Genomic DNA, 57,671 nt, shown 5'->3' with positions numbered 1-57,671 from the left:
GCCACGGTGGCCGAGCCCGGCGGCCGGCCGGTGCTCCAGCCCGCCGCGGACGACACCGGTGAGCCCACGGCGGGGACGGCCGTGGCCCGGGCGGAGCTCATGAGCACCCACATCGGGAAGAAGCCGCCCACCCGGGGCCCGCGGTCGTCGTCGCACTCGTCGTCGTCGACCCGCACTGGCTCGGCGCCGCCCTCGCCGTCCGGGTCCTCGACGCAGATCTGGGCGTAGTCCGAGTCCACCTCCTGCACGTCCTGGGCCTCCTGCCCGCAGCCGGTCAGGGCGATCGTCAGGGCGCCGATCGAGGCGGCGGCCATGGTCCGTGAGGAGGGGCGGGGCGGCATGCGGGGCCTTCCGGGACGAGGACGGGACGGGGTCGGTCGAGGGCTGAGGTGGCGCCGGTCCGGCCGGCGCGGTCCGCACGGCGGCGCCGGCGCACCCGGCCCGCCCGTGCGGGTCCTCCGAGCGTACGACGTCCCGGCCCCGTCCGGGCGCCCCGGCCCGGCCCGTGTCCCGGGCGCCGCCGGCGCCCGGGGCCCGGAGGAGCGGGCGCAACCAGGCGCAACATCGGCCCTTCCGCCGTCGCCGCGCAGTAGGCTTCGGGCACCTCCGGGGCCGGATCCCGCCGACCGGACCCGCCCCCGCGCCGAGCACCCAGGGGAGCCCATGAGCCGTGATCCCGCCGCCGCCCGCACCGCCCTCCTCGACGCCGGGGCCTGGTTCGCCGACCTCGTCGGGGAGATCCGCCCGCACCACTGGACCCGGCCGGGCCTGGGGGCCTGGGACGTCCGGGCGCTCGTGGGGCACACCCACCGCGCGCTCGTCACGCTCGGCACCTATCTCACGGTCCCCGCCGACGACGAGACCTGCACCGGCACGGCCCAGTACTACGCGCTCTCCGCCGCGGCCACGGACCCCGCTGAGGTCGAGGCCCGGGGCGTCGCCGCCGGCCGCGAGCTCGGCCGGCACCCGGCCGCCACCGTCCGGGCCTCGCTGGACCGGGCCCGGGACGCCCTGGCGCAGGTGCCCGTCGACGAGGACCCGCTGATCCGCACCCTGGTAGGCGGCACCCGGCTGCGCGCCTACGTGCCCACCCGCACGTTCGAGCTGGCGGTCCACGGCCTGGACGTCGCCGGGGCCTGCGGGCTGGACCGGAGACCCCCCGAGCACGTCCTGGCCGACGCCGGACGGACGGCGCTGGAGCTCGCCGCCCACGGCGGGCACCTGCCCGGGGTCCTGCTGGCGCTCACGGGCCGGCGGCCGCTGCCCCGGGGCTTCTCGGTCCTGGGCTGAACCGACCGGGGCTGCACCGACCAGGGCTGCACCGACCGGGGCGCCGGTCCTGGGCGGAAGCGGCCCGGACGCCGGTCAGAGCACCGTGCGCACGACCGTCGCCCAGCCCAGCGCGACGAGCACGCCGATCAGGGCGCCGACGACCGTCTGCGCCGGGGTGTGGTCCCCGGTGCGCACCCGCGAGACGGCCAGCACGACCGGCACCGGCGCCGCGGCCAGCGACGCCCACGGGGCGCTGAGGACGCCGAGCCCCACGGCCCAGCACGCGGCCATCGCCACGTGGGCGGAGACCTTCCACCACAGGGTCACGACCAGCAGCACCAGCAGGCCCAGCAGCACGAACGCCGTGGTCACGGGCACCACCGGAGGGACGCCCAGCGCGAGCTCGGCGACCACCACGAGCGCCGTCAGCACCCCCGTGGCGGCGTAGACCGGCAGCCGCTGGGCCCGGGCGCGCACGAAGTGCCCGTCCACCCGCCCGCGCCGGGCCAGCACCCGCAGCACGAGCATCGGCAGCGACGCCACGACCACCGCCGTCCCCAGACCCCACAGGGCCCCGGACCACCCGGCCCCCGACCAGCCGGCGAGCACCAGCAGGGACAGCACCAGCGGGGCGGGCGCGAACACCTCGGCCACCAGGGTGCTCGGTCGGGGCGTGCTGCGCGCGGTGGTCATGGGACGAGGCTAGCGGGGCCCCGGGTGCGCCCGGTCCTGTGGTGGACTGGGGCCCATGCGCATCGTTCTGCAGAGAGTGTCCCGGGCCGCCGTGACCGTCGGAGGAGAGGTCGTGGGGGCCGTCGAGGAGCCGGGGCTGCTGGCCCTGGTGGGCGTGACCCACGACGACGACGCCGCGACGGCCGCGAAGCTCGCCGAGAAGACCTGGACGCTGCGGCTGCTGGAGGGCGAGCGGTCCTGCGCCGACCTCGGCGCCCCGGTGCTCGCCGTCAGCCAGTTCACCCTCTACGGCGACGCCCGCCGGGGCCGGCGCCCCTCGTGGTCGGCCGCCGCCCCCGGCCCCGTCTCGGAGCCCGTGTTCGAGGCGTACGTCGCCGCGCTGCGGGAGCTCGGCGCGCGCGTGGCGACCGGCCGCTTCGGGGCGGCGATGCAGGTGGAGCTCGTCAACGACGGCCCGTTCACCCTGGTCCTGGACAGCGCCGAGCTGGAACGGCCCCGGCGGGGCTGAGACCGGGGCCGGCGCGGGCCGTCAGATCGCCGTGCGGGGAGCGGCCTCCTCGGAGCCCGTCTCCTCGCGGGCCTTCCGCTCCCGGGCGCGGTCGAGGGCCGCGATGACGGGCCCCGCGGTGACCCCGTGCAGCAGGACCGAGCCGACGACCACCAGCCCCACGATGCGCCACAGGGCCTGGTCCTCGGCGGCGAACTCGCCCTCGGACAGGGCGTAGGCGAGGTAGTAGATCGAGCCGATGCCGCGCACGCCGAAGAAGGCGAGCACGCCGCGCTCCCACGGTCCCGTCCGGCCGCCGAGCAGACTGATCCAGCCGGCGAGGGGGCGCACCAGCAGCAGGAAGGCCGCCGCGACGAGCACCTCCCGCCAGCTGAGCCCGGCGAACAGCCCCCGGGCCACGGCGCCGCCCAGGAGCACGAGCACCACCACGGTGAGCAGCCGCTCGAGCTGCTCGATGTAGCTGTGCAGCACGCCGTGGGCGCCGTGCACCCGCTCGCCCGCCCGGATGGTCACGGCGCACACGAACACGGCGATGAACCCGTAGCCCTCGACCATCTCGGTCAGACCGTAGGTGAGGAAGGTGGCGGCCAGGGCCACGAACCCCTCGGTCTGCGCGGTCGTGCGGACGCTGTCGAGCCGGGAGCGGAAGAAGAGCCGCCGCAGGAGCAGGCCCACGAGGACCCCGGCGAGACAGCCGACCGCGATCCGCCAGGCCACGTCCACGCTCAGGAAGTGCGGCAGCCACGCGCCGGGAGCGGTGCCCACCACGCTCAGGGCGATGGCGAGGTAGACGAACGGGAAGGCCAGGCCGTCGTTGAGCCCCGCCTCGGAGGTGAGCCCGAAACGGACCTCGTCCTCGCCCTCGAGGTCCTCCTGCGACTCCGAGGGCTCCCCGACCTGCACCTCGGAGGCCAGGACCGGATCGGTGGGGGCCAGCGCCGCGGCCACGAGCACGGCCCCGGCCGCGCTCAGCCCCAGCACCGACCAGCCCAGCAGGGCCGCCCCGAGCAGGCTCAGGGGCATGGCGATCCCCAGCAGCCGCCAGGTCGTGGCCCAGCGCCGGAAGCCCAGCGGTCGGTCCAGGGCCAGCCCGGCGCCCATCAGCGAGACGATCACGCAGATCTCGCTCAGGTGCAGGGTGACGGCGCTGTGGGCCACCGGGTCCGGGTCGGGCAGGGTGTCGGCCAGGGCGAAGATCACCGCCCCGGCGGCCAGGAACACCATGGGCATCGACACGGGGGCCCGCACGAGCAGGCGGGGCAGCAGGGCGGCCGCGAACACGGCGAGCCCGGCGGCGGCGAAGAGCAGACTCGGGGCCTCGAACACCGGTACCTCATTCCTGGAACGGCCGGGCGGGATCCCCGGTGGACCCCGCGCCGCAGCGGTCGTGGCCGTCGCCGGGCGGAGCGCGCCCGCCGCCGGCACCGACGTGATCAGCGTGCTGATCGTACGCCCTGTGCCCCCTCGTCCGACAGGCCGCGACGGGTGCAGCCGCTAGCCTGAGGGGGTGACCGGCTCCCTCTTCGACGACCTCGACGCCCCCGACCCCGGTCCCCGCGCCGCCGGGGACGGGGCGGACCGTGCCGCCCGCCCGGCCGGCCGGGCGCGGCGCTCCCGGGCGCCGCTGGCGGTGCGGATGCGCCCGCGCCGCCTCGACGAGATCGTGGGCCAGCAGCACCTGCTCAAGCCCGGCTCCCCGCTGCAGGTGCTGGCGGGGGAGGACCGGGGCCCGGCGGGACCGTCGTCGATCATCCTGTGGGGCCCCCCGGGCACGGGCAAGACCACCCTGGCCCACGTGATCGCCCGGGGCGTGTCCCGGAAGTTCGTGGAGCTCTCCGCGATCACCGCCGGCGTCAAGGACGTGCGGAAGGTGATGGACGAGGCGCTCACGGACCGGGACCTGCACGGGCGCACCACGGTGCTGTTCCTCGACGAGATCCACCGCTTCACCAAGGCCCAGCAGGACGCGCTGCTGCCCGGGGTGGAGAACCAGTGGGTGGTGCTGGTCGCGGCCACCACGGAGAACCCGTCCTTCTCGGTGATCTCGCCGCTGCTCTCGCGCTCGCTGCTGCTCACGCTGCAGCCGCTGGAGCGCGCCGACATCGGGGCGCTGCTGGACCGGGCCGTCGCCGACCCCCGGGGACTGAACGGCGAGGTGGAGCTCACCGCGGAGGCCCGCGAGCACCTCCTGGACCTGTGCGGCGGGGACGCCCGCAAGGCCCTGACCTCCCTCGAGGCCGCCGCCGGGGTCGCGTTCTCGGAGCAGCCGGACGACCACGACACGGACGGGGACACCGGCGGGGATACGGACGGGGACGACGGCGGGGACCGCGCGCGGCCGGTGCCGGTGATCACCCGGGAGCACGCCGAGGAGGCCCTCGACCGGGCGGCGGTGCGCTACGACAAGAACGGCGACCAGCACTACGACGTGGTCAGCGCGTTCATCAAGTCGATCCGCGGCTCCGACGTCGACGCCGCGATGCACTACCTGGCCCGGATGATCGAGGCGGGGGAGGACCCGCGGTTCATCGCCCGCCGGCTCATCATCTCCGCCTCCGAGGACATCGGCACCGCCGACCCGACCGCCCTGCAGACCGCGGTGGCGGCCGCCGACGCCGTGCAGCTCATCGGCATGCCCGAGGGGCGGATCCCGCTGGCCCAGGCCGTGGCGCACCTGGCGACCGCCCCGAAGTCCAACGCCGCCTACACCGCGATCAACGAGGCGATCGCCGACGTCCGCGCCGGCCGAGCCGGACCCGTCCCGCTCCACCTGCGCGACGCCCACTACCCCGGCGCGGGCCAGCTCGGCCACGGCCGGGGCTACGTCTACTCCCACGACGAGCCCAACGGCGTGGCCGCCCAGCAGTACCCGCCCGACGAGCTCGTGGGCACCGACTACTACCGGCCCACCGAGCACGGCCGCGAGCGCGAGATCGCCCACCGCCTCGAGATCCTGCGGGGCATCGTCCGGGGCCGGTGACCGCCGGGCTCAGCGGCCGAACAGGTGGCGCACCACCGACGCGGCCGTGCGCTCGTCGATGAGCAGGTCCGTGACCACGCCCGCCCGCAGGGCGCCCACCACGCCCGGCACCTTGTGGTCCCCCGCCACCACGCACAGCCGGCGCGGGATCCGCCGCAGCTCCATGGGCGTGGGCCCGCTCGCCCGCCGGTTGTAGTCGATGTCGGCGTAGGTCCCGTCCTCCCGCAGGAAGACCGTGCACACGTCGCCGACCACCCGGTGCGCGGACAGCTCCCGGAGCGCGTCCTCCGGCAGGTAGCCGCTGGTGTACACCTGGGAGATCATCGGACCGCGGAAGGCCCCCACGCTGAACACCGCCAGGTCCGCCGCGTTGCGCACCGCCAGCACCCGCCGCACCGAGGACTCCTGCCACATCAGCCGCCGCGTCTCCTCCTGGTCGAAGAACGCGGGGGCGGGGAAGGGCAGCAGCGCGGCCCCGAAGGCCGCCGACATCTGCCCGAGCAGCGCCGAGGACTGCGCCGCCCCCGTGGAACGGGCGCTGACCGCGCCGTTCATCTGCACGACCACCGCGTCCCGCGTGGCCTTCGGCTGCAGGTGGCCCCCGATCGCGGAGGTCGTGATCCCCCAGGCGACCGCCAGCGTCATCCCGTCCCCGAACCAGTCGCCCAGCAGCCCCGCCGCGGCCCGGGCCACGGACTCCAGCCGCTGCGGCTCCGTGGCCGTGCGCGGCGTGCCCGCCACGTGCACCGTCACCCCGAAGGCCTCCCGGAGCCGGTGGGACAGGTCGTGTCCCGCGTCCGGGGGAGCCGCGAGGCTGATCCGCACGATGCCCCGCTCCCGGGCGGCCTGCAGCATCCGCGAGACCGTGGGGCGGGAGACCCCGAAGCGGTCCGCCACCGCCTCCATCGTCATGCCCTGCACGTAGTACAGCTCCGCCGCGTGGTGGAGCTCGGCATCACCGTGCATGTGACCCTCCCTTCCCTGCACGTCCGTTCATTTGCTTTGAGCATAGGTGCAACCCAGGACAGAGTGTGATGCAGAGCACCTTCCCGACCGCAACCACCCGCCCCGAGGAGTTCCCCACCATGGCCCACCCCACCCTCTCCAGCGCCGAACGGGACCGCGCACTCGCCGAGTTCTCCGACGGCCCCGAGCTCGACGTCCTCGTGGTCGGAGGCGGCATCACCGGCGCCGGCATCGCCCTGGACGCCGTGACCCGCGGACTGCGCACCGGCATCGTCGAGGCCCAGGACTGGGCCGGCGGCACCTCGCAGTGGTCCTCCAAGCTCGTCCACGGCGGCCTGCGCTACCTCCAGCAGCTCGACTTCAAGCTCGTCTCCGAGGCGCTGCGCGAGCGCGAGCTGCTCCTGGACTTCCTCGCCCCCCACCTCGTCAAGCCCGTGCCCTTCCTCTACCCGCTGACCCACCGCTTCTGGGAGCGGCCCTACGTCACCGCCGGGATCGGCCTCTACGACGCCCTCGCCCACATCGGCGCCAAGGTCGCGACCCTGCCCTACCAGCGGCACTACAGCTTCAAGGGCGTCCAGCGGGTCTTCCCCGACATCAAGCCCGGCTCCATGGTCGGCGCCGTCAAGTACTGGGACGGCCAGGTCGACGACGCCCGCCTCGTCGTCACCATCGTGCGCACCGCCGTGCGCTACGGCGCGCTCGCGGCCAACCGCACGCGGGCCGTGTCCTTCCCCACGGACGAGACCGGCCGGGTGGTCGGCGCCACCGTGCGCGACCTCGAGACGGGGGCGGAGCACACGGTGCGGGCGAAGACCGTCATCGCCGCCACCGGGGTCTGGACCGAGCAGACCCAGGACCTGGCCCACGCCGAGGGCGGGCTGAAGGTGCTCGCCTCCAAGGGCATCCACATCATCGTGCCCCGCGAGCGGATCCGCGGCGAGAGCGGGCTGATCCTGCAGACCGAGAAGTCCGTGCTCTTCATCATCCCGTGGGCGCGGTACTGGATCATCGGCACCACCGACACCCCCTACCACCAGGACCTCGTCAACCCGGTGGCCACCGCGGAGGACATCGACTACGTCATCGACCACGCCAACGTGGTCCTCGACCGGCCGCTCACCCGCGAGGACGTGATCGGCACGTACGCCGGGCTGCGGCCGCTGCTGCAGCCCGGGACGAAGAAGGGCGGCGGGGACGCCCAGTCCACGAAGATCTCCCGCGAGCACACCGTGACCGAGGTCGCCCCCGGGCTGATCACGATCGCCGGGGGCAAGCTCACCACCTACCGGGTGATGGCCGAGGACGCCGTGGACCTCGCCCTGGGGGAGGAGCGGGCCAAGGCCGTGCCCTCGGTCACCGACCGCACTCCGCTGCTGGGCGCGGAGGGCTATCTCGCGCTCCGCCACCAGGCCGGCAGCCTGGGCGCCCGGCACGACTGGAACGAGGAGCGGGTGCAGCACCTGCTCGGCCGCTACGGTTCGGCGATCACCGAGATCGCCGAGCTCGTGGAGGACCGCCCCAACCTGGGCCGCCCTCTGGAGGGGGCCCCGGCCTACCTGCGGGCGGAGATCGTGCACGCCTGCACCCACGAGGGCGCGCTGCACCTCGAGGACATCTTCGACACGCGCACCCGGCTCACGTGGGAGCAGGCCCGCCACGGCCTCGACGCGGTCGAGGAGATCGCGGACCTCGCGGCCGAGGCCCTCGGCTGGGACGACCGGCGGCGGGGGGCCGAGGTCGAGGCCTACCGGCTCCGCTGCGCGGCGGAGGACGAGGCCGCGAGGACCCCGGACGACACCGCGGCCGCCGCCGCACGGGCAGCGGCCCCCGACGTCCTGGAGCTCGTGCGCCCCTCCGAGGCCTGAGCGCCCACCCGTCCCACCGAGCCCCGTCCCCTGACCCCACCCCCCCCCACCGGCCGTCCCCGACGGACGGCCGGTCCACCCAATCCGCACCACCTGAGGAGTCGCAGTGCTGTCGATGTCGAACGCAGTGGTACAGGCCGTCGCGCCCACCGTGCCCATCTCCCTGTCCACCGTCTTCTGGTCCGAGGTCGCGGGCACCGCGATGCTGATCCTGCTCGGCGCCGGCGTGGTCGCCAACGTCGCACTGCCGAGGTCAAAGGGCCTCGGCGGCGGGTTCCTGATGGTCAACTTCGGCTGGGGCCTGGCGGTGTTCGCCGGCGTCTACGTCGCCTGGCAGTCCGGCGCGCACATCAACCCCGCCGTGACCGTGGGGCTGTGGGCCAGCGGCGCCGAGGAGTACGCCCCGGGGGTGGCCGTCACCCTCGTCAGCACGCTCGTCTACTTCGCCGGAGAGCTGATCGGCGCCTTCCTGGGCGCCGTGCTCGCCTTCCTCGCCTACAAGAAGCACTTCGACGAGGAGATCGACGCGGCGACCAAGCTCGGGGTCTTCGCCACCGGCCCGGCCGTGCGCTCCTACGGCTGGAACGTGGTCACCGAGGTGATCGGCACGTTCGTCCTCGTCATCGTGATCCTGCTCTTCGGCAACACGCCCTCGGAGATCGGGCCGCTGGCCGTGGCGCTGCTCGTGGTCGGCATCGGCGCGAGCCTCGGCGGGCCCACGGGCTACGCCATCAACCCCGCCCGTGACCTCGGTCCGCGCATCGCCCACGCCGTGCTGCCCATCCGCGGTAAGGGCTCCAGCGACTGGGCCTACGCCTGGGTCCCGGTCGTGGGCCCGCTCATCGGCGCCGTGCTCGCCGGCGGCTTCTACCAGCTGTACGCCAACGTTCCCGCCTGACGCCCGCACCACCACCGACCCGTCCACGACACCACAACGAAGTGAGGGACCACCCATGAGCACCGACACCAAGTACGTCATGGCCATCGACCAGGGCACCACGAGCTCCCGCGCGATCATCTTCGACCACCGGGGCACGATCGTCAGCACCGGCCAGCTCGAGCACGAGCAGATCTTCCCGCGCGCCGGCTGGGTGGAGCACGACCCCATGGAGATCTGGCGCAACGTCCGCAAGGTCGTCGCCGACGCCGAGGCCTCCGCCGAGATCAACGCCCGGGACCTGGCCGCCGTGGGCATCACCAACCAGCGCGAGACCACCGTGGTCTGGGACCGCACCACCGGGGAGCCCGTCTACAACGCCATCGTCTGGCAGGACACCCGCACCCAGAAGATCGCCGAGGAGCTCGGCGGGGAGGCCGGCCCGGACCGGTACAAGGACCGGGTGGGCCTGCCGCTGGCCAGCTACTTCTCGGGCCCGAAGGTCAAGTGGATCCTGGACAACGTGGACGGCGCCCGGGAGCGGGCCGAGCGCGGGGACCTGCTCATGGGCAACACCGACTCCTGGCTGGTGTGGAACATGACGGGCGGCGTGGACGGCGGGGTGCACGTCACCGACGTCACCAACGCCTCGCGCACCATGCTGATGAACCTGGCGACCCTCGACTGGAACGAGGAGATCTGCGCGGACATGGGCATCCCCACGTCGATGCTGCCCGAGATCCGCTCCTCCTCCGAGGTCTACGGCAAGGGCCGCACCCGCGGCTTCCTCAAGGACGTGCCGATCGCCGGCATCCTCGGCGACCAGCAGGCCGCGATGTTCGGGCAGGCGTGCTTCGAGAAGGGCATGGGCAAGAACACCTACGGCACGGGCAGCTTCGTGCTGATGAACGTGGGCACCGAGGTGGTGCACTCGGAGAACGGGCTGCTGAGCACGGTGTGCTACAAGATCGGCGACCAGGACGCCGTCTACGCCCTGGAGGGCTCCATCGCCGTGACCGGGTCCCTGGTCCAGTGGCTGCGCGACAACCTGGGCATCCTCTCCTCAGCACCGCAGGTCGAGTCCCTGGCCGCGTCGGTCGAGGACAACGGCGGGGCCTACTTCGTCCCGGCCTTCAGCGGCCTGTTCGCCCCGTACTGGCGCTCGGACGCCCGCGGCGCCCTGGTGGGCCTGACCCGCTACGTCAACAAGGCCCACATCGCCCGGGCCGCCCTGGAGGCCACGGCCTACCAGTCCCGCGAGGTGGTCGAGGCGATGAACGCCGACGCCGGGGTGGACATCACCGAGCTCAAGGTGGACGGCGGGATGACCGCCAACGAGCTGCTCATGCAGTTCCAGGCGGACCAGCTCGGGGTCCCGGTGATCCGCCCGGAGGTCACCGAGACCACGGCCCTCGGCGCCGCCTACGCCGCGGGCATCGCCGTCGGCTTCTGGTCCGGGACGGAGGAGGTCACCGCGAACTGGGCCGAGAACAAGCGCTGGGAGCCGCAGATGGAGGACGCCGAGCGCGGCCGGCTGTTCCGCAACTGGCAGAAGGCCGTCACCAAGACCTTCGACTGGGTGGACGAGGACGTCGACTGACCGCGTCCGCGCCGAGGGCTCGTGCGCCGGAGCGCCGTCCGGGACTCCCGGGCGGCGCTCCGGCGCGCCGGGACCGGGACGGGGGCCGGCCCGCACCGCGAGCACCCCGGGGCGCGCCACGGCCCCGCACACGCTATAGTGGGACGTCGGCCGGCAAGGCCCGTGCTCCCGCACGCCCGGCGCACCGCCTCAACCACGGTGCGCGGCGCGCGGCCACGGCGCTTGCAGGACAGGAGGATTGCGGCTGATCCTCACCTCTCCGGCGGGACCGATCCCGTCCTCGGAGGCCGGACCGAACAGAACACGCTCCCCCCGCACCGCACGCCGGACGGGGGAGGGCACCGCATTGTGAAAGGTAAACGTGGCTAACAACACGCGTGCGCGCCGCCAGGTGCGCAAGTCCCGCGCCCTCGGGATCGCCCTGACCCCGAAGGCCGAGAAGTACTTCGAGCGCCGTCCCTACGGCCCCGGCGAGCACGGCCGTGCCCGCCGGAAGGCAGACTCGGACTACGCCGTCCGGCTGCGCGAGAAGCAGCGTCTCCGGGCGCAGTACAACATCCGCGAGAAGCAGATGCACATCGCCTACGTCGAGGCCAAGCGCCAGGAGGGGCAGACCGGTGAGAACCTGGTCGCCCTGCTGGAGTCCCGCCTGGACGCCCTGGTCCTGCGCTCCGGCTTCGCCCGGACCATGGCCCAGGCCCGCCAGATGGTCGTGCACCGCCACATCCTGGTGGACGGTGAGCGGGTGGACCGCCCCTCCTACCAGGTCAAGGAGGGTCAGCTGATCCACGTGCACGCCAAGTCGGAGAAGATGGTGCCCTTCCAGGTCGCCGCCGCCGGCGCGCACCAGGCCGTGCTGCCCGACACCCCGGGCTACCTCGACGTGCAGATCGAGAAGCTGCAGGCCAAGCTGGTCCGCAAGCCCAAGCGCGCCGAGGTCCCCGTGACCTGCGAGGAGCAGCTCGTGGTGGAGTACTACGCCCGCATGGCCTGATCCTGCGGGCTCCTGCCGCCGGGACCCCCCCGGGGCAGGGCCTTCCCTGCGGAGAGCCCGCGGCGCCTGCGCCGCGGGCTCTTCCGTTCGGTACAGTTGATCCCCGGGCACCGCGCCGGTGCCCGTCCCCGCACGCCCGGGCGGTCCTGCCGCCCCGGCCCCCCGACCCGACCAGCAAGGAGCGCGCCGCCCCATGACCGGTGGAGAAATCGCAGGACTGCTCGCCGCGGGGGTGTTCGCCGTGCTGGTGCTCCTGCTCGCGGTGCCGATCCTCAAGCTCGGCAAGGTCTTCGACGAGCTGCGGCTGACGATCCGCTCGCTCAACAACGAGACTGTCCCCCTCATCGACGAGGTCACCCGCACCGTCTCGACCACCAACTCGCAGCTCGAGAAGGTGGACGGGATCACGACCAACGTCTCCGACGCCTCCGCGAACGTCTCCGCGCTGTCCTCCCTGGTGGCCTCCACCGTGGGCCAGCCGCTGATCAAGGTCGCCGCGTTCTCGCACGGCGTCCGCCGGGCGTTCACGGGCGACACCGCGCCGCACGGCTCCCACCGGGCCGACCGCTTCGGGGCCGCCGACGAGCAGGCCCCCGGCGCCCCGGGGGAGGACCGGCCATGAGCTTCTGGGGCCGGCTCGCCCTCGTGGCCGCCGGCGGCGTGCTCGGCGCCGCCGCCACCCGCCTCGCCCGATCACCCGGCCAGGACCTCTCCGTGCCGGGCGGGGCCGGCGCCGCGCGCACCCCCCGCCCCGGGGACTGGCGCTCCCGGCTCTACCGCTTCGCCGCCACCGTGCGCGCGGGCATGGACGAGCGCGAGGCCGAGCTGCGCGAGTCCTTCGGCGTCGCCGCCCCCCGGCCGCAGACCGGCCGTCTCGACGCCGGTCGCACCGCCCCGCCGGTGCTCGACGGCACCGCCGCCCCCCGCGCGGCCGGGGCCGCGGCGGAGCCCACCGACCCCTCGACCGAACGCGAAGGAAAGCACCGGTAATGCTCTCTCAGGAAATCACCAAGCGCTGGCTGGACTACTTCGAAGGCCAGGGCCACACCGTGGTGCCCTCCGCCTCGCTGATCTCCTCCCAGCCGGGTGCCATGTTCACGATCGCGGGCATGGTCCCGTTCATCCCGTACTTCCTCGGCCAGGAGACCGCCCCCTACCGGCGCGCCACGTCCATCCAGAAGTGCATCCGCACCCTCGACATCGACGAGGTGGGCAAGACCGCCCGGCACGGCACGTTCTTCCAGATGGCCGGCAACTTCTCCTTCGGCGACTACTTCAAGGAGCGCGCCATCCCCATGGCGTGGGAGCTGCTCACCAGCCCGCTCGAGAAGGGCGGCTTCGGCCTGGACCCGGACCGGCTGTGGGTGACCGTCTACGAGGGCGACGAGGAGTCCTACACGCTCTGGAAGGACACCGTGGGGGTGCCTGCCGAGCGGATCCAGCGGCTGGGCCGGGACGAGAACTACTGGGACACCGGCCAGCCCGGTCCCGCGGGCCCCGACTCCGAGATCTTCTACGACCGCGGCCCCCGGTACGGCCGGGAGGGCGGCCCGGCCGTCGACGACGACCGGTACATCGAGATCTGGAACCTCGTCTTCATGCAGTACCAGCGCGGTGAGGGCTCGGGCAAGGACTACGAGATCCTGGGCGACCTCCCCGAGCAGAACATCGACACCGGCCTCGGCGTCGAGCGCCTGGCCATGCTGCTCCAGGGCGTCGAGAACTTCTACGAGACCGACCAGGTCCGCCCCGTCCTGGACCGGGCGTCCGAGCTCTCGGGGAAGCGCTACCACGGCTCCGAGAAGCCGGGGGAGGAGGGCTACGACGACGACGTGCGGATGCGCGTGGTCGCCGACCACGTCCGCTCCTCGCTGATGCTCATCGCGGACGGCGTGAGCCCGTCCAACGAGGGCCGCGGGTACATCCTGCGCCGCCTGCTGCGCCGCGCGATCCGCGCGATGCGCCTGATGGGCGTCACCGAGCCCTGCCTGCCCGTGCTGCTGCCCGCCTCCCGGGACGCCATGCGCGGCGTCTACCCCTACGTGGCCGAGGACTTCGAGCGGATCTCCCGGATCGCCTACGCCGAGGAGCGGGCGTTCCTGAAGACCATCGAGTCCGGCACCACCCGGCTCAACGAGGCCGTGGCCGGCGCCCGGCGCCAGGGCCAGGCCGTCTCCGGCGCGGAGGCCTTCGCCCTGCACGACACCTACGGCTTCCCCATCGACCTGACCCTCGAGATGGCCGCGGAGGCCGGGGTCGCGGTCGACGAGACGGCCTTCCGCGGTCTCATGGAGGAGCAGCGCCACCGCGCGCAGCAGGACGCCCGCGCCAAGAAGGGCGCCCACGCCGACCTCTCGGTGTTCCGCCGGCTCGTCGACGAGGGCGGCTCGGTGTTCACCGGCTACACCCGGCTCGGCCACGAGACCGTGCTGCGCGCCCTGCTGCAGGACGGCGTGACCGTCCCTGCAGCCTCGGCCGGGGAGCACGTCGAGGTCGTCCTCGACGAGACGCCGTTCTACGCCGAGGCCGGCGGCCAGGCCGCCGACCGGGGCACCATCAGCGGCGACGGCTTCGTGCTCGAGGTCACCGACGTCCAGCAGCCCGTGAAGGGGCTGTCCGTGCACCAGGCGGTCGTGCGCGAGGGCGAGGCCCTTTCCGGGGCCACGGTGCTCGCCCAGGTGGACGTCGCCCGCCGGCGCGCCGCCGAGGCCGCCCACACCGGCACCCACATCGTCCACGCGGCCCTGCACGACATCCTCGGCCCCGAGGCCGTCCAGCGCGGTTCCTTCAACAAGGAGGGGTACCTGCGCTTCGACTTCGCGTGGGGCGAGGGGCTCGCCGAGGCCCAGCGCCGGGAGATCGAGGAGGTCTCCAACGCGGCGATCCACGCCAACCACGAGGTCGTCACGCAGGAGATGGCCCTCGACGAGGCCAAGGCCATGGGCGCCATGTCCCTGTTCGGCGAGAAGTACGGGGACCGGGTGCGCGTGGTCGAGCTGAACGGACCCTGGTCCCGGGAGCTGTGCGGCGGCACGCACGTGGGCGGCACCGCCCAGATCGGCTCCCTCACCCTGCTCACCGAGCAGTCCGTGGGCTCGGGCAACCGCCGCGTCGAGGCGCTCGTGGGCCTGGACTCGTTCCGCCACCTCGCGGCCGAGCGGACCCTCGTGCACCAGCTCACCGGCATGCTCAAGGTGCAGTCCTCCGCGGAGCTGCCCGAGCGCCTGGCGGGCACCCTCGAGAAGCTGAAGTCGGCCGAGAAGGAGCTCGCGGTCCTGCGCCGGGAGAAGTTCCAGGCGCAGGCCGGCGCCCTGCTCGACGGCGTGCGGGAGGTCGGCGCCGTAAAGGTCCTGACCCACGACATGGGCGAGGTCTCCGGGGCCGACGACGTCCGCTCGCTCGCCCTCGACCTGCGCGGCCGGATGACGGCGGAGCCGTTCGTCGTCGCCGTCACGGGCACGGCCAAGGGCCGTCCCCTGGTCCTCGTGGCGACCACCGAGGGCGCCCGCGCGGCCGGGGTGCAGGCCGGCCGGCTCGTGCGCACGGCCGCCAAGGTCCTCGGCGGCGGCGGCGGCGGCAAGGACGACATCGCCCAGGGCGGCGGGCAGGACCCGGCCAAGACGGGGGCCGCCCTGGACGCGGTGCTGGCCGACATCGCCCGGGCGACGGGCGGCGCCGCCGCGTGAGCGACGCCTACGCCCGGGGACGGCGGATGGGGGTCGACGTCGGCCTCGTCCGCGTCGGGGTCGCCCTGTGCGACCCCGACGGCATCCTCGCCACGCCGCTCACCACGCTGCGGCGCGACCCCGACCCCCGGAAGGGCTTCGACGTGAAGCTGCTGGCCGGTCTGGTCCAGGAGCACGACGTCGTCGCCGTCTACGTGGGGCTGCCCCGCAGCCTCGACGGCGGGGAGAACGCCTCGACCGCGATGGCGCGCGACTACGCGGAGGCCCTCGTGCGGCGGCTGCGCGTGAAGGGCCGCGACGTGCCGGTGCGGCTGGTCGACGAGCGCCTCAGCACCGTGGACGCCCACCGGGCGCTGCTGGAGGCCGGGGTCGCCCGCCGCGACCACATGGACAAGGTCGACCAGGTGGCCGCGGCCACCATCCTGCAGAGCGCCGTGGACCGGGCCAGGGCGACCGGGGCGGAGCCCGGCGCGCCGGTGGAACCGCCGGTCCCCGGCGCCGCGGCACCCGCCGTCCCGCATAATGGGGGTGACCGCGACGGGCAGGGTCCGGCCGCGGCCCGCCGCGGGGAGTCGTCCACCGGAGCCGGGAACACGGCCGAGGACACCGCCGAGGACACCGCCGGAGCGCCCGACCGGGCGCGGACGGCACCGTTGACGACCACCGATCCGGACGGAGAGCATTCGTGAGCGACGATCCGTACGACCAGTCGGCGCCCCGCCGACCCGAGGCGCCCCGGGAGTCGTCCGGCGGCGGTCTGGGCAGCCTCCTGGACGCCCCGTCCTCGAGGGAGCCCTCCACGGGCCTGCGCGGCGTCTTCGAGCACGAGGAGCTCACCCCCGAGCAGGTCAAGCGGCGCCGGCGCCGCGGCCGCGTCTCACTGACCACGGCCATCGCCCTGTTCCTGCTCGCCGCGCTGATCACGGTGTCCGTGCTCGGCTCCACCTTCCGGTGGTTCGAGGTCCGCGACTACCGCGGCGACGGCAAGGACCCCGTGACCTTCTCCGTGGCCGACGGCGCCACCACCGGCCAGATCGCCGTGGCCCTCGAGGCGCAGGGGATCGTGGCGGACGCCGAGACGTTCGTCGAGACCTACCAGGAGGAGCACGCCGAGCAGTTCATCCAGCCGGGCGAGTACGAGCTGCGCACGGAGATGAGCTCGGAGGCCGCCGTGGACGCGCTCATGGAGGAGGACGAGGCCACCCACTACGCGGCGGTCAACCGGACCCTGCGCATGACCGACGTGTTCGGGGTCCTCAGCGAGTCCACCGGCATCCCCGTCTCCGAGTTCGAGGCCTACCGGGAGGACACGGCGACGTTCGGGATCCCGGACCGCTTCCCCACCCTCGAGGGCTGGCTGCACCCGGGCGAGTACCGGTTCCCGCTGGACGCCACGGCGGAGCAGATCCTGCAGACGATGGTGGACCGCACCCGCACGACCCTCGACGACAACGGCATCAGCGACGAGGACCAGATCTTCGAGGTGCTCACCATCGGCTCGATCATCGAGTTCGAGGTCCAGCCCGAGCACTACGACGTGGTGGCCGGCGCGATCGAGAACCGGCTCGAGAACCCCGACGGCGAGACCTCCGGTTTCATCCAGTCCGACGCGTCCGTGACCTACGGCCTCGACCGCCGCAGCTACGACTTCTCGGAGGAGGAGCGCCGCGACGAGTCCAACCGGTACAACACCTTCGCCAACCCCGGCCTGCCGGTGGGCCCCATCGGCTCCCCGGGCGACGCCGCCATCGCGGCGGCCGCCGACCCGCAGGACAACGACTACTACTTCTGGGTGACCGTGGACCTGGACACGGGCGAGACGAAGTTCGCCGAGACCTACGCGGAGCACCTGGGGTACGTGGAGGAGTACAACCAGTGGTGCAGCGAGAACGAGGGCCGGTGCGGGTGAGTCCCGCCCGCGCCGCCGTGGTGGGCCACCCCATCGGCCACTCGAGGTCCCCGGACCTGCACCGCGCCGCGTACGCGGTGCTGGGCGAGGACGTGCACTACGACGCCCACGACCTGGTCGAGGAGCAGCTCCCGCCGTTCGTCGACGCCCGCCGGTCCGATCCCGCCTGGCGCGGGCTGTCGGTGACGATGCCCCTGAAGTCGGTGGCCGCCGCGTGCGCGGACGAGCTCACGGTCCTCGGGGCGGCGGTGGGCGCGGTCAACACCCTGCTCTTCCGCCCGGACGGGACGGTGCTCGGCCACAACACCGACGTCACCGGCATCGTGGGCGCGGTGCTCGCGGCGGGCACCGTGCCGGCCGTCCCCCGGGCCGCCGTCCTCGGCGGGGGCGGCACGGCCACGGCCGCCGTCGCCGCCGCGCAGCGGCTCGGGGCCGCCTCCGTGGACGTCTTCGTGCGCTCCGCCACCCGCGCCGGGCGCGCCGTCGAGGCGGGGCGCCGGCTCGGGATCCCCGTGCACCTGCGGGCGTGGGACGAGGCGCCGGGCCTCCTGGCCGCGTACGACGTGGTCGTCTCCACCCTCCCGCCGCACGGCGCGGACGAGCTGGCGGCGCAGCTGGAGGCCGCCGCCCCGACCACCACGGGCGTCCTCCTGGACGCCGCCTACGACCCGTGGCCGTCGGCGGTGGCCGCGGTCTGGTCCCGGGCCGGGGGAGCGGTGGCCCCGGGACTCGATATGCTGATCTTCCAGGCGGTGGACCAGATCCGCCTGTTCACCGGCCGCGATCCGGGCACACCCCTGCCCCGCGAGCAGGACGTGGTCGCCGCGATGTGCGCGGCCGTGGGGCGGCCCATCCTCGCCGCCCCGTCCCTGCCCCGCACCTGAGACCTGTCGGCGGCCGCGCCCCGCGGGGCCCTGTCGCCGAGACCCCGAACGGAAAGAGTTGTTATGTTGCGTTGGCTCACGGCCGGCGAGTCGCACGGCGAGGCGCTCGTCGGGATCATCGAGGGCGTCCCGGCTGGGGTGAGCCTGACCAGCCAGGACGTCCGCGACGCCCTGGCCCGCCGCCGGCTCGGCTACGGGCGCGGCGCGCGGATGAAGTTCGAGCAGGATCAGGTGCGCCTGCTCGGCGGCGTGCGCCACGGCGTGACCCAGGGCGGGCCGGTGGCGATCGAGATCGCCAACACCGAGTGGCCCAAGTGGCGCGAGGTGATGTCCGCGGACCCCGTGGACCCGGAGGTGCTCGCGGGCCGCGCCCGCAACGCCCCCCTCACCCGCCCCCGCCCCGGCCACGCGGACCTCACCGGCATGCAGAAGTACGGCTTCGACGAGGCGCGGCCCGTGCTCGAGCGCGCCAGCGCCCGGGAGACGGCCACGCGCGTGGCCCTCGGCGCCGTCGCCGCGAAGATCCTCGAGGCCGTGGGCGTGCAGCTCGTCTCCCACACCACGGCCGTGGGCGCCGTCAGCGCCCCGGTGGACGCCGCGCGCCCGCTGCCCTCCGACGTCCCCGGCCTCGACGCCGACCCCCTGCGCTGCTTCGACCCCGCCACGGCGGAGGCCATGGTGACGGCGGTGGACGCCGCCCACAAGGACGGGGAGACCCTCGGCGGCGTCGTCGAGGTCCTCGCCTACGGGCTGCCCCCGGGGCTCGGCTCGTACGTGCACTGGGACCGGCGGCTCGACTCGCGCCTGGCCGGGGCCCTGATGGGCATCCAGGCCATCAAGGGCGTCGAGGTCGGGGACGGCTTCCTGACCGCCGCCCGGCCCGGCTCCGAGGCCCACGACGAGATCTCCCGCGGCGCCGACGGCGCGGTCCGCCGCGTGAGCAACCGCGCCGGCGGGATCGAGGGCGGCATGTCCATCGGTGACGTCCTGCGCGTGCGCGCGGCCATGAAGCCCATCGCCACCGTGCCGAAGGCGCTGCGCACCGTCGACGTCGCCACCGGCGAGGCCGCCCGCGCCCACCACCAGCGCTCGGACGTCTGCGCCGTGCCCGCCGCCGGGGTGGTCGCCGAGGCGATGGTCGCCCTCGTGCTCGCCGACGCCGTGACGGAGAAGTTCGGCGGGGACTCGATCACCGAGACCGCCCGCAACAAGGACGCCTACCTCGCCGCGATCCCGGAGTCCCTGCACTCCGCCGGCGAGCTCGGGGCCTTCGGGGACGACGCCGCCGCGGCGCGCGACGACCACATGGGCGACCCCCTCGTGGCCCCCGCCGAGACCGTGGCGCCCGCAGATGCGGTGGCGCCCGCCGAGCCCGGGGAGGCCCAGGCGTGAACGCGCAGTTCCCCGCCCCGGCCGACGCCGCCGAGACCCCGCAGCGGCCCGTGGTGCTGATCGGGCCCATGGCCGCCGGCAAGTCCTTCCTGGCCCTGCACATGTCCAAGTTCTACGGCTACGACTTCGTGGACGCCGACCAGGTCATCGTCTCCCGGTACGGCGTGATCTCGAAGATCTTCGCGGAGCACGGCGAGAAGTACTTCCGCGACCTCGAGGCGGACACCGTGGCCGAGATCCTGCGGGACCCGGACCACGCCAACGCGATCTTCTCCGTGGGCGGCGGCGCCCCCACGACCCCGTCCACCCGCGAGCTGCTGCGCCACGAGCTCGTCGCCTACCTCGAGGTGGACACCGAGACCGTGCTGCCCCGGATCAGCGGCAACCGGACCCGCCCCATGCTCCAGCCGGACCCGGAGCGGCGCTGGCAGGAGCTCTACGAGTCCCGGCGCGCCTGCTACGAGGAGCTCGCCGACATCACCCTCGACGGCCGCGGCAACCGGCCCGTCGCCGAGATCGGCGCCGACCTCGAGGCGGAGCTCACCCGCCTGCGCTCCGCGCGGAGCGCCGGCGGCACCACCGACAGCACCCAGGAGGCCCAGGCATGAGCGAGTCCGCTCCCCGCACCGTCACGACCATCCCCGTCACCGGGGAGCGCCCGGCCGAGAACTACGACGTCCTCGTCGGCCACGGGCTGCTCGGCGAGGTCCCCCGCGTGCTCGGCGACCGGGTCCAGCGCGTGCTCGTCATCCACCCGCGGGCGCTGCGCAGCACCGGCGACGTGGTCATGGAGGAGCTGCGCGGACAGGGCTACCAGGCGTTCACCGCCGAGATCCCCGACGCCGAGGAGGGCAAGCACGTCCAGGTGGCGTCCTTCTGCTGGCAGGTCCTCGGGCAGAACGACTTCACCCGCTCGGACGCGATCGTGTCCGTGGGCGGGGGAGCGGTCTCCGACCTCGCGGGGTTCGTGGCCGCCACGTGGCTGCGCGGCGTGCGCGTGGTGCACGTGCCCACCACCCTGCTCGGCATGGTCGACGCCGCCGTGGGCGGCAAGACCGGGATCAACACCGCCGAGGGCAAGAACCTCGTGGGCGCCTTCCACCCGCCCGCGGCCGTGCTGTGCGACCTCGACACGCTGCGGACGCTGCCCGAGAACGAACTGCTCACCGGCATGGCGGAGGTCGTCAAGTGCGGCTTCATCGCCGACGAGCGGATCCTCGAGCTGATCGAGGCCCACCCGGAGGCGGTGCGCGACTCGCAGTCCGAGGTGGTCCGGGAGCTCGTGGAGCGCAGCATCCGGGTCAAGGCCGAGATCGTCTCCGGCGACCTGCGCGAGGCCGGCCGCCGGGAGATGCTCAACTACGGGCACACCCTCGGCCACGCGATCGAGCACAACGAGCGCTACCAGTGGCGCCACGGCGCCGCGGTCTCGGTGGGGCTGGTCTTCGCCGCCGAGCTCGCCCGCACCGCCGGGAACCTGGCCGACGACGTCGTCGAGCGCCACCGCAGCATCCTCGCCTCCCTCGGCCTGCCGACCGCGTACCGGTGGGACCAGTGGCCGCGGCTGCTCGAGGTCATGAAGCGGGACAAGAAGACGCGCGGGAACCTGCTGCGCTTCGTCGTCCTCGACGCCGTGGGCCGGCCCCGCGTGCTCGAGGTCCCCGACCCCGCGATCCTCTTCGCGAGCTACCAGGAGATCGCCGAGGGCGCGCCCAGCTAGACTGGTCCGCGGTCCGGGACGACACCCCCTGTCCGCGCCGACCTGCCGACTTCGCAGACAACCAGAGAGAGAACCTGTGGCTACGACCAACGACATCAAGAACGGCACCGTCCTGAAGCTGGAGGGCAACCTCTGGAACGTGATCGAGTTCCAGCACGTGAAGCCGGGCAAGGGCGGGGCGTTCGTGCGCACCAAGATGCGCAACATCACCTCCGGGAAGGTCGTCGACAAGACCTTCAACGCCGGCGCGAAGATCGAGACCGCCACGGTGGACCGCAGCGAGTACCAGTACCTGTACCAGGACGGCGCCGACTACGTCTTCATGGACAACAAGACCTACGACCAGATCACCGTTCCCGGTGAGGTGGTGGGCGACGCCGCCAACTTCATGCTCGAGAACCTCAACGCGACCATCGCGCTGCACGAGGGGGCCCCGCTCTACATCGAGCTGCCCGCGTCCGTGGTCCTCGAGATCACCTACACCGAGCCGGGCCTGCAGGGCGACCGCTCCACCGGCGGCACCAAGCCCGCCACCGTGGAGACCGGCTACCAGATCCAGGTGCCGCTGTTCCTCGAGCAGGGCACCAAGGTCAAGGTCGACACCCGCACGGGTGACTACCTGGGCCGCGTCAACGAGTGAGCGCCCGGGGCAAGGCGCGCCGGCGCGCCGTGGAGATCCTCTTCGAGGCCGAGCAGCGTTCCGAGGACGCCCGCGAGGTCATGGAGCGGCGCCGGATGCACAGCGACTCGCAGGTCTCCCCGTACGCCGAGGAGCTCGTGCTCGGCGTCACGATGCGCCGCGGTGAGCTCGACGAGTACCTCGAGACGTACTCCCAGGGCTGGACCCTCGAGCGGATGCCCGCGGTGGACCGCAACGTGCTGCGCGTGGGGGCCTGGGAGCTGCTGTTCAACGACGACGTCCCGGACGGGGTCGCCGTGGCCGAGGCCGTGAGCCTCGCCAAGGAGCTCGCGGGCGACGACTCCCCGCGCTTCGTCAACGGCCTGCTGGGCCGGCTGCAGCAGATGAAGCCGACCCTGCTCGGCTGACGGGGCCGCCGGACCCCGCCCGGGGCGCTACCATTTCCGGGACCACGACCGTGCGTCCCGCGGAGGTCCGCATGACAGCTCCCGCGCTGCGCCTGCAGGGCGTCTCGAAGCACTACGGGGCCGTGCGCGCGGTCGACCGCGTCACCCTCGAGGTCCGCCCGGGGAAGGTCTACGCGCTGCTGGGCCTCAACGGCGCCGGCAAGACCACCGTCATGCGGACGGTCCTCGGCATGGTCCGCCCCTCGGCCGCGGGCGCGGCGACGCGCACCGCGCGGGGCCCGCGGTCGTGCTCGGCGAGGCCCGGGCCGCGGACCGCCCGGACGCGGTGGCCGCCGCCCTCGTCCACGGCGGCGTGCCCCCCACCGGCCTCGCGGTGGTCCGCGAGGACCTCGAGGCCTACTTCCTGCGCCTGGTGGGCGCGCAGCACCGGCAGGAGCGCCCCGGTGACCGGTGAGCCGGCGGCCGCCCTCGGGGCGGAGGCGCTGAAGCTGCGCCGCTCCCGAGTGCCCTGGGCCACCGCCGGGGCCATGGCCCTCGCCGTCCTCGTGGCTCAGGTGCTCGCCGCGGTCGGCCACGGCGCGTGGTTCCCCTGGGCCGTGCCCGCCCTCCTCGCCGGGACGGCCGGCCCGGACGCCGCCGGCGCCGGTCCGGGCGGCGTCCTGGGCGTCGCGCTCGTCGCCCTCGGCTCGGCCGCGGCCACCGCCGCCTGGTGGGAGCGGGCCGACCACAGCGCCTAGCCCGGGCGGGGTCGCCGGGGGAGGCGGGCGTCACACCGGGCCCGGGGCGTCAGGGCCGCTGTGCTAGTTTGGGGCGAGCAAGCAACCTTTAAGTCCGTCCTGTGAGGCGGGGAAGGAGGCGGCACCCATGAACGACGACACCTCCGCGGCCGGTCCCTCGACGGGACCCGCCGCCGCGCGCGTCATCCTCTCGGCAGCCGACATCGACCGCGCCCTGACGCGCATCGCCCACGAGATCCTCGAGGCCAACAGGGGCAGCTCGGACCTCGTCCTGCTCGGCATCCCGCGCCGCGGCTACCCGCTGGCCCAGCGGATCGCCGCCAAGATCGCCGCCTCCGACACCGGCTTCGACGCCGCCGCGAGCCTCGGCCAGCTCGACGTCACGATGTTCCGCGACGACCTGCGCAAGAATCCCGCCCGCGCCCCCCAGCCGACCCGCATCCCCGTGCAGGGCATCGACGGGCGCACCGTGGTCCTCGTCGACGACGTCCTGTACTCCGGGCGCACCGTGCGCGCCGCCCTCGACGCCCTCGTGGACGTCGGCCGGCCCCGCGTGGTCCGCCTCGCCGTGCTCGTCGACCGCGGCCACCGGGAGCTGCCCATCCGCGCCGACCACGTGGGCAAGAACCTGCCGACCTCCTCCCAGGAGAAGGTCCGGGTCCGGCTGGCCGAGACCGACCCCGAGCCCCGCGCGGCGGAGAACGCCGACTGCGTGGTCATCGAGACCACCGTGCCGGGAACCGGCGCATGAGGCACCTGCTGTCCACGAAGGACCTCTCCTACGACGCCGCCCTGACGTTCCTGGACACCGCGGACCAGATGGCCGCCGTGGGCCAGCGCTCCGTCAAGAAGCTCCCCGCGCTGCGGGGCCGCACCGTGGTCAACCTCTTCTTCGAGGACTCGACCCGCACCCGCATCTCCTTCGAGACGGCCGCCAAGCGCCTGTCCGCGGACGTCCTCAACTTCTCCGCGAAAGGCTCCTCGGTCTCGAAGGGGGAGTCCCTCAAGGACACCGCCCAGACCCTCGCGGCGATGAGCGCCGACGCCGTGGTGATCCGGCACTCGGCCTCCGGCTCCCCGCAGCAGCTCGCGGAGTCCGACTGGATCGACGCCGCGGTGGTCAACGCCGGCGACGGCACCCACGAGCACCCCACGCAGGCCCTGCTCGACGCCATGACCCTGCGCCAGCACCGTGCCCGCACCGAGGGCCGCGAGAGCACCCGCGGGCTCGACCTCGAGGGCATGCACGTGGTGATCGTCGGCGACGTCCTGCACTCCCGGGTGGCCCGCTCCGACCTGTGGCTGTTCACCACCCTGGGCGCCCGGGTCACGTTCGTGGCCCCGCCCACCCTGCTGCCCGTCGGCATCGCGGACTGGCCTTGCCGGGTGGTCTTCTCCCTCGACGAGGCCCTGGACCCCGCCCCGGACGCGGTGATGATGCTGCGCGTGCAGCGGGAGCGGATGCACGCCGCGTTCTTCCCGACCGCCCAGGAGTACGCCCGGGAGTGGGGGCTGACCCCCGAGCGGGTCGCCGCCCTCGACGCCGCCGGGGCCGCCACGGCGATCATGCACCCGGGACCCATGAACCGCGGGCTGGAGATCTCCTCCGCCGCGGCGGACTCCCCGCGCTCCACGGTCCTGGACCAGGTGCGCAACGGCGTCTCCGTGCGGATGTCGGTGCTCTACCTGCTGCTCTCCGGCGACGACCTCGACCCCACCTCCACCCCGCACCCCCAGGAGCGCTGACCTCTCGTGACCTCGTACCTCATCCAGGGCGCCCAGCTGCTCGGCGAGCAGACCGCCGACATCCTCGTCGAGGACGGCGTGATCCGGCGCATCGGCCTCGACCTCGCCGCGGAGGCGGGCGACGCCCGGATCCTCGACGCCGCCGGGCTCGTGGCCCTGCCCGGGCTCGTGGACATCCACACGCACCTGCGCGAGCCCGGCCGGGAGGACGCCGAGACCGTCGAGACCGGCACCCGGGCGGCCGCGCTCGGCGGCTACACCGCGGTCTTCGCGATGGCCAACTCCGATCCCGTGGCGGACACCGCCGGTGTGGTGGAGCAGGTGCACGAGCTGGGCCGCTCCGCGGGCTGGGTCGAGGTCCGTCCCGTGGGCGCCGTGACCGTGGGCCTGAAGGGCGAGCGGCTGTCCGAGATCATGGCGATGGCCGAGTCCCGCGCGGGCGTGCGGATGTTCTCCGACGACGGCATGTGCGTGCACGACCCGGTGCTCATGCGCCGGGCCCTGGAGTACGTCAAGGGCTTCGACGGCGTCGTGGCCCAGCACGCCCAGGAGCCGCGGCTGACGGAGGGCGCCCAGATGAACGAGGGCGCCGTGTCCGCCGAGCTCGGGCTGACGGGCTGGCCCGCCGTCGCGGAGGAGGCCATCATCGCCCGCGACGTGCTGCTCGCCGAGCACGTCGGCTCCCGCGTGCACATCTGCCACCTCTCGACCAGGGGCTCCGTGGACATCGTCCGCTGGGCCAAGCAGCGCGGCATCGACGTCACCGCCGAGGCCACCCCGCACCACCTGCTGCTCACCGACGAGCGGGTCCGCAGCTTCGACCCGGTGTTCAAGGTCAACCCGCCGCTGCGCACGGACGAGGACGTGCACGCCCTGCGCGCGGCCGTGGCCGACGGCACCATCGACGTGATCGGCACCGACCACGCCCCGCACCCCGCCGAGGACAAGGAGTGCGAGTGGTCCTGCGCGGCCAACGGGATGACCGGGCTCGAGACCGCGCTGTCCGTGGTCCAGCTCAGCCTCGTCGACACCGGCCTGCTGACCTGGCGCGACGTCGCCCGGATCACCTCGGCGACCCCCGCCCGGATCGGGCGCCTCGCCGGCCAGGGCCGGCCGCTCGAGGAGGGCGAGCCCGCTCACCTCACCCTGTGGGACCCGGCCGCGACCACCGTGGTGGACCCCGCCCGGCACGCGTCCAAGGGCCGCAACAGCCCCTACCGCGGCATGGAGCTGCCCGGCGCGGTCCGCGCCACCTTCTTCCGCGGCCACCCCACCGTCCTCGACGGGGCCCTCAACACCCCCGCCCCGACCCCCGCCGCCTGACCGCGCCGACCCCCTTCCACCGCCCGGAGGCCCCCGTCCCATGGACCAGCTCAGCACCGTGCTCGTCACGGTCATCGTCCTCGCCGTGCTCTTCGCCCTGCTCCGCCGGGGCTGGCGCACGCGCGTGCGACGCCAGTCGGGGATCGCGGCGCCGGCCGCGCCGCCCGAGGGGATCGAGGAGCGCGAGCCCCGGCTCGTGGTCCCGGGCATGTACGTGAGCACCACGGAGACCGGCGCCCCGCTCGAGCGGATCGCGGCCCACGGACTGGGCGTGCGCGCCCGGGCGACGGCCCTGGTCCACGACGACGGCGTGCTCCTGGACCGGCAGGGCGCCCCGGGCCTGTTCGTCCCCGCCGCCGACCTCGTGGCCGTGGGCACCAGCTCCGGGATGGTCGGCAAGTTCGTGGAGCGGGACGGGCTCGCCGTGCTGACCTGGCGGCTGGGCTCCACCGTGGTGGACACCGGCTTCCGCACCCAGCGGGCCGAGGACAAGCAGCGCCTCCTCGACGCCGTGGAGGCGATCGTCCCGGCACCGCACTCCTGACCCGCCGGCGGCACCCGCCGCCCCGCCTTCCCGACCCACAGACCCGAACGTGAGGACGACCTTGAGCTCGATCACCACTGACCCCGCCGTGCTCGTGCTGGAGGACGGCCGCGTCTTCCGCGGCCGCGCCTACGGCGCCCTCGGCACCGCCCTCGGCGAGGCCGTGTTCTCCACCGGCATGACCGGCTACCAGGAGACCATCACCGACCCGTCCTACGCCGGCCAGCTCGTCGTGCAGACCGCCCCGCACATCGGCAACACCGGCGTCAACGCCGCCGACGCCGAGTCCCGGCGGATCTGGGTGTCCGGCTACGTCGTGCGCGACGCCGCCCGCCGCCCGTCCAACTGGCGCTCCGAGGGGTCCCTCGACGAGCAGCTGGTGGCCCAGGGCGTCGTCGGCATCCAGGACGTCGACACCCGGGCCATCACCCGCCACCTGCGGGACCGCGGCGCGATGCGCGGCGGGATCTTCTCCGGGGACGCCGCGCTGCGCCCCGACGCCGAGCTCGTCGCCGAGGTCGGCGCCGCCGAGCGGATGGAGGGCCGCCGGCTCGCCGAGACCGTCTCCGCCCCCGAGGCCTACGTCGTGGAGCCCGCCGAGCACGGCTGGACCGGCGAGGTCCTGCACGAGCTGGTGGCGGTGGACCTCGGCATCAAGTCGATGACCCCGCACCGCTTCGCCGAGCGCGGGGTGCGGGTGCACGTGGTGCCCGCCGACACCGGCTTCGAGCAGATCCGGGCCCTGGCCCCGCGCGGGGTGTTCTTCTCCAACGGCCCCGGCGACCCCGCCACCGCCGAGCGGCAGATCGAGACGCTGCGGGAGGTGCTGCGCGCCGGGATCCCGTTCTTCGGCATCTGCTTCGGCAACCAGCTGCTCGGCCGGGCCCTGGGCTTCGGCACCTACAAGCTGGTCTTCGGCCACCGCGGGATCAACCAGCCGGTCCTGGACCGGCGGACCGGGCGCGTGGAGATCACCGCCCACAACCACGGCTTCGCCGTGGACGCGCCCCTCGACGGCCCGGTCGAGGCGCCCCTGGGCGAGTTCGGCCGCGTCGAGGTCAGCCACGTGTGCCTCAACGACGACGTGGTGGAGGGCCTCAACTGCCTCGACCTGCCCGCGTTCTCGGTGCAGTACCACCCGGAGGCCGCCGCCGGCCCGCACGACGCCTCCTACCTCTTCGGCCGGTTCATCGAGCTGATGGACAGCCACCGGGACGGCCGCGCCGACCCGACCGTCGACAACGCCGTCCCCGGCGGCGCCCAGGGCGCCCAGAGCCCCGAGGACACCCCGAACGCACAGGAAGAAGGGCAGAACTGACATGCCGCGCAGGACAGATCTCACCAGCGTTCTGGTCATCGGCTCCGGGCCGATCGTCATCGGACAGGCCGCCGAGTTCGACTACTCGGGCACGCAGGCCCTCCGGGTGCTCAAGGAGGAGGGCCTGCGGGTCATCCTCGTGAACTCCAACCCGGCGACCATCATGACCGACCCCGAGTTCGCCGACGCGACCTACGTGGAGCCCATCACCCCCGAGGTGGTGGAGAAGATCATCGCCAAGGAGCGGCCCGACGCCCTGCTGCCCACCCTGGGCGGGCAGACGGCGCTCAACACGGCGATCGCCCTCGACGCCAACGGCGTGCTCGACAAGTACGGGGTGGAGCTGATCGGCGCCAACGTCGAGGCCATCAACCTGGGCGAGGACCGCGAGAAGTTCAAGGGCGTGGTGGAGCGCTGCGGCGCCGAGTCCGCCCGCTCCGTCATCGTGCACTCCATGCCCGAGGCCCTGGCCGCCGCCCAGGAGCTGGGCTACCCCATGGTGGTCCGCCCGTCCTTCACGATGGGCGGCCTCGGCTCGGGCCTGGCCTACGACGAGGAGGACCTGCACCGCATCGCCGGCGCCGGCATCCAGTACAGCCCCACCTCCGAGGTGCTCCTCGAGGAGTCCATCCTCGGCTGGAAGGAGTACGAGCTGGAGATGATGCGCGACAAGAACGACAACGTCGTGGTCGTGTGCTCCATCGAGAACTTCGACCCCGTGGGCGTGCACACCGGGGACTCGATCACCGTGGCCCCGGCCATGACGCTGACCGACCGCGAGTACCAGAACCTGCGGGACATCGCGATCGCCGTGATCCGCGAGGTCGGCGTGGACACCGGTGGGTGCAACATCCAGTTCGCGATCGAGCCGGACACCGGCCGCGTCGTCGTCATCGAGATGAACCCGCGCGTCTCCCGCTCCTCGGCCCTCGCCTCCAAGGCCACGGGCTTCCCGATCGCCAAGATCGCCACGAAGCTGTCGCTGGGCTACACCCTCGACGAGATCCCCAACGACATCACCCGCAAGACCCCCGCGTCCTTCGAGCCGACGCTGGACTACGTCGTCGTGAAGATCCCGCGCTTCGCGTTCGAGAAGTTCCCCGCCGCGGACCCCACGCTGACCACCACCATGAAGTCGGTCGGCGAGGCCATGGCGATCGGGCGCAACTTCACCGAGGCGCTGCAGAAGGCCATGCGCTCCCTCGAGCAGAAGGGCTCCAGCTTCTCGTTCGTGCGCCCCGAGCTCGACGACGACGCCCTGGCGCGGCTCGTCGACGCCACCCGCACGCCCACCACCGAGCGGATCCAGCAGGTCCAGCAGGCCCTGCTGGCCGGCGCGTCCGTGGAGCGGCTCTACGAGGCCACGGGCATCGACCCCTGGTTCCTCGACCAGCTGGTGCTGCTCAACGAGGTCGCGGACGTGGTGCGCCAGGACGCCGACCTCACGGTGCGCACCCTGCGCCTGGCCAAGCGGCACGGCTTCTCCGACGCCCAGATCGGCGAGCTCGCCCACCTGGCCGAGGACGTGGTCCGCGGCGTGCGCCACGCGCTGGGCATCCGCCCCGTGTTCAAGACCGTCGACACGTGCGCGGCGGAGTTCGAGGCGTTCACCCCGTACCACTACTCCTCCTACGACGAGGAGAGCGAGGTCGGCCGGCACGAGCGCCCCTCCATCATGATCCTCGGCTCCGGGCCGAACCGGATCGGGCAGGGCATCGAGTTCGACTACTCGTGCGTGCACGCCTCCATGGTGCTGCGCGAGGCCGGGCACGAGACCGTGATGGTCAACTGCAACCCGGAGACCGTCTCCACCGACTACGACGTCTCCACGCGGCTGTACTTCGAACCGCTGACCTTCGAGGACGTCATGGAGGTCGTCGAGACGGAGCGGCGCACCGGCGGGCTGCTCGGGGTGTTCGTGCAGCTGGGCGGGCAGACCCCGCTCAAGCTCGCCGCCCAGCTCAAGGCCGCGGGCGTGCCGATCCTCGGCACCACCCCGGAGGCCATCGACCTCGCCGAGGACCGCGGGGAGTTCGCCCGGGTGCTCGCCGAGGCCGGGCTGCGCCAGCCGAAGAACGGCACGGCGTCCACCTTCGAGGCCGCCAAGCGGATCGCGGACGACATCGGCTACCCGGTGCTCGTGCGCCCCTCGTACGTGCTCGGCGGCCGCGGCATGGAGATCGTCTACGACGAGCCGGCCCTGGCCCGCTACCTGCAGAACGCCACCGAGGTCTCCGCCTCGCGGCCCGCGCTGATCGACAAGTTCCTCGAGGACGCCATCGAGATCGACGTGGACGCCCTCTACGACGGGACGGACCTCTACGTGGGCGGCGTGATGGAGCACCTCGAGGAGGCCGGCATCCACTCCGGGGACTCCGCGTGCACCCTGCCGTCCATCACCCTCGGCCCGGACGTGGTCGAGCGCGTGCGCGAGGCCACCCTGGCCATCGCCCGCGGCGTGGGCGTGTGCGGGCTCATCAACATCCAGTTCGCCGTGGCCTCCGACATCCTCTACGTCATCGAGGCCAACCCGCGGGCCTCCCGCACCGTGCCGTTCGTCTCCAAGGCCACGGGCGTGCAGCTGGCCAAGGCCGCCGCCCTCATCGGCACCGGCACCACCATCGCCCAGCTGCGGGCCCAGGGCCACCTGCCGCAGCGGATCGACGGGTCCACGCTGCCCGCCTCGGCCCCCGTGGCCGTGAAGGAGGCCGTCCTGCCCTTCGCGCGCTTCCGCACCGCCGAGGGGGCGGTGGTCGACTCCCTGCTCGGCCCGGAGATGCGCTCCACCGGCGAGGTCATGGGCCTGGACAAGTACTTCGACACCGCCTTCGCCAAGGCGCAGGCGGCGGCGAACGTGTCCCTGCCCACGTCCGGGCGGATGTTCGTGTCCGTGGCCAACAAGGACAAGCGCTCCTCGATCGCCTACGTGCGGATGTTCCGCGACCTCGGCTTCGAGATCCTCGCCACCGGCGGCACCGCGGACGTGCTGCGCCGCAACGGCATCGAGTCCACCGTGGTCCGCAAGATCCGCGAGACGGCCCCCGGGGAGCGGACCATCGTGGACCTCATCGCCGACGGGGAGATCGACCTGATCTTCAACACCCCGGCCGGCGGTGCCGCCCGCGGCGACGGCTACGAGATCCGCGCCGCGGCCACCAGCGTGGGCGTGCCCCTGATGACCACGGTCTCCGTGCTGGGCGCCGCCCTGCAGGCCGTCACCGCGCTGCGCTCCTACTCGTGGGACGTGACGAGCCTGCAGGAGCACGAGCAGCGCCTGGAGGTCCTCCTGCGCGCTGGCGAGCCCGAGGCCGTGCGTGCCTGAGGACACCGCCCCGGCGCCCGGCCCGGTGACCGACCCGGTGACCCCGGCGCCCGGCCGGGCACCCTTCGGCGCGCGGCTGGGCGCCGCGATGGACGAGCACGGGCCCCTGTGCGTGGGCATCGACCCGCACCCCGGCCTGCTGGACGCGTGGGGCCTGCCCCGCTCCGCCGAGGGCCTGCGCCGGTTCGCGCTCACGGTCCTGGAGGCCGCCGCCGGGCACGCCGCCGCGATCAAGCCCCAGGTGGCGCTGTTCGAGCCCTACGGCGCCGCCGGCTTCGCCGTGCTCGAGGAGCTGCTCGCGCAGGCGCGCTCGGCGGAGCTGCTGACGGTCGCCGACGCCAAGCGCGGGGACATCGGCTCCACGATGGAGGCCTACGCGGCCGCGTGGCTGGGGGAGGGGTCCCCGCTCGCGGCGGACGCCGTGACCCTGAGCCCCTACCTCGGCTTCGAGTCGCTGCGCCCGGCCCTCGACCTGGCGGCCCGCACCGGCCGCGGCACGTTCGTGCTGGCGCTGACCTCCAACCCCGAGGGTCGCTCCGTCCAGCACGTCGGGGGCCGGGAGTCCGTCGCCGGCTCCGTGTGCGCCGCGGCGGCCGCCGAGAACGACCGGCTCCGCGGTTCCGGGGGAGAGCCGGCCGCCCGGGCCGGTCTCGGCTCCTGCGGGCTCGTGGTGGGCGCCACGGTCGGCAGCGCGCTGACCGAGCTCGGCATCGACCTGACGGCGGTGCGCGGGCCGCTGCTCGCCCCCGGCTACGGCGCGCAGGGCGCCCGCGCCGAGGAGCTCCCGGCCGTGTTCGGCGCCGCGGCCGGGCAGGTGCTCGCGGCCTCGAGCCGGGCGATCCTGCGCCGGGGACCGGAGGTGCCGGCGCTGCGGGAGGCGGTCCTGCGCTCGGCAGGGGAGCTGGCGGCAGCCCTGGACTGAGCCCCCGCGGTGGTCCCGCGCCTCCTCCCGCCGGCTCCCCGGCGACGACACCCCTGGTCACACCACGGTCGTGTCGCCTTGCGAAGCATCGTTCTTCATGTAGTTTCTTTAGCAAACGGGCTGTCCGTCCTCTCGTGGGACGGGGGCTGCAGTCCGTGGCGACGAGGAGGAACCACATGGCACTGCGTCCGTTGACCGACGAGGAGCGAGCCGCCGCGAGGGAGAAGGCGACCCGGGCACGGACGGCGCGCGCCGACGTGAAGAAGGGGCTGCGCGAGCGCCGCATGACGGTCGCCGAGATCCTCGACCGCGCGGACCGGGACGAGGCCGTGAGCCGGCTGAAGGTCTCGGACCTGCTCGAGGCCACCCCCGGCATCGGCAAGGTCCGCTCCGCGGCCATCATGGACGAGATCGGCATCGCCCGCACCCGGCGGCTGCGCGGGCTCGGCGTGCACCAGCGCAGGGCGCTCATCGAGCACCTGGACCGCTGAGCCGGGCGGGGCGCGGAGGCCCCGGGCGCGATCCGCTAGATTGGGGGAAACACCCCAGTCCCAGGAGGATACCCGTGAGCCTCGACGCGCCCCGCGCCGCGCGCCCGTCCCTGACCGTGCTCGCCGGACCCACGGCCGTGGGCAAGGGCACGGTCTCGACCTACGTCCGGGACCACTACCCGCAGGTGTGGCTGTCCGTGTCCGCGACCACCCGGGACCCCCGCCCCGGGGAGGTCGACGGCACCCACTACTTCTTCGTCTCCGACGAGGAGTTCGACGCCATGGCCCGCGACGGGCAGCTGCTGGAGTGGGCCGTGGTGCACAACTCGCACCGCTACGGCACGCTGCGCTCCACCGTGGAGCGGGCCCTCGAGCGCGGGCTCAGCGTCCTGCTCGAGATCGACCTGCAGGGCGCCCGCCAGATCCGCAACACCATGCCGGAGGCCAACTTCGTGTTCCTCGCCCCGCCCAGCTGGGACGAGATGGTCGCCCGGCTCGTCGGCCGGGGCACCGAGACGGCGGCCGAACAGCGGGTCCGGCTGGAAACCGCTAAACTGGAGCTCGCGGCAGAGCCGGAGTTCGACCACACCGTGATCAACGACCGGGTCGAGCGCGCCGCCGCCGAACTCGTGCAGCTCATGGGGGTCGACCCCGAGCCGGCATCCTGAGACCCGTCCACCCCGTCTGGAGCAATCGCTTGTCTACCCACACCGAAGGCATCATCAACCCGCCGATCGACGCCCTGCTGAAGAAGTCCGACTCCAAGTACGGACTCGTGATCTTCGGCGCCCGGCGGGCCCGGCAGATCAATGCCTACTACTCGCAGCTGCACGAGGGCCTCTTCGAGTACGTCGGTCCCCTCGTGGACACCCAGCTCAACGAGAAGCCGCTGTCGATCGCCTTCCGCGAGATCGACGAGGGCCTCATCGAGGGTCGCCCGGTCGAGCACGCCGGGTTCGCCGAGAACGGCCAGCTCACCACGGAGGCCGACCTCGCCGCCGACGTCTTCGGCGCCGACTTCTTCGCCCAGGGCACCGAGGAGAGCGCCGTGGACTTCTCCGCGGACGCCGCCTTCTCCGGCGGCACCTCGGTGGACTTCTCCTCGGGCGACGACAGCCCCGCCGAGCCGCTGGGCGACCTGCCCGGCAGCGGCGCGGCCATCGCCGCCGACAACGCCTCCGACGGCGCCGGCGACGCGGCGGACGCCGCTCCGGAGGAGCCGGGGCGCGAGCCCGGGGACCTCCAGGACCTGTGAGCCGGCCGGCACCCCGACGACGGGGCGCGGCGGCGTGAGGATCGTCCTCGGCATCGGCGGGGGCATCGCCGCGTACAAGGCGGCGCTGCTCCTGCGCCTGTTCACCGAGAGCGGCCACACGGTGGTGCCCGTCCCCACTGAGGCCGCGCTGCGCTTCGTCGGCGCCCCCACCTGGGAGGCGCTCTCGGGCCAGCGGGTCAGCACGGACGTCTTCGACCGCGTGGACGAGGTCAACCACGTCCACCAGGGCCAGGCCGCCGACCTCGTCGTCGTCGCCCCGGCGACCGCCGACCTGCTGGCGCGCGCCGCCCACGGGCACGCCGACGACCTGCTGACCACCACGCTGCTCGCCACGCGCGCCCCGGTGCTGTTCGCCCCGGCGATGCACACCGAGATGTGGCTCAACCCGGCCGTGCAGGCCAACGTCGCGCAGCTGCGCGCCCACGGGCACACCGTCCTGGAGCCCGCCGACGGCCGGCTCACCGGCCCCGACTCGGGCCCCGGCCGGCTGCCCGAGCCCGAGGTCGTCCGCGACGCCGCGCTTCGCCTGGCCGGGGACGGCGGCGCCCCCGACGGCCCGCTGGCCGGCACGCGGGTGCTCGTGAGCGCGGGCGGCACCCGCGAGCCGCTGGACCCCGTCCGTTTCCTGGGCAACCGCTCCTCCGGCAAGCAGGGCGTGGCGATCGCCGCCGCCGCCCGGGACGCCGGTGCCGCGGTCACCCTCGTGGCCGCCCACCTCGAGACGCCGGTGCCCGCCGGCGTCGAGGTCGTGCACGCCGGCACCGCCGAGCAGCTGCGCCGCGCCTGCGTGCGCGCCGCGGCGCGGGCCGACGTCGTGGTGATGGCCGCCGCGGTGGCCGACTACCGCCCGGCCCGGATCGCCGACGCCAAGCTGAAGAAGGCCGAGGACGGGTCCAACCCCGTGCTCGAGCTGGTGCGCAACCCCGACATCCTCAAGGAGCTCGTGGACCTGCGCAACACCGCCCGGCGCCGCCAGCTCCTCGTCGGCTTCGCCGCCGAGACCGGGGACGCCGAGACCGACCCCCTGACGTTCGGGCGCCGGAAGCTCGTGCGCAAGGGCTGCGACCTGCTGGCCGTCAACCACGTGGGCGAGAACCTCGTCTTCGGCCAGGACACCACCACCCTGACCGTGCTCAGCGCGGCCGGGGCCCCCGAGCAGGTGCTCGAGGGCTCCAAGACGGACGTGGCCCGCGGGCTCGTGGCGCGGATCGCCCAGGAACTGGCCGGCGTCCGCGCCGGAGCCTGACCCGCCCGGGCCGGCGGCGCCGACCGGTGCGGCGCTGCGCCGTCCGGGGCGCCCGGTAGTGTGGTCTCCCGTGAGCGAGACGACCCAGCACCTGAGACTGTTCACCTCCGAGTCCGTCACGGAGGGACACCCCGACAAGATCTGCGACCAGATCAGCGACTCCATCCTGGACGACCTCCTGCGCCAGGACCCCGAGTCCTCCGTGGCGGTCGAGACCATGGTGACCACCGGGCTGGTGCACGTCGCCGGCGAGGTGAAGACCCGCGGCTACGTGGAGATCCCCAACGTGGTGCGCAAGACGCTGCTCGACATCGGCTACAACTCCTCGGTGCACGGCTTCGACGGCGAGTTCTGCGGGGTGTCCATCAGCGTCGGGGAGCAGTCCCCGGAGATCTACGAGGGCGTGTTCCAGTCCCTCGAGGTCCGCGAGGGCACCGCCCGCGACGCCCGCGACGCCCAGGGCGCCGGGGACCAGGGCATCATGTTCGGCTACGCCTCCAACGAGACCGAGGTGCTGATGCCGGCGCCGATCCACATCGCCCACCGCCTCTCCGAGCAGCTCACCCGCGTGCGCAAGACCGCCGTGCTGCCGGGTCTGCGCCCCGACGGCAAGACCCAGGTCACCCTCGGCTACGACGGCGACCGCCCCGTGGCCGTGGACACCGTGGTGGTCTCCGCCCAGCACGTCGAGGGCTACGACCTCGACCAGCTCGCCTCCGACCTGCGCCGCAGCGTGATCAGCCCCGTGCTCGAGGACTCCGGGCTGGACCTCTCCGGCACCCAGGTGATCATCAACCCGGCCGGCAACTTCGTGCGCGGCGGGCCCGTGGGGGACGCCGGTCTGACCGGCCGCAAGATCATCGTGGACACCTACGGCGGCATGGCCCGCCACGGCGGGGGCGCCTTCTCCGGCAAGGACCCCTCGAAGGTGGACCGCTCCGCCGCCTACGCGATGCGCTGGGTGGCCAAGAACGTGGTGGCGGCCGGCCTCGCCGACCGCGTGGAGGTCCAGGTCGCGTACGCGATCGGGCGCGCCGCCCCCGTCGGGCTCTACGTCGAGACCTTCGGCACCGAGAAGGTCGCCCCCACCCGGATCGAGCACGCCATCCGTGAGGTCTTCGACCTGCGGCCGCTGGCCATCATCGAGGACCTCGATCTCAAGCGCCCCATCTACGCGCGCACCGCCGCGCACGGGCACTTCGGCCGCTCCGAGCCCGAGTTCACCTGGGAGCGCACCGACCGCGTCGCGGACCTGCGGTCGGCCGCCGGGGTCTGACCGTGGACCCGGAGGGCGCCGGGGACGCCGCGGAGGGCCCGCGGCAGCTGTCGCTCCTCTCGGGCTTCCCGCCCCGGCCCCCGCGCGAGGACGCCAAGGGCGTGGGCGCGGTGCTGCCGGCCGAGCACGACCCCGTGGCCCGGGTGCTGCTGGACACCCACGTCCCGCACCTGGACCGCCCGTTCGACTACCTCGTGCCGGCCGAGCTGGCCGGGGCGGCGGTGCCGGGCGCCCGCGTCAAGGTCGGCTTCGGCGGGCAGGAGCTGACGGGCTTCGTGCTCGAGCGCACGGGCGAGTCCGAGGTCATGCACCGGATCCAGCCCCTGCGCCGGGTGCTGTCCCCGCTGCCCGTGCTCGCCCCGGAGATCGCGCGGCTGGCCGAGGACGTCGCCGCCCGCTCGGCCGGCACGGCCGCGGACGTCGTCCGGGTGGCCGTCCCGCCCCGCGTCGCCCGCGTGGAGAAGGAGGTCGAGCAGCGGCTGGCCGAGGTGCCCGGCCACTCGACCGGGCTGTCCCCGCACGCCCCGGGTCCCTCCCACGACGCCGCGCTGGCGGACTACGCCGGCGGTGCGCAGTTCCTGGCGGAGCTGGCGGCGGGGGCCTCCCCGCGGGCCGTCGTCGAGGTGCTCCCCGCCCATCCCGCCCACGACTGGACGGACGTCCTGGCCGCCGCGATCGGCGCGGCGTGGCGGGCCGGGCGCGGGGCGGTCGCCGTCGTCGCGGACCAGAAGGCGCTGGCGCGGCTCGAGCGCTCGGTCGCGGACGAGATCGGCGGGGAGCACCTGGTGCGCCTGCACGCCGAGGACGGGCCCACGCCCCGCTACCGGGCGTTCCTCGCCGCGGCCACCGGGCAGGTCCGGGTGGTCCTCGGCACCCGCTCCGCCGCGTACGCCCCCGTGGACGACCTCGGCCTCGTGGCGTGCTTCGACGACGGCGACGAGAACCTCGTGGAGCAGCGCGCCCCCTACCAGCACGTCCGGGACGTGCTGCTGCTGCGCGCCGGGCGCAGCGGGTGCGCGGCGCTGTTCGCCGGTCACGCGGTCAGCCCCGAGGCCCAGCGCCTCGTCGTCTCCGGGTGGGCCCGCCGGATCGCCCCCGCGCGGGACGTGCTGCGCGTCCACGCCCCGCGGATCGTCTCCACCGCCGACTCCTTCCACGCCGCCCGGGACCCGCTGGCCTCCCGGGCCCGGCTGCCCGAGACGGCCTACCGGGCGGCCCGCGAGGCCCTCGAGCGGGGCCCCGTCCTGGTCCAGGTCGCCCGCGCCGGCTACGCCCCGCACCTGGCGTGCGAGCGCTGCCGGGAGCCCGCCCGCTGCACCGCCTGCGACGGGCCTCTCGGGGTCGTGTCCCGGCGCGGGGTGCCCCGGTGCGGCTGGTGCGGCCGCTCGGCGCACGCCTGGTCCTGCGCCGCCTGCGGGTCCCCCCGGATGCGCCTGGTCACCGTCGGGGCGCTGCGCACCGCCGAGGAGCTGGGGCGGGCGTTCCCGAAGGTGCCCGTCGTGGCGTCCTCGGGCGACGCGGTGCGCGCGGACGTCCCCGGCACGCCCGCTCTCGTCGTGGCCACCCCGGGCGCCGAGCCGGTCGCGGAGGGCGGCTACGCGGCCGCCCTGCTGCTGGACGGCAACCGGATGCTGATGCGCCCCGCCCTGCGCGCCGCGGAGCAGACGCTGCGCCGGTGGTTCAACGCCGCCGCGCTGGTGCGCCGCGCCCGGGACGGCGGGATCGTGGTGGTCACCGCGGAGCACGAGGCCGCCGTGGGCGCGCTCGTGCGGTGGGACCCGGCCGGGTACGCCGAGCGCGAGCTGGTGGAGCGCCAGTCCCTGGGCCTGCCCCCGGCCGTGCGCTCGGCGGCCGTGACGGGCCCGGCCGCGGCGGTCGCGGCGTTCCTGGCCGACCTCGAGCTGCCGCCCGCCGTGCGGGTCATCGGGCCCGCCCCCCTGGAGGACCACGAGCCCGGGCCTGAGGGGGAGCCGGCCCCGCACCGGGCGCTGCTGTTCTTCGGCTACGGCGTGGCCGGGGAGGTCACCCGCCGGCTGCGGGCCGCCCGGTCGAAGGCCTCCGCGCTGCGCAAGCACGCCCCGGTGCACGTGCGCTGCGACGTCACCGACCTGCTCTGAGGACCGCGCCGGCCCAGGCGCACCCGTGGTCGGCGCAGCGGCGGGTGCGCCCGGGTGTTGGCGCACGGGCCGCGGTGTGGTTGGTTGGTGTCCTGGGGCCGCGCCGCGGCCGGGAGTCGGAGGCCACCGTGGGCGAAGAGGTCAGTTCCCGCAGCTACACGCGCGAGCAGCGCCAGCGCTACCGGGAGAAGGTCCGTGCGGACCTCGACGTGTTCGAGCAGATGCTCGCCCGCGCCTCGTTCGAGTTCGACCGGCCCATGACGGGGCTGGAGATCGAGCTCAACCTCGTCGACGGGAGCTTCGACCCGCACTTCCACAACGACGAGGTGCTCGCCGCGATCGCCGACCCCGGGTACCAGACCGAGCTGGCGCGGTACAACATCGAGCTCAACGTGCCTCCCCGCCCGCTGCCCGGACGGGCCGCCCTCGAGCTCGAGGAGGACCTGCGCGCCTCGCTCAACGCCGCGGACGCCGCGGCCCGCGGGGTCGGCTCACGGATCGTGACGATCGGCATCCTGCCCACCCTGCGCCCCGAGCACTACGAGCAGGAGTGGATCAGCGACAACAACCGCTACACGGCGCTCAACGACTCCATCTTCGTGGCGCGCGGGGAGGACATCCGCCTCGAGATCGAGGGGCCCACCGGCGAGCGGGTCGACACCTGGTGCGACTCGATCGCCCCCGAGTCGGCGTGCACCAGCGTCCAGCTGCACCTGCAGGTCGCCCCCGCCCAGTTCGCGGCGCACTGGAACGCCGCCCAGGCGCTGTCCGCCCCGCAGATCGCCCTCGGCGCGAACAGCCCGTTCTTCTACGGCCGGCGGCTGCACGCCGAGACCCGGATCGCGCTGTTCACCCAGGCCACGGACACCCGCCCGGTGGAGCTGAAGAACCAGGGGGTGCGTCCCCGGGTGTTCTTCGGCGAGCGGTGGATCACCTCGATCTTCGACCTGTTCGAGGAGAACGTCCGCTGGTTCCCGGCGCTGCTGGCCGAGAGCTCCGAGGAGGACCCGGCCGCGAAGCTGCGGGCCGGGATCGCCCCGGACCTCTCGGAGCTGCGGCTGCACAACGGGACGGTCTACCGCTGGAACCGGCCGATCTACGACGTCGTGGGCGGCCGGCCGCACCTGCGGGTGGAGAACCGGGTGCTGCCCGCGGGCCCGACGATCACCGACGTGATGGCCAACGCCGCGTTCTACTACGGGGCCGCGCGCGTGCTGGCCCGGCAGGAGCGGCCGGTGTGGACCCGGATGAGCTTCCCGGCCTGCGCCGAGAACTTCACCCGCGCCGCCCGGGACGGCATCGACGCCCGGCTGTACTGGCCCGGCTTCGGGGAGGTCAGCGCCGACGAGCTCGTCCTGCGCCACCTCCTCCCGCTGGCCCACCAGGGTCTCGAGGAGTGGGGGGTGGCTCCGGAGGTGCGCGAGCGCTACCTGGGGATCATCGAGGGCCGGTGCGTCTCGGGGGTCAACGGCGCGGTGTGGCAGACCCGGGCGGTCGAGCACTTCGAGCGCCACGGCGCGGACCGGCCCACCGCCCTGCGCCGGATGCTGGAGGCCTACGCCGAGCACATGGACGAGAACGAGCCGGTGCACACCTGGTCCGTGCCCTAGGGGCCACGCGGGCGCCGCGGGCGGGCCCCTGCGCCGGTGCGGGGCTCAGGTGCCGATGGGCTCCACGTCCTCGGCCCGCGCAGGGACCGGCGGCGGGACCGCATCGGCCGCGGCGGGCTGCGGGGGCGTCAGGACCGAGGCGTAGGCGTGCTCCGTGGAGTACCGCAGGAATGACAGGTGGGCTTCGTAGCGGTCCAGGACGTCGTTGATCAGCTGCTGCTGGGTCAGACCCATCAGGTCGTAGCCCTCACTGCCGGTCTGGGTGAACACCTCGAGCCGGTAGTAGACGTCCGTCTCCCGGGACATGCTGCGGGCCCCGATCATCGGCACCGGCGCCCGGACGGCCGCCACCTGGTAGTGGAAGTCCCGGTGGTCGGCCATGTTCACGACGAGCGCGTGCTCGTCGATGCCGGTCCCGGCGTTCGGGGTCGTGCGCAGCTCCGCCTGGTGGCCCAGGTCGCGGAACTCGTCGGCGACGTCCTGGAGCGCGGGTCGCACGACGCGCCCGACGAACTGGGCGACGGCCTTCTGCGAGGGATAGGACCGCAGGCGGGCCAGGCGCTGCCGCCACGTCTTCTCGGGGACCAGGCCGCCGTGGACCGCGTCGAAGCGCCGGCGCAGGGTCCGGCCCTCGCGCTCGGCCCGCTCCATCCGCAGCACCTTCGAGAAGGAGGCCATCACGAGGAAGGCGATGACCGTCACCGGCAGCGCGAAGATCAGCGTGGCGTGCTCCATGGTGGTGACGCCCCCGGCCACGAGCATGGCGATGGTGAGCACCGCGGTCAGCAGCGCCCAGAAGATCCGCAGCCACTTCGGCCCGTCCTGCGCCGGGTCGGGGATGGTCGAGGAGAAGTTCGACATCACCATCGCACCCGAGTTGGCGCTCGTCAGATAGAACAGCAGCCCGGACAGGGTCGCCAGCCCGATCAGGAACGCCGCGCCGGGGAACATCTCGAGCAGTGCGTACCAGCCCTGCTCCGGGCTCTCCACGGCCAGCCGGGCGAACTCGGTGTTGCCGCTGAGCACCTCGTGCATGGCGGAGTTGCCGAAGACGGTCACGATGAAGAAGTCGCAGAGCACGGGTGCGGTGATGGCCGCGACGACGAACTCCCGCAGCGTCCTGCCCCGTGAGATGCGGGCGAGGAACAGTCCGACGAACGGTCCCCACGCCAGCCAGAAGGCCCAGAAGAACAGCGTCCAGCCGCCCATCCACTCCGAGCCGCCCTCCACGTAGGCGAAGGTCTGCACCGTGCGCTCGGGCAGGGTGAAGACGAAGCGGCCGATGTTCTCGACCATGGCGTTGAGCAGGAAGGCGGTCTCGCCGGTGACGAGGATGTAGAGCATCATCGCGCCCGCGCTCCAGAGGTTGAGCTCGGAGATGACCCGGATACCCCGGTCCACCCCGGAGGTGCAGGCGGCGACCGTCATGACGACGGCCACCAGCACGAGGGCGATCTGCAGCGCCAGGCCTTCCGGTAGCCCGAAGAGCCAGGCAAAACCGACGTTCAGGAGCACGACCCCGATGCCCATCGAGGTCGCCACGCCGAACACGGTGCCCACCAGGGCGAAGACGTCGATGACGTCGCCGGTGGTCCCGCGGACGCGCCGGCCGAGCAGCGGGTACAGGGCGGCCCGGATGGAGAGCGGCATGCCCCAGCGGTAGGCGAAGTAGCCCATGGCCATGCCCAGCAGGGCGTACATCGACCAGCCGGCCACGCCGTAGTGGAACATCGTCCAGACCACGGCGTCCTGGGCGGCCTCGGCGGAGCGGGGGTCGGCCGCGGGGGGAGCGACGAACTGGGTGATCGGTCCGGTCACCGAGTAGAAGAGCATGTCGATGCCCACGCCGGCGGCGAAGAGCATCGCGACCCAGGTGAAGAGCCCGTACTGCGGGCGGGAGTGGTCCGGGCCCAGCCGGACGCTGCCCTCCTTGGAGAAGGCGACCCAGAGGACGAAGAGGATCACCAGGGTCACCGTGAGGACGTAGAACCAGCCGAGGTTGGTCGCGATCCAGCCGACGACGTCCCGCATGGCGCTCGCGGCGTGGTGCGGGGCGGCCATCGCCCAGACCGAGAACGCGAGGATGACCAGGGAGGACGTGACGAAGACCCGCCAGTTGACGCGGGGCTCGCGGTCCTCGGCGAGCTCGGCCGGGCCCTTGCTCAGCTCGGTGCTGGAGATCGGGGGGAGCTCCTCGTGGGGAAGGCGTGAACGGCGGCGCACGGCCGCGCCGAACCGGTCCCGCTCGACCATCGCCCTCGACGGCTCGGGCTCCGGCCGCTGGTCGTCGTCTGCTTCCGTCACTCGATCGGTCCTTTCCTGGGGTGGGGTTGTCCGGGTGGCGCGGCACGGCGCGCCGGTGACCGGGCGAGGACCTCTCGGAGACGGCGGACCGGCCTGCTGCGCTCCTTGCCGCTGGTGGCCGTGCTCGTGCGGCGGCGGTGGCAGGCCCCCGGGTGCCGGTCCGCCGGCTGCGGTGGGTGCCCGGTCCGGCGTGGTGCCGTGGCCGGCAACGGTGCGGGCCGTGGCGCCGTCGTCGTGCCGGGTCGCTGCGGGAGGTGCGCTCAGAGACCACGGGGCGCTTCCCGTCCGCCGGGGCCGCCCGGGGTCGGTCGGGGCGGCGCGCCGGAGCACGGCGAGGGGAGCGGGCCCGGGAGGTCCTCCGGGTCGGCATAGGGCGTGCCCCCAGGATGCCCGCCGAGGTCCCCGCGCGTCCAACGATCAGAGGCGATCGACATCATCGGCAACCGCGATGGATCGACGGCGGGCCCCCGGGTCCGCGCGGCGGCCCGGGAGGGTCAGGCGGGAGCGGGGTGCCGCAGGCTGTGGTCCCAGAACCGCTGGGCGACCTGGGAGATCCGGCCCGGGCGGTGGACCAGGACCGTGCTCCACTCCAGGCGGGGACCGGTGTAGTCCACGATCCGCACGTCCGATCGGCCGGTCACGACGAAGCGGGGAACCATGGCGATGCCGCTGCCGGAGGCCACGAAGTCCGGCACGGCCGTCAGGTCCGAGAGCTCCACCGCCCGCCGGCGGACCAGTCCCGCGGCGGAGAAGGCGCTGTCGACGATGTGCCGCACGGCCTGGCCCGCCGCCGTGTCGATCCAGGGGTGCTCGCTCAGCTCGGCCAGGGTGGGCGGGGAGGCGGCGTCCGCGGCCAGGGGGTGCCGGGAGGGCGTGATGAGCACGAGCGCGCCCGAGGCCAGCGGGGCGGTGACCAAGTCGTGCACCACGGCACGGGCGGGCAGGGACACCACGGCGAGGTCCAGCTCGTGGGCCCGCAGCCGCGTCAGCAGCCCCTCGGAGCCGGCCGGATCGGTTCTCAGCGAGACCTGCACGTGCGGGTGCTCGGCGGAGAACCCGGCCAGCATCCCCGGCAGGTCCAGATGGCTGATGGGGTTGATCGTGCCGATCCGCAAGGAGCCGCGCCGGCCGCCGTCGGCCTCGAGCACGTGCTGGCGCAGGTCCTGTCCGAGGTGCAGCCAGGCCGGCGCCTCCTCGGCGAGCACCAGCCCGGCCGTGGTCAGCCGGGCGGTGCGGCGGGACCGGTCGAACAGCCGGACGCCGAGATCCTGCTCCAGGGCCCGGACCCTGGTGCTGACGCTCGACTGCACCGTGCCCAGTTCGTCGGCCGCACCGGCGAAGGTGCCGGTCCCCACCACCGCGAGGAAGGCCTCCAGCTGTCTCGTCTCCACCGGTCCAGCGTAGCCGCGGGACGGAGGACCCGCGGGGGCTCGTGGACTCCGTTCGGACGGTCCGGTCAGGGGGAGCGGTGCCGGGAGCGGGACTCGTGGACGCCGCGGGCGACCGCCAGCAGCTCGCGCGCGGAGTCATCCCACGAGTAGGCCCGGGCCCGCTCGAGCCCGGCCAGCACCCGGGCGCGGGCCCGGGCAGGGTCCTCGAGGGCGCGCACGGCGGCGGCGAACCCGGCGTCGTCGTCGGGCGCGGCGTAGCCGGCGGCGCCCCCGGCGACCTCCCGGAAGATCGGCAGGTCGCTGCACACGACGGGCGTGCCCGCAGCGAGCGCCTCCACGAGCGGCAGCCCGTAGCCCTCGGCCCGGGACGCGTGCACCAGGGCGGCCGCTTCGGCGAGCAGGGCGGCGTACTCGGTCTCGTCCACCCCGTCGTGGAAGACGACCCGCGCCCCGTCCGGGACGAGGGCCTCCAGCTGGGCGCGGCGGGCCGGGGAGATCCGGGAGAGCAGGTGCAGCTCGTGGTCCGGGAGCCGCCCGGCCGCGCGCAGCAGGGTCTCCACGTTCTTGTACGGCAGGAAGGAGCCCATGTAGAGCAGCTTCCGGCCGCGCCGGGGCAGCCGTGCCAGGGCCTGCCCGGTGGGGAGCACGGACCCGGGCTGGGGGGCGTTGGGCACCACGTGCACGGGGCGGCGGGTGAGCCGGTGGGCGGCGATGAGCTCGCGGGTGGTGTCCGAGACGGTCACCACGGCGTCGGCGCGGTCCAGCAGGACCCGCTGGGGCCACCAGGCCCGGTGGTAGAGCCGCCAGCCCGCGCGCACGGCGGCGGGCAGGTCCCCGGGCGGCTGGGGGTGGTCGTAGTAGATGAGGTCGTGCAGGGTGAGGATCAGCCCGTGCCGGCGGCCCGCGGAGCCCATGGTCTGCATGGGGGAGAACACGACGTCGGGCGCGTACCGGTTGAGCACCAGCGCCGTGGCGGCCTCGGCGGCCGACACGGGGGAGGGCCCGGTGACGTGGGGGAGCCCCGGCAGCAGGGCGAGCTGGCGGGGGTCGCTGACGAGCAGGGCCACGTCCAGCCCTGGGGTCGCGCCGGCGAGACCGGCCACGGCCTCGGCCAGGCTCGCCCCGTAGCGGCTGATCCCGTCGTGGCGGTCGAGACGGGTGTAGCGGGCGTCCAGGAGCAGTCTCACCGGCGGCGTCCTGCCTGCTGGTCCCGGCGGGCCCGGTGCCCGCGGCGCACGATGCGCTGCAGACCGGTGAACGGGGCGGTGTCGGGGGCGGGGGCGTCGACGGGGGGCGCCTGCGCGTGCAGCGCGGGCGGCCCGCCGTCCGGTCCGGGGGGCGGGCCGGGGACCGGCTCGGGGGCGGGGGAGGAGAGGAAGTCGTGGACGAGCTCGGCGGTGCGCCCGGGGGCCTCGTAGTGGATGAGGTGGCCCACGCCGTCGAGGACCTCGAGGCGGTGCCGGGGGATCCAGGAGGCCATGGTCCGCTGCGCGGCGAGCGAGCCCAGCTCGTCCTGGGCGCCCACGACCAGCAGGGTCGGCATGCTCAGCTGCATCGCGACCTCCGCGACGGTGTGCGAGACGGAGGCCTCGTAGGCCTCCAGCAGCACGTCCCGGTCCGCGAAGGACGAGAAGTAGGCGCGGTGCTGGTGGCGCACGTAGCCGCGCACCCGGGGGTCCTGCGACTTGGTCATCACCCCGCTCATCGCGTCCGTGACGAGCCAGCTGGAGAGCAGCCGCCGGCCCAGCCGCCGGGGCAGAGCCCGGCCCAGCCGGTAGTAGCCCACCGTCAGGCGGCTCAGCAGCGCCTGCTCGCCCTCCAGCGCGGGCTCGCAGATCGGGTTGACGAGCACCAGCCGCTCGACCATCGCCGGGTGCGCGGCGGCGAAGTGCGCGGCGACCACCGAGCCGAAGGAGTGGCCCAGCACGGCGACCCCGTGCGGGGCGCCGTCGTGCACCGCGCCGTCGGTGAGGGTCTCCACGAAGCCGCGCAGGAACTCCGCGTACCCGGCGATGTCGTGGGGCCGGTCGGGGAAGGGCTCGGAGCGGCCGAAGCCGGGCAGATCGGGGACGACCACGTGGTAGCGCTCGCGGAGCCGGTCGGCGACCAGCTGCAGGCCGTGGTGGTCGCCGCGGAAGCCGTGGACCAGCACGAGCAGCGGCTTGGGGGCCCGGTCGACGTCGTAGAACCAGTAGCGCACCTTGTGCCCGTCCAGGACCATGCTGCGCCGCTCGGCCCAGGGGTTCTGCACCGCGCTGCCCGGAACGTCGGCGTCGCGGCCCGTGCCGGTGGGCCCGCCGCCGTCCGCCGCGCCGTGCCGTGCGCCGGCCGCTGCCGCCATGGTTCCTCCCTGCGGGCCCGGCAGGCGCCCGGTGCGTCCCGGCCCGCTGTCGATGCTAGCCCCTGCGGGCCGGGAGGCCGGGCGGCGCTGGGCTAGGATGGGACGGATTCCACCACCGTCGGCGCACCGCCGGGCATCCGTGATGCCCGGGTGCCGCACACGCGACCGCGCGCCGCCCGTTCCGGGGCCGGCGGCGGTCCACGACCGCGAAGGCGAGGACCGTGACCGAACAGCAGCACACGACCGAGACCACCGGGTACGACTTCCGTGCCATCGAGGCGGCGTGGCCGTCGTTCTGGGCGGAGCAGCAGGTCTACGCGCCCGTCGACGACGGCTCGCGGGAGCGCCGCTACGTCCTGGACATGTTCCCCTACCCCTCGGGCGACCTGCACATGGGGCACGCGGAGGCCTTCGCGATGGGGGACGTGGTGGCCCGGTACTGGCGTCAGCGCGGCTACGACGTGCTGCACCCGATCGGCTGGGACTCCTTCGGGCTGCCGGCGGAGAACGCGGCGATCAAGCGCGACGCCCACCCGGCGGAGTGGACCTACGCCAACATCGAGACGCAGAAGGCCTCCTTCCAGCGCTACGCGATCAGCGCGGACTGGTCCCGGGAGATCCACACCTCCGACCCCGAGTACTACCGGTGGACGCAGTGGCTGTTCCTGCAGTTCCACCGCAAGGGCCTGGCGTACCGGAAGAACTCGCCGGTCAACTGGTGCCCCAAGGACCAGACGGTGCTGGCCAACGAGCAGGTCGTCAACGGGGCGTGCGAGCGCTGCCACACCCCGGTGACGAAGAAGGCCCTGAACCAGTGGTACTTCAAGATCACCGACTACGCCGACCGGCTGCTCGACGACATGGCCGCGCTCGAGGGCCACTGGCCCGAGCGGGTGCTGGCCATGCAGCGCAACTGGATCGGGCGCTCCGAGGGAGCCCACGTGCGCTTCGCCATCGAGGGCGCCGGCGAGGGCGGCACGGACCGCGAGGTCACCGTGTTCACGACCCGCCCCGACACGCTCTACGGCGCCACGTTCTTCGTGGTCGCCGCGGACGCCGAGCTGGCCGGGCAGATCGTCGCCCCGGAGCACGCGGCGGAGCTGGCCGCCTACCGGGAGCAGGTCAAGGCGCTGTCCGACATCGAGCGCCAGGCCACCGACCGGCAGAAGACCGGGGTGTTCCTGGGCCGCCACGCCGTCAACCCGCTCAACGGCGAGAAGCTGCCCGTGTGGGCCGCGGACTACGTGCTGGCCGACTACGGCACGGGCGCGATCATGGCCGTGCCCGCCCACGACCAGCGCGACCTCGACTTCGCCCGCACCTTCGACCTGCCCGTGCGCGCGGTGCTCGACACCGGCGAGGAGGACCCCGCCGTCACCGGGACCGCCACCACGGGCGAGGGCACCCTGATCAACTCGGGCGAGCTCTCCGGGCTGGAGAAGACCGAGGCCATCGAGCGCGCCATCGGCCTGGTCGAGGCCGCCGGGACGGGCAACCGCCAGGTCAACTTCCGGCTGCGCGACTGGCTGCTGTCCCGCCAGCGCTTCTGGGGGGCGCCCATCCCGATCGTGCACTGCGGGGCCTGCGGCGAGGTGCCGGTGCCCGAGGAGCAGCTGCCGGTGCGGCTGCCCGACGACCTGCGCGGCGAGCAGCTCGCGCCCAAGGGCCGGTCCCCTCTCGCGGCGGCCGAGTCCTGGGTGCACGTGAACTGCCCCTCCTGCGACGGCCCCGCCCTGCGCGACACCGACACCATGGACACGTTCGTGGACTCCTCCTGGTACTACCTGCGCTTCGCCTCCCCGAACGACGAGACCGCGGCGTTCGACCTCGAGCAGACCCGCAAGTGGCTGCCCGTGGACCAGTACGTGGGCGGCGTGGAGCACGCGATCCTGCACCTGCTCTACTCCCGGTTCTTCACCAAGGTGCTCTTCGACCTGGGGCTCGTGGACTTCACCGAGCCGTTCAAGGCGCTGCTGAACCAGGGCCAGGTGCTCAACGGGGGCCGGGCGATGTCCAAGTCCCTGGGCAACGGCGTGGACCTGGGCGAGCAGCTCGACCGGTTCGGCGTGGACGCCGTGCGCCTGACCATGGTCTTCGCCTCCCCGCCGGAGGACGACGTGGACTGGGCCGACGTCTCCCCGCAGGGCTCCCAGAAGTTCCTGGCCCGGGCCTGGCGCCTGGCCCAGGACGTGACCGGCGACCCCGGGGCCGACCCGGCCGACGGGGACCTGACCGTGCGCCGGGCCACCCACCGGGCCGTCGACGACGCCGCCCAGCTGCTCGACGCCGCGAAGTTCAACGTGGTGATCGCCAAGACCATGGAGCTGGTGAACGTGGTCCGCAAGGCCATCGACTCCGGCTGCGGGCCCGCCGACCCCGCCGTGCGCGAGGCCGTCGAGGCGGTCGCGGTCCTGCTGTCGCTGGTCGCCCCGTACACGGCCGAGGACATGTGGCACGCGCTGGGCCACGAGGGCTCCGTCGTCGTCGCCGGCTGGCCCGCGGTCGACCCGGAGCTGCTGGTGGACGACACCGTCACCGCCGTGGTGCAGATCAAGGGCAAGGTCCGGGACCGGCTCGAGGTGCCCGCCGACATCGGCGAGGACGCCCTGCGCGAGCTCGCCCTGGGCTCGGAGACGATCCGCCGCCAGCTGGGTGACGCCGAGATCCGCAAGGTGATCGTGCGCGCGCCCAAGCTCGTCAACATCGTGGCCTGAGCCGCCGCTCCCGCACGGGAGCACGACGACGCCCCGCCGCTCCCGGCCCCCGGCCCGAGCCCCCGCCCCGCACCCGGGGGCCGGTGCCCGGACCGGGGGCCGGGCCGGTGTTCAGGCCGGTGTCCGGGCTCCACAGTCCTGCTCCGGGCCCGCGCGCGTCCCCAGCGGGGCCCCGTTCGGCGCGTGGGACCGGCCGGCCGGGGTGGGCTGGGGCCATGACCGGTACCGTGCCGCGCGCCCGACGGCGAGCGAACCCCACCCCGCCCGCGCCCGTCGTCCCGCCTGCGCCTTCCGCGTCCGGCGCGACGGCTGCCGGGGCCAGGCCCGGCCGTGCCCCGGCACCAGGCGCTCCGGCACCCGGTGCTCCGGCACCCGGTGCTCAGGAGCCCGCCGAACGGCTGGTGTCGCTGCTGGCCGAGGCCCGGGGCGAGGCCACCGGTCCCGGCCGGGCGCCGTCGCCCCAGGACGGGGCACCGGGGGCCGCTCCCGCCCACCGTCGGCCGGTCGCCGCCCGGACCCGGGTCCCGGCCTCGCTGCTGCTGATCGCCCTGGCCGCGCTCGCCTGGCTGAGCTGGACGGTGCTGGGGCCCGGGAAGGACGGCGGGGACGTGCCGGAGACCGCCGGGCGGCCCGTCCTCGCCGAGGCGGAGCTGGGCGGCGACCAAGGGCAGGACACCGGGCAGGACCCTGGCCGGCACGGCGGGGGCGACACCGGGCGAGGGGCCGGGGACGGAGCCGTGGCCGGTGCGGGAACAGGCGCGGCGACCGGACCCGGGACGGGCCCGCCGGGGTCCGCCGCGGCCCAGCCGCCCGCGGCGGGGTCGACGCTGCACGTGCACGTGACCGGAGAGGTGGCCCGCCCCGGCGTCGTGTCCCTCGAGCCCGGGGCCCGTGTCGTCGACGCGGTCGAGGCCGCCGGAGGCCTCACCGATGCCGCCGTGACGGAGTCCGTGAACCTGGCCGCCCCCGTCACGGACGGCCAGCAGGTGCTCGTCCCCGACACCGAGACCGCTCCCGTCCCTGCTCCCGGAGCTCCGGCGCCCGGAGCCGCAGCGGCGCCGGGAGCGGCGGTGCCGCCCGGGGTCTCGGGAGCACCGCCCGGGACCGGGGCACCGGAGGGCGCCGCCCCGGGCGGGACGCTGAACCTCAACACGGCCACCGCGGCCGAGCTCGAGACCCTCCCGCGGGTCGGGCCCGTGCTGGCCGGACGGATCGTGGAGTTCCGGCAGCAGCACGGCGGATTCGCCGCCGTCGCCGACCTCGACGCCGTGCCGGGGATCGGCCCCGCCCTGATGGAGTCGCTCGGGCCGCTGGTGAGCGTGTGAGGCGCCCCGCCGAGTGGTGGGCCGGGGCCCTGGAGCACCAGGAGCACCGCGACGCCCGCGCGCCGGGCCGCACCTGGGACCTGCGGCTCGTCCCCGCCGCACTGGGCGCGTGGCTCACCGGTCTGCTCGCCGCGCACCTGCCCCCGGCACGGGTCGCGGCCGCCGGGGCGCTCTACCCGGCGGCGCTGGTGCTCGGCGCCGCCCTGGTCCTCGTCGTGGCCCGCGCCCTCCGGCGGGAGGAGCCCCCGTCCGGGCGGCCCCGCGCCCCCGGGCTGTGGCGGGCCCTGCCGTGGTCGGCCGTGGCCCTGAGCGCCCTCGCCGTCACGGCCGTGCTGCTGAGCACCACGGCCGCCCAGCGCGAGACCGCCCACGGCCCGCTCGGGGCAGCACTCGCCGGGGCCGGGACGGTGGCCGTCACGGCGGAGGTGGCCGAGCCGCCCCGGCGGTGGACGGCGCCCGCCCCCGGGACCGGCCACGAGGACGAGGACCGCACCGGCGTGGTCCTGGGGCTGCGCCTCGAACAGGTCACCCACGAGGGCCGCGGCGGACCCGCCGACGTCGACGTCACGGTCTTCGCGGACGGGCCCGCCTGGGCCGGGCTGGTCCCGGGGCAGCGGATCACCGCCGTGCTCACCGCCGGGGCCCCGTCCCCCGGACCCCCGGTGCTGCGCGCCGCCGCCCCGCCGGCGGTCCTCCCGGCACGGGAGCCCGGCCGGCGGGAGCAGGTCCGGGAGCGCTTCGTGGCGGGCACCGCAGGACTGGGCCCCGACGCCGCGGGGCTGCTGCCCGGGATGACCTTCGGCGAGCGCGCCGGGATCGGCCCGGAGCTCGACCAGGCCATGCGGGACACCGGACTGACCCACCTGACGGCCGTCTCCGGCGCGAACTGCGCCCTCGTCACGGCCCTGGCCGGGCACGCCGCGCTGTCCCTCGGCGCGGGGCGGCGCACCTGCCTGGCCGCCGGCCTCGGCGCCCTGGCGGCGTTCGTGCTCCTCGTCGGTCCGGACCCGTCCGTGCTGCGCGCCGCCGTGATGGGCGGACTCGCCGCCCTCAGCCTCCTCACGGGGCGCACCGCCGTCTCCCTGGCCACTCTTGCGGGCGCCGTGATCGCCCTCGTCGTCGTCCGGCCGGCGCTCGCCGCCGAGTACGGCTTCGTCCTCTCGGTGCTGGCCACCGCGGGGATCGTGGTGAGCGGGCGGCCCCTGACCCGGTGGCTGGGCACCCGGGTCCCGGAGGTGCTCGCCGTGGCGGTCGCGATCCCCGCGGCCGCCCAGCTGTGGTGTGCCCCCGTGCTCGTGCTCCTCCAGCCCGCCGTGCCCGTGTACTCGCTGCCGGCCAACGTCCTCGCCGCCCCGCTGGTGCCGGTGGTGACCGTCTGCGGCCTCGCGGGACTGCTCCTGCTGAACCTGCCCGACGGGGCGGGCGCCGCGGCGGCCGTGCTGCCCCTGGGCGCCGGCGCACTGGGGGCGCGCCTCGTCGCCGGCACCGCCCGGGCGCTGGCCGGGGCCCCCGGGGCACTGGCCCCGTGGCCCCAGGGCCTGCCGGGCGTGCTGCTGATGACCCTGGCGAGCGCGGCGCTCCTGCTCGCCGTGCACGCCCTCGACGTGCGCCGCCGGCGCCCCCGGCCGACGTCCGGGACCGTGCACGAGGGCGACGCGCCGGTCCCCGTCCCGGAGGAGCACTGGCGGGAGCGGTCCCGCCGGCGCCGGCGGCGGCGGATCGCGGCCGCCGCGGCCGTGCTGCTCGTCCTCGCGGCGCTGGCCCTGCGCGCCGCCGTGGACGCCCGACGTCCGCCGCCGGCCTGGGAGGCCGTGCTGTGCGACGTGGGCCAGGGGGACGCCGTCCTCCTGCGCACCGCACCGGGCCGTGCCGTCCTCGTGGACACCGGTCCCGACCCGCAGGCCCTGGCACGGTGCCTGCGGCGCAGCGGGGTGGAGCACCTGGACCTCGTGGTCCTCAGCCACGCCCACGCCGACCACACCGGAGGCCTGCCCGCCCTCGCCCGGCACGGGCGGATCGGCCAGGTCTGGTACGCCACGGCGGCCGCGGCACCGCCGGACGGGCTGACCGACGCGCTGCCCGGCACCCCGGCCCGCCGGCCGGCCCCGGGGGAGACCCGGACGCTGGGCGGACTGCGCCTGACCGTCCTCGCCCCGGCACCGACCGCGCCGGGGCGCTGGAGCGACCCGTCCTCCGCCGACGAGAACAACGCCTCCCTCGTGCTGCGCGCCGAGCTCACCGGCGAGGACGGCGGGTCCACCTCCTGGCTGCTCACCGGGGACCTCGAGGAGGAGGGCGCACGCGCCCTCCTGCGCACCGCCGGGCCGCTCGTCGACGTCGACGTGCTCAAGGTCTCCCACCACGGCGCCCGCAACGGCGGCACCGCCGTCATCGACGCGGCCGGACCCCGGCTGGCCGTCGTCTCCGCCGGCCGGGACAACGACTACGGCCACCCCCACCCCCGGATCCTCGACCACCTGCGCACCCGGGGGATCCCCCTCGTGCGCACGGACGAGCACGGCAGCGCCTATATCCTGCGCGAGGGGGGCCGAATCCGTGCCGTCCCCGCCGAGCCTTAGCCCGCCGGCCCCCGGACCACCGTCCCGGGCCCCGGCGGGTCCTCGCCCCCCGCCCCCCGGTCCGGGGGACCCGGCCCGCGCTCCTCCCGCCGGCGCACCTGCTCGGTCAGCTCCGCCACCTGCGCCCGCAGCGCCGCGACCTCCGCGGCCGGGTCACGGCCCCCGCGGGCGGCCACCGCCTCCACCAGCCAGGAGGCCAGCAGAGCCGTGACCAGACCCAGCACCCCCACACCGCCCAGCATCAGGACCACCGCCACACCCCGGCCCAGCACGGTGACCGGGTACAGGTCCCCGTAGCCCACCGTGCTCATGGTCGTGACCGTCCACCAGGCGGCGTCCCCGAAGCTCGTGATGCCCGCCCCGGGAGCGCCCCGCTCGGCGTCCAGCACGGCCAGCGAGCCGACCACGCCCAGCAGCAGCGCCCCGCCGGCCAGGTGCACGGCCACCCGCCCCCGCAGGTCCGCCGAGGCCCGCCGGTTGACGACGAGCACCAGGGCGACCAGCCGCACCAGCTCCAGCTGCCGGAGCACCGGGAAGACCAGCACCAGCAGGTCCAGCAGATGGCAGGAGACGAACTCCCGCCGGTCCCCGGCCCGCACCAGGCGCACCACGTAGTCCCCGACGAACAGCGCCCACACCCCGCCCAGCACCACCCGGCACGCCAGCACGAGCCGCGGCTCCAGCCCCGGATCCAGGATGGGCCACGCCCACGCCACCAGGAACACGACGGCGGCCCCCGTCAGCACCCGCCCGGCCACCCGTTCCCCGCGACCCCTCCGCATGCCACGATCATGACCCCACCACCCGGGACCACGCCACCACATGTCCCCCGGACGTGGGAAGCTGGAGACCACCCCACCCAGCAGGCGGCCCCGTCCGGCCGCCACCACAGGAGGACGCGGCCATGACCCCACCGAGGCGCCCCGCACCCACCGCCGGACCCACCTGGCGCGACGTCGAGCCCACCCCGCTCATCCTGCTCACCGGCCCCGAGGACTACCTCGCCGCCCGCGCCCGCGACCGCGTCCGCACCGCCCTCAAGGACCGGCGCGGCCCCGTCGAGCTCTCCACCGTCGACGCCGCCGCCTACGCCCCCGGACAGCTCGCCGCGCTCGCCAGCCCCTCCCTGTTCGACGACGCGAAGCTCATCCACGTCAGCAACCTCGCCGCCATGAACGACGACTGCCTCGCCGACGGCCTCGCCTACGTCCAGGCCCCCGACCCGGACGTCGTCGTGCTCTGGGAGCACAGCGGCGGCAACCGCGGCAAGAAGCTCCTCGACGCCCTCAAGGCCGCCGGCGCCGCCGTCGTGGAGTGCAAGCCCCTCAAGAACGACCGCGACAAGACCGACTTCATCGTCACCGAGTTCCGCACCCACCGGCGTCGCATCGACCCCGACGCCGCCCGCGCGCTCGCCGCCGCCGTGGGCAGCAGCACGGCCGAGCTGGCCGCCGCGTGCGCCCAGCTGCTGTCCGACGGGCCCGAGAGCATCAGCTTCGACGACGTGGAGAAGTACTACGGCGGGCGCGTGGAGGCCACCGCGTTCAAGGTCGCGGACGCCGCGCTGGCCGGACGCGCCGAGAGCGCCCTCAAGCTGTGGCGACAGGCCCTCGACACCGGGGTGGACCCCGTCCCGATGGTCGGGGCGCTGGCCGCGAAGCTGCGCACGATCGCCCAGGTGCACGGGACCCGCGGCGGCGCGGGTCAGCTCGCCCAGCGGATCGGGGCGGCCCCGTGGATGGTGGAGCGGGCGCAGGAGGAGTCCCGGCGCTTCTCCGAGGAGGACCTCGTGCGGGCGCTGCGGGCGCTGGCCGAGGCCGACGCCCAGGTCAAGGGCGAGGGGCGGGACCCCGCCTACGCGGTGGAGCGGGCGATCACGACCATCGCCCTGTCCGGCCGCCGCTGAGCGGCGGTCCCCGGGCCGGACGGGCGCGGGGGACGACGGAGGCCCCGTCCCTGAGCGGGACGGGGCCTCCGTGCGGCCCGCCGGAGCGGCGGGCGCGGTTCGCGGGGAACCGGGATCAGATCTTGGCGACCAGCTTGGCCAGGCCGGACTTCTTGTTGGCCGCGTTGTTCTTGTGCAGGACGCCCTTGCTGACGGCCTTGTCGAGCTTGCGGGAGACGACGCGCAGGGCGTCCTGGGCGGTCTCCTTGTCGGAGGCGCCGACGGCCTCGTCGACGCGGCGGACCAGCGTCTTCAGCTCGGACTTGTACGCGTTGTTGCGCAGGCGCGACTTCTCGTTGGTGAGGTTGCGCTTCTTCTGGGACTTGATGTTGGCCACGTATAACTCCTTGGCGATGGGTGCGGAATTCGGTCAGTGAGGGCAAACAGGACAGCCATGTGACTGAGTGGGAGTGGGGACGCCCGTGTGGCGACCGTCCTGCAGTGCCCGACGACCAGCGCGGACACACAGCAGAAAAGTCTAGCAGACCGCGCCCCGCCGCCGGGCGGCGCCGACACGGGCCGTCCCGGCCCGTCCGTTCAGCCGCGCAGGCGGTGGAGCCGCCCGGCCACCCGGTCGAAGAGGGGCTCGGGCAGGACCGCGCCCTCGCGCCGGACGTCGACGGGCAGCACCTGGACCACGCGGTCGAGCTTGACCTCGGACGGCCGGCCCCGCGGGTCCCACGGCCCCGTCCCGACGTCCACGTAGTCCGGGTCCTGCGCCAGCCCATTGCTGCGGTCCCGGGAGGTGAGCATCAGGCACAGCAGGTGGTCCCCGGCCCGGTCCACGACCAGCACGGGCCGGTCCTTGCCGCGGCGGTGGTCCTCCTCGAAGGGCACCCAGGTCCACACGATCTCGCCGGGGTCGGCCTCGCCGTCGGACAGCGGCCGGTAGACGGGCCGCACCGGACCCGTCCAGTCCCCGGGGTAGGGGCGGGAGAGCCCCGCGGGGCGGCCGTCGCCGGCCCGGGACGGCACGGTGGGCCGGGGCCGCGCGGACGGCGCGGCGGTGCGCCGGCCCGGCCGGGAGGGCTCCGGGCGGCGCCGCCCGGAGCGCTGGTAGGCGTCCACGGCGCGGGCGGCGAGCCGGGTCAGGGTGCCGAGGTTGAGCTTCATGCGACCACTCTAGCCAGGGGCCCTCCGGCGCGGCCGGGGCCCCCGCGGGCCGAAATGGCTCTCCATGACCGAACGTGGGAAACTGGACAGTTGAATCCCCGGCGCGGTCCACCCGCCGGTAGCCCCAGGACCTGCCGGAAGCGACGTTCTCCCGGAGAAAGGACCGCCCGTGTCACCGCTGGCCGTCAATGCCCCGGTTCCCGCCTCGACCGACCCGTCGATCCTCCGAAACTTCTGCATCATCGCCCACATCGACCACGGGAAGTCCACGCTCGCGGACCGGATGCTGCAGGCCACCGGCGTGGTCACCACGCGGGAGATGAAGGCCCAGTACCTGGACCGGATGGACATCGAGCGCGAGCGCGGCATCACCATCAAGTCCCAGGCGGTGCGGATGCCCTGGAACGTGGGGGGCACGGACTACGCGCTGAACATGATCGACACCCCGGGGCACGTGGACTTCACCTACGAGGTCTCCCGCTCCCTGGCCGCCTGCGAGGGCGCTCTGCTGCTGGTGGACGCCGCGCAGGGCATCGAGGCGCAGACCCTGGCGAACCTGTACCTGGCCATGGAGAACGACCTCACGATCATCCCGGTGCTGAACAAGATCGACCTGCCCGCGGCCCAGCCGGAGAAGTACGCCCAGGAGCTCGGCAACCTCATCGGCGTGGACCCCGAGGACGTGCTGCGGGTCTCCGGGAAGACCGGTGAGGGCGTCGAGGCGCTGCTCGACCGGATCGTGGAGCTGGTCCCCGCCCCGCAGGGGGACGCGGACGCGCCCTCGCGGGCCATGATCTTCGACTCCGTCTACGACACCTACCGCGGCGTGGTCACCTACATCCGCGTGGTCGACGGCAAGCTGACCCCGCGGGAGCGGATCCGGATGATGTCCACCGGCGCGCAGCACGAGCTGCTGGAGATCGGGGTCATCTCGCCCGAGCCGAAGCCCACGGAGGGGCTCGGCGTGGGCGAGGTGGGCTACCTCATCACCGGGGTCAAGGACGTGCGCCAGTCCCGGGTGGGGGACACCGTGACCAACCACCAGCGGCCGGCGGCCGAGAACCTGGGCGGCTACGAGGACCCCAAGCCGATGGTCTTCTCGGGGCTGTTCCCCATCGACGGCTCCGACTACCCGGTCCTGCGCGACGCCCTGGACAAGCTCCAGCTCAACGACGCCGCCCTGGTCTACGAGCCCGAGAACTCCGCGGCCCTTGGCTTCGGCTTCCGGTGCGGGTTCCTGGGCCTGCTCCACCTCGAGATCGTCCGGGAGCGCCTCGAGCGCGAGTTCAACCTGGACCTGATCTCCACGGCGCCCTCCGTGAGCTACAACGTCACCCTCGAGGACCGCTCCGAGCGCGCGGTCACGAACCCCTCCGAGTTCCCCGAGGGCAAGATCGCCGAGATCCGCGAGCCCATGGTGGCCGCGACGGTGCTGGCCCCGTCCGAGTTCATCGGCGCGATCATGGAGCTGTGCCAGTCCAAGCGCGGTCAGCTCAAGGGCATGGACTACCTCTCCGAGGACCGGGTGGAGCTGCGCTACCGGCTGCCCCTGGCCGAGATCGTCTTCGACTTCTTCGACCAGCTCAAGTCCCGCACCAAGGGCTACGCGTCCCTGGACTGGAAGGCCGAGGGCGA

General features: G+C 74.3%; 50 protein-coding genes and 1 pseudogene (2 of these 51 cut by a window edge). 40 read left to right on the top strand and 11 right to left on the bottom strand.

Features of this window, described 5'->3' with window-relative positions; genetic code table 11:
• A protein-coding gene (locus ACP7CD_RS06080; RefSeq protein ID WP_126346302.1) for a hypothetical protein crosses the window boundary here: on the bottom strand, positions 1–341 show its 5' portion. Its footprint begins 88 nt before the window's first position; only the first 341 of its 429 coding nucleotides appear in the window; the start codon lies at positions 339–341; its stop codon lies off the left edge, out of view.
• A gap of 322 nt (positions 342–663) precedes the next feature.
• Between ACP7CD_RS06080 and ACP7CD_RS06075 the strand changes: the two genes are divergently transcribed.
• Positions 664–1,290, top strand: coding sequence for a maleylpyruvate isomerase N-terminal domain-containing protein (locus tag ACP7CD_RS06075; RefSeq protein WP_426119419.1), 627 nt, complete (start codon positions 664–666; stop codon positions 1,288–1,290).
• A 75-nt stretch (positions 1,291–1,365) separates the two neighbouring features.
• Here ACP7CD_RS06075 and ACP7CD_RS06070 read toward each other — a convergent pair whose 3' ends face one another.
• Positions 1,366–1,965, bottom strand: a complete 600-nt coding sequence (locus tag ACP7CD_RS06070) for a hypothetical protein (RefSeq protein WP_426119417.1) — start codon at positions 1,963–1,965, stop codon at positions 1,366–1,368.
• 55 nt (positions 1,966–2,020) lie between these two features.
• Here ACP7CD_RS06070 and dtd point away from each other — a divergent pair, with 55 nt between their 5' ends.
• Complete coding sequence (gene dtd, locus ACP7CD_RS06065; RefSeq protein WP_095650955.1) at positions 2,021–2,473, top strand: D-aminoacyl-tRNA deacylase; 453 nt, start codon at positions 2,021–2,023, stop codon at positions 2,471–2,473.
• A 21-nt stretch (positions 2,474–2,494) separates the two neighbouring features.
• Here dtd and ACP7CD_RS06060 read toward each other — a convergent pair whose 3' ends face one another.
• The gene (locus tag ACP7CD_RS06060) at positions 2,495–3,799 is read right to left on the bottom strand and encodes a cation:proton antiporter (protein ID WP_229588367.1); all 1,305 of its coding nucleotides are present in this window, start codon (positions 3,797–3,799) and stop codon (positions 2,495–2,497) included.
• Positions 3,800–3,980: 181 nt separating this feature from the next.
• On the opposite strand from ACP7CD_RS06060, the gene ACP7CD_RS06055 reads away from it, so the two are divergent.
• The gene (locus ACP7CD_RS06055) at positions 3,981–5,453 is read left to right on the top strand and encodes a replication-associated recombination protein A (RefSeq protein WP_229588369.1); all 1,473 of its coding nucleotides are present in this window, start codon (positions 3,981–3,983) and stop codon (positions 5,451–5,453) included.
• A gap of 9 nt (positions 5,454–5,462) precedes the next feature.
• On the opposite strand, the gene ACP7CD_RS06050 is transcribed toward ACP7CD_RS06055, so the two are convergent.
• Positions 5,463–6,419, bottom strand: a complete 957-nt coding sequence (locus ACP7CD_RS06050; protein ID WP_095650958.1) for a sugar-binding transcriptional regulator — start codon at positions 6,417–6,419, stop codon at positions 5,463–5,465.
• A 68-nt stretch (positions 6,420–6,487) separates the two neighbouring features.
• Here ACP7CD_RS06050 and ACP7CD_RS06045 point away from each other — a divergent pair, with 68 nt between their 5' ends.
• The 32 genes and pseudogenes from ACP7CD_RS06045 to ACP7CD_RS05890 all read left to right on the top strand — a co-directional run bounded on the left by ACP7CD_RS06045 (position 6,488) and on the right by ACP7CD_RS05890 (position 40,324).
• Positions 6,488–8,287, top strand: a complete 1,800-nt coding sequence (locus ACP7CD_RS06045) for a glycerol-3-phosphate dehydrogenase/oxidase (RefSeq protein WP_426119413.1) — start codon at positions 6,488–6,490, stop codon at positions 8,285–8,287.
• Positions 8,288–8,402: 115 nt separating this feature from the next.
• Entirely contained in the window at positions 8,403–9,185 is a 783-nt protein-coding gene (locus tag ACP7CD_RS06040; RefSeq protein ID WP_031282381.1) for an MIP/aquaporin family protein, read from the top strand.
• Between the two features lie 55 nt (positions 9,186–9,240).
• A complete protein-coding gene (gene glpK, locus ACP7CD_RS06035; RefSeq protein ID WP_109222652.1) occupies positions 9,241–10,764 on the top strand; it encodes a glycerol kinase GlpK in 1,524 nt (507 codons plus the stop codon).
• A gap of 361 nt (positions 10,765–11,125) precedes the next feature.
• Positions 11,126–11,758, top strand: coding sequence for a 30S ribosomal protein S4 (gene rpsD / locus ACP7CD_RS06030; RefSeq protein ID WP_017832285.1), 633 nt, complete (start codon positions 11,126–11,128; stop codon positions 11,756–11,758).
• Between the two features lie 193 nt (positions 11,759–11,951).
• A complete protein-coding gene (locus tag ACP7CD_RS06025) occupies positions 11,952–12,380 on the top strand; it encodes a DUF948 domain-containing protein (protein ID WP_031282383.1) in 429 nt (142 codons plus the stop codon).
• Positions 12,377–12,748 carry a hypothetical protein gene (locus ACP7CD_RS06020; RefSeq protein WP_052133033.1) on the top strand — a complete coding sequence of 124 codons (372 nt, stop codon included), beginning with the start codon at positions 12,377–12,379 and terminating at the stop codon, positions 12,746–12,748. The genes ACP7CD_RS06025 and ACP7CD_RS06020 overlap by 4 nt, the downstream gene beginning before the upstream one ends.
• On the top strand, positions 12,748–15,444 hold the full coding sequence (alaS, locus tag ACP7CD_RS06015; RefSeq protein ID WP_109222651.1) for an alanine--tRNA ligase: 2,697 nt from the start codon (positions 12,748–12,750) through the stop codon (positions 15,442–15,444). The genes ACP7CD_RS06020 and alaS overlap by 1 nt, the downstream gene beginning before the upstream one ends.
• Positions 15,441–16,133 (top strand): Holliday junction resolvase RuvX, encoded by a 693-nt coding sequence (gene ruvX, locus ACP7CD_RS06010; protein WP_229588678.1) that lies wholly within the window; start codon positions 15,441–15,443, stop codon positions 16,131–16,133. The genes alaS and ruvX overlap by 4 nt, the downstream gene beginning before the upstream one ends.
• The gene (locus ACP7CD_RS06005) at positions 16,130–17,353 is read left to right on the top strand and encodes an endolytic transglycosylase MltG (RefSeq protein ID WP_052133031.1); all 1,224 of its coding nucleotides are present in this window, start codon (positions 16,130–16,132) and stop codon (positions 17,351–17,353) included. The genes ruvX and ACP7CD_RS06005 overlap by 4 nt, the downstream gene beginning before the upstream one ends.
• Positions 17,344–18,237, top strand: coding sequence for a shikimate dehydrogenase (locus ACP7CD_RS06000; protein ID WP_426119638.1), 894 nt, complete (start codon positions 17,344–17,346; stop codon positions 18,235–18,237). The genes ACP7CD_RS06005 and ACP7CD_RS06000 overlap by 10 nt, the downstream gene beginning before the upstream one ends.
• A gap of 63 nt (positions 18,238–18,300) precedes the next feature.
• Positions 18,301–19,629: a chorismate synthase gene (gene aroC / locus ACP7CD_RS05995; protein ID WP_426119408.1), complete on the top strand. Its 1,329-nt coding sequence runs from the start codon at positions 18,301–18,303 to the stop codon at positions 19,627–19,629.
• Complete coding sequence (locus tag ACP7CD_RS05990) at positions 19,626–20,237, top strand: shikimate kinase (RefSeq protein WP_368828173.1); 612 nt, start codon at positions 19,626–19,628, stop codon at positions 20,235–20,237. The genes aroC and ACP7CD_RS05990 overlap by 4 nt, the downstream gene beginning before the upstream one ends.
• A complete protein-coding gene (aroB, locus tag ACP7CD_RS05985) occupies positions 20,234–21,349 on the top strand; it encodes a 3-dehydroquinate synthase (protein WP_017832294.1) in 1,116 nt (371 codons plus the stop codon). Before ACP7CD_RS05990 ends, aroB begins: the two co-directional genes overlap by 4 nt.
• Before the next feature lie 76 nt (positions 21,350–21,425).
• Complete coding sequence (efp, locus tag ACP7CD_RS05980; protein ID WP_133410212.1) at positions 21,426–21,989, top strand: elongation factor P; 564 nt, start codon at positions 21,426–21,428, stop codon at positions 21,987–21,989.
• Complete coding sequence (nusB, locus tag ACP7CD_RS05975) at positions 21,986–22,396, top strand: transcription antitermination factor NusB (RefSeq protein WP_031282389.1); 411 nt, start codon at positions 21,986–21,988, stop codon at positions 22,394–22,396. Before efp ends, nusB begins: the two co-directional genes overlap by 4 nt.
• Positions 22,397–22,467: 71 nt before the next feature.
• Positions 22,468–22,638, top strand: a pseudogene (locus ACP7CD_RS05970) (ATP-binding cassette domain-containing protein); the annotation flags it as partial.
• Positions 22,639–22,682: 44 nt separating this feature from the next.
• Positions 22,683–22,850, top strand: coding sequence for a hypothetical protein (locus ACP7CD_RS05965; protein WP_426119646.1), 168 nt, complete (start codon positions 22,683–22,685; stop codon positions 22,848–22,850).
• On the top strand, positions 22,840–23,133 hold the full coding sequence (locus ACP7CD_RS05960) for a hypothetical protein (protein WP_017832299.1): 294 nt from the start codon (positions 22,840–22,842) through the stop codon (positions 23,131–23,133). The genes ACP7CD_RS05965 and ACP7CD_RS05960 overlap by 11 nt, the downstream gene beginning before the upstream one ends.
• 127 nt (positions 23,134–23,260) lie before the next feature.
• A complete protein-coding gene (pyrR, locus tag ACP7CD_RS05955) occupies positions 23,261–23,884 on the top strand; it encodes a bifunctional pyr operon transcriptional regulator/uracil phosphoribosyltransferase PyrR (protein ID WP_017832300.1) in 624 nt (207 codons plus the stop codon).
• Complete coding sequence (locus ACP7CD_RS05950; protein WP_017832301.1) at positions 23,881–24,879, top strand: aspartate carbamoyltransferase catalytic subunit; 999 nt, start codon at positions 23,881–23,883, stop codon at positions 24,877–24,879. The genes pyrR and ACP7CD_RS05950 overlap by 4 nt, the downstream gene beginning before the upstream one ends.
• A 6-nt stretch (positions 24,880–24,885) precedes the next feature.
• Positions 24,886–26,202, top strand: a complete 1,317-nt coding sequence (locus tag ACP7CD_RS05945) for a dihydroorotase (protein WP_251355839.1) — start codon at positions 24,886–24,888, stop codon at positions 26,200–26,202.
• Between the two features lie 40 nt (positions 26,203–26,242).
• Complete coding sequence (locus ACP7CD_RS05940) at positions 26,243–26,746, top strand: hypothetical protein (protein WP_017832303.1); 504 nt, start codon at positions 26,243–26,245, stop codon at positions 26,744–26,746.
• Positions 26,747–26,807: 61 nt separating this feature from the next.
• A complete protein-coding gene (carA, locus tag ACP7CD_RS05935; RefSeq protein WP_017832304.1) occupies positions 26,808–28,064 on the top strand; it encodes a glutamine-hydrolyzing carbamoyl-phosphate synthase small subunit in 1,257 nt (418 codons plus the stop codon).
• Between the two features lies 1 nt (position 28,065).
• Positions 28,066–31,386, top strand: coding sequence for a carbamoyl-phosphate synthase large subunit (carB, locus tag ACP7CD_RS05930; RefSeq protein WP_035928498.1), 3,321 nt, complete (start codon positions 28,066–28,068; stop codon positions 31,384–31,386).
• Positions 31,379–32,308 (top strand): orotidine-5'-phosphate decarboxylase, encoded by a 930-nt coding sequence (gene pyrF / locus ACP7CD_RS05925; protein ID WP_368795940.1) that lies wholly within the window; start codon positions 31,379–31,381, stop codon positions 32,306–32,308. The genes carB and pyrF overlap by 8 nt, the downstream gene beginning before the upstream one ends.
• Positions 32,309–32,484: 176 nt before the next feature.
• Positions 32,485–32,799 (top strand): integration host factor, actinobacterial type, encoded by a 315-nt coding sequence (mihF, locus tag ACP7CD_RS05920; RefSeq protein WP_017832307.1) that lies wholly within the window; start codon positions 32,485–32,487, stop codon positions 32,797–32,799.
• 74 nt (positions 32,800–32,873) lie between these two features.
• Positions 32,874–33,467, top strand: a complete 594-nt coding sequence (gene gmk / locus ACP7CD_RS05915) for a guanylate kinase (protein ID WP_017832308.1) — start codon at positions 32,874–32,876, stop codon at positions 33,465–33,467.
• 29 nt (positions 33,468–33,496) lie between these two features.
• On the top strand, positions 33,497–34,054 hold the full coding sequence (gene rpoZ / locus ACP7CD_RS05910; RefSeq protein WP_017832309.1) for a DNA-directed RNA polymerase subunit omega: 558 nt from the start codon (positions 33,497–33,499) through the stop codon (positions 34,052–34,054).
• A gap of 34 nt (positions 34,055–34,088) precedes the next feature.
• Positions 34,089–35,321: a bifunctional phosphopantothenoylcysteine decarboxylase/phosphopantothenate--cysteine ligase CoaBC gene (gene coaBC, locus ACP7CD_RS05905; protein WP_017832310.1), complete on the top strand. Its 1,233-nt coding sequence runs from the start codon at positions 34,089–34,091 to the stop codon at positions 35,319–35,321.
• 70 nt (positions 35,322–35,391) lie between these two features.
• On the top strand, positions 35,392–36,597 hold the full coding sequence (gene metK / locus ACP7CD_RS05900) for a methionine adenosyltransferase (protein ID WP_426119400.1): 1,206 nt from the start codon (positions 35,392–35,394) through the stop codon (positions 36,595–36,597).
• Positions 36,598–36,599: 2 nt separating this feature from the next.
• Positions 36,600–38,714 (top strand): primosomal protein N', encoded by a 2,115-nt coding sequence (locus ACP7CD_RS05895; protein WP_035928487.1) that lies wholly within the window; start codon positions 36,600–36,602, stop codon positions 38,712–38,714.
• A 128-nt stretch (positions 38,715–38,842) separates the two neighbouring features.
• A complete protein-coding gene (locus ACP7CD_RS05890) occupies positions 38,843–40,324 on the top strand; it encodes a glutamate--cysteine ligase (protein WP_109222642.1) in 1,482 nt (493 codons plus the stop codon).
• Positions 40,325–40,369: 45 nt separating this feature from the next.
• On the opposite strand, the gene betT is transcribed toward ACP7CD_RS05890, so the two are convergent.
• From betT to ACP7CD_RS05870, 4 genes are all read right to left on the bottom strand, one after another.
• Complete coding sequence (gene betT, locus ACP7CD_RS05885) at positions 40,370–42,577, bottom strand: choline BCCT transporter BetT (RefSeq protein WP_426119636.1); 2,208 nt, start codon at positions 42,575–42,577, stop codon at positions 40,370–40,372.
• Positions 42,578–43,122: 545 nt separating this feature from the next.
• Complete coding sequence (locus ACP7CD_RS05880) at positions 43,123–44,019, bottom strand: LysR family transcriptional regulator (RefSeq protein WP_426119397.1); 897 nt, start codon at positions 44,017–44,019, stop codon at positions 43,123–43,125.
• A 65-nt stretch (positions 44,020–44,084) separates the two neighbouring features.
• Positions 44,085–45,206 (bottom strand): glycosyltransferase family 4 protein, encoded by a 1,122-nt coding sequence (locus ACP7CD_RS05875; protein WP_109269161.1) that lies wholly within the window; start codon positions 45,204–45,206, stop codon positions 44,085–44,087.
• Complete coding sequence (locus ACP7CD_RS05870) at positions 45,203–46,360, bottom strand: alpha/beta fold hydrolase (RefSeq protein WP_115162680.1); 1,158 nt, start codon at positions 46,358–46,360, stop codon at positions 45,203–45,205. Before ACP7CD_RS05870 ends, ACP7CD_RS05875 begins: the two co-directional genes overlap by 4 nt.
• A 221-nt stretch (positions 46,361–46,581) precedes the next feature.
• On the opposite strand from ACP7CD_RS05870, the gene leuS reads away from it, so the two are divergent.
• The 3 genes from leuS to ACP7CD_RS05855 all read left to right on the top strand — a co-directional run bounded on the left by leuS (position 46,582) and on the right by ACP7CD_RS05855 (position 52,978).
• Positions 46,582–49,074 carry a leucine--tRNA ligase gene (gene leuS, locus ACP7CD_RS05865; RefSeq protein ID WP_095650971.1) on the top strand — a complete coding sequence of 831 codons (2,493 nt, stop codon included), beginning with the start codon at positions 46,582–46,584 and terminating at the stop codon, positions 49,072–49,074.
• Between the two features lie 401 nt (positions 49,075–49,475).
• On the top strand, positions 49,476–50,399 hold the full coding sequence (locus ACP7CD_RS05860; protein ID WP_220183422.1) for a ComEA family DNA-binding protein: 924 nt from the start codon (positions 49,476–49,478) through the stop codon (positions 50,397–50,399).
• Positions 50,396–52,978, top strand: a complete 2,583-nt coding sequence (locus tag ACP7CD_RS05855) for a ComEC/Rec2 family competence protein (protein WP_426119393.1) — start codon at positions 50,396–50,398, stop codon at positions 52,976–52,978. Before ACP7CD_RS05860 ends, ACP7CD_RS05855 begins: the two co-directional genes overlap by 4 nt.
• On the opposite strand, the gene ACP7CD_RS05850 is transcribed toward ACP7CD_RS05855, so the two are convergent.
• Positions 52,975–53,760 carry a potassium channel family protein gene (locus tag ACP7CD_RS05850; RefSeq protein WP_095651073.1) on the bottom strand — a complete coding sequence of 262 codons (786 nt, stop codon included), beginning with the start codon at positions 53,758–53,760 and terminating at the stop codon, positions 52,975–52,977. The genes ACP7CD_RS05855 and ACP7CD_RS05850 overlap by 4 nt on opposite strands.
• A gap of 122 nt (positions 53,761–53,882) precedes the next feature.
• On the opposite strand from ACP7CD_RS05850, the gene holA reads away from it, so the two are divergent.
• Positions 53,883–54,884, top strand: a complete 1,002-nt coding sequence (gene holA / locus ACP7CD_RS05845; RefSeq protein ID WP_017833967.1) for a DNA polymerase III subunit delta — start codon at positions 53,883–53,885, stop codon at positions 54,882–54,884.
• A 115-nt stretch (positions 54,885–54,999) separates the two neighbouring features.
• Here the strand turns inward: holA and rpsT are convergent, their stop codons facing one another.
• On the bottom strand, positions 55,000–55,260 hold the full coding sequence (gene rpsT / locus ACP7CD_RS05840; protein ID WP_017833968.1) for a 30S ribosomal protein S20: 261 nt from the start codon (positions 55,258–55,260) through the stop codon (positions 55,000–55,002).
• Positions 55,261–55,460: 200 nt separating this feature from the next.
• Entirely contained in the window at positions 55,461–56,036 is a 576-nt protein-coding gene (locus ACP7CD_RS05835; protein ID WP_109222634.1) for a type II toxin-antitoxin system PemK/MazF family toxin, read from the bottom strand.
• 169 nt (positions 56,037–56,205) lie between these two features.
• Between ACP7CD_RS05835 and lepA the strand changes: the two genes are divergently transcribed.
• Positions 56,206–57,671, top strand: partial view of a translation elongation factor 4 gene (lepA, locus tag ACP7CD_RS05830; RefSeq protein WP_017833970.1) — the 5' portion only. Its footprint extends 391 nt past the window's final position; only the first 1,466 of its 1,857 coding nucleotides appear in the window; the start codon lies at positions 56,206–56,208; its stop codon lies beyond the right edge, outside the window.

The sequence above is a fragment of the Kocuria sp. LHG3120 genome (assembly GCF_049897445.1).
Lineage (GTDB): Bacteria > Actinomycetota > Actinomycetes > Actinomycetales > Micrococcaceae > Kocuria > Kocuria rosea.
Note: the sequence above shows the minus strand (reverse complement) of the source record. Positions and strands in the feature narration are given on the sequence as shown.

Bases quoted from the DNA above. Each gene is read 5' to 3' on its own strand.
- ACP7CD_RS05850 (WP_095651073.1), bottom strand. From the start codon at position 53,760: ATGCGGAGGGGTCGCGGGGAACGGGTGGCCGGGCGGGTGCTGACGGGG.
- glpK (WP_109222652.1), top strand. From the start codon at position 9,241: ATGAGCACCGACACCAAGTACGTCATGGCCATCGACCAGGGCACCACG.
- pyrR (WP_017832300.1), top strand. From the start codon at position 23,261: ATGAACGACGACACCTCCGCGGCCGGTCCCTCGACGGGACCCGCCGCC.
- ACP7CD_RS05950 (WP_017832301.1), top strand. From the start codon at position 23,881: ATGAGGCACCTGCTGTCCACGAAGGACCTCTCCTACGACGCCGCCCTG.
- betT (WP_426119636.1), bottom strand. From the start codon at position 42,577: ATGGTCGAGCGGGACCGGTTCGGCGCGGCCGTGCGCCGCCGTTCACGC.
- mihF (WP_017832307.1), top strand. From the start codon at position 32,485: ATGGCACTGCGTCCGTTGACCGACGAGGAGCGAGCCGCCGCGAGGGAG.
- carB (WP_035928498.1), top strand. From the start codon at position 28,066: ATGCCGCGCAGGACAGATCTCACCAGCGTTCTGGTCATCGGCTCCGGG.
- ACP7CD_RS06025 (WP_031282383.1), top strand. From the start codon at position 11,952: ATGACCGGTGGAGAAATCGCAGGACTGCTCGCCGCGGGGGTGTTCGCC.
- aroB (WP_017832294.1), top strand. From the start codon at position 20,234: ATGAGCGAGTCCGCTCCCCGCACCGTCACGACCATCCCCGTCACCGGG.
- ACP7CD_RS06070 (WP_426119417.1), bottom strand. From the start codon at position 1,965: ATGACCACCGCGCGCAGCACGCCCCGACCGAGCACCCTGGTGGCCGAG.
- ACP7CD_RS06050 (WP_095650958.1), bottom strand. From the start codon at position 6,419: ATGCACGGTGATGCCGAGCTCCACCACGCGGCGGAGCTGTACTACGTG.
- ACP7CD_RS05835 (WP_109222634.1), bottom strand. From the start codon at position 56,036: ATGAAGCTCAACCTCGGCACCCTGACCCGGCTCGCCGCCCGCGCCGTG.
- holA (WP_017833967.1), top strand. From the start codon at position 53,883: ATGACCCCACCGAGGCGCCCCGCACCCACCGCCGGACCCACCTGGCGC.
- alaS (WP_109222651.1), top strand. From the start codon at position 12,748: ATGCTCTCTCAGGAAATCACCAAGCGCTGGCTGGACTACTTCGAAGGC.
- ACP7CD_RS06045 (WP_426119413.1), top strand. From the start codon at position 6,488: ATGCAGAGCACCTTCCCGACCGCAACCACCCGCCCCGAGGAGTTCCCC.
- aroC (WP_426119408.1), top strand. From the start codon at position 18,301: ATGTTGCGTTGGCTCACGGCCGGCGAGTCGCACGGCGAGGCGCTCGTC.
- ACP7CD_RS06040 (WP_031282381.1), top strand. From the start codon at position 8,403: ATGTCGAACGCAGTGGTACAGGCCGTCGCGCCCACCGTGCCCATCTCC.
- ACP7CD_RS05940 (WP_017832303.1), top strand. From the start codon at position 26,243: ATGGACCAGCTCAGCACCGTGCTCGTCACGGTCATCGTCCTCGCCGTG.
- ACP7CD_RS06020 (WP_052133033.1), top strand. From the start codon at position 12,377: ATGAGCTTCTGGGGCCGGCTCGCCCTCGTGGCCGCCGGCGGCGTGCTC.
- ACP7CD_RS05870 (WP_115162680.1), bottom strand. From the start codon at position 46,360: ATGGCGGCAGCGGCCGGCGCACGGCACGGCGCGGCGGACGGCGGCGGG.
- dtd (WP_095650955.1), top strand. From the start codon at position 2,021: ATGCGCATCGTTCTGCAGAGAGTGTCCCGGGCCGCCGTGACCGTCGGA.
- ACP7CD_RS06075 (WP_426119419.1), top strand. From the start codon at position 664: ATGAGCCGTGATCCCGCCGCCGCCCGCACCGCCCTCCTCGACGCCGGG.